The sequence below is a fragment of the Massilia sp. CCM 8734 genome, assembly GCF_011682155.1.
Classification (GTDB): Bacteria; Pseudomonadota; Gammaproteobacteria; order Burkholderiales; family Burkholderiaceae_D; genus Telluria_A; species Telluria_A rubra.
The window spans coordinates 1-57031 of record NZ_WHJI01000020.1; the positions used below are offsets into that span (position 1 = coordinate 1).

The following is a 57031-nucleotide window of genomic DNA, read 5'->3' on the forward strand; positions in this document are numbered from 1 at the left end:
CTGCTCTGAGGTAGAATTCATGCCGGGCAAGGTGCGTTCGTGTTGAAATTGTGTTTTATGGATAACTCACATTTTATCAATCACTTACGGCATTCTTGCCCTTTTTTATGCAAAATTCAGGCTAGGCGGTCGGATTGAGGATGTTCAGGAATGCCCGCACCACCGGCGCATCGTCCTGCGTGGTGTAGGTGATGTACAGATTGGCCGATGGCGGGTTGGTCTTGATCGGCAAGAAGATCACGCCCGGCCAGCCGATGCGGCTGGTCGTCTCCGGCATCAAGGCCACGCCCAGGCCAGCGCCCACCATCGCCAGCAAGGTTTGCGGCTCGGACGCTTCCTGGAAAACCGTCGGCTGGAACCCGGCCTTGATACAGCACTGGATCAGGTAGCGCGGAAAGGCCGACTTGTCCAGCGCCAGCGTGAGCATCGGCTGGTCCGCAATATCGGCCAGCTCGATCCACGGCTGCGTGGCCAGCGGATGATGCTCGTTGACCGCCACGCACACGTTCTCGCGAAAGCACAGCTCCTGGCGCAGGTTGTCGTGTTTGAGTTCATCTTCATCGAGCTTGGGCTCGCGCCAGAAACCCACGTCGATCTGCTTGGCGCGCAGCGCCTCGTACTGCACGTTCGGGCCCGACTCGTGCAAGGTCCAGGTCACGCGCGGGAACTTGGTCTGGAATTCTTCGAGCAGGCTCGGAATCGGCCCCCACATGGCCGAACCGACGATGCCCACCCGCAGGCGTCCGACTTCACCCCGGTCGATCTGGCGGATGGTGTCGATCGTCATGCGCATCTTGGCCAGCAGGTCCGATGCTTCCCCCATCAGCGCTTTGCCCGCCACCGTCAGCTCGAAAGTGCGGGTGGTGCGCGCGAACAGGCGCACGCCCAATTCGCTCTCGAGCTTCATGATCTGCTGGCTCAAAGGCGGCTGCGAGATGTGCAGCCGCTCGGCGGCGCGGCTGAAGCTTTTTTCTTCAGCTACCGCGAGGAAGTACTTGAGCTGTTTCAGGTCGATGGACATGGCGTATGGGGTGGAAGGTTAGATCGGCTGAAGGCCTGGCAGGTCGCGCATGGCCACGGCCAGTTCGGCGCCCACCTGCGCGTTGTGCTTGACCAGCGCGATGTTGGTCATCAGGCTGCGCCCTTCGGTCAAGGTCTTGATGCGGGCCAGCAGGAACGGGGTGACGAGTTTGCCGGCCACGCCGCCGTCGTGCGCTTCGCGCAATGCCTGTTCGGTGATGCTGTCGATTTCATCTTTTTGCATCGCAAACGCTTCCGGCACGGGATTGCTGATGACGATGCCGCCATTGAGGCCAAGCTGCCATTTGGTCTGGATGAAGGCGGCTTGCTCCAGCGCCGAATCGAGCTGGAAGTCGGCCTTGAAGCCGCTGTCGCGCGTGAAAAAGGCCGGGAAGGCCGGCTGGCCGACGCTGATCACCGGTACGCCGTGGGTTTCCAGGTATTCGAGCGTGAGGCCGATGTCGAGGATCGATTTCACGCCGGCGCACACCACCGCCACGTTGGTGCGGGCCAGTTCCTGCAGGTCGGCCGAGATGTCGAAGCTCGTTTCGGCGCCCCGATGCACGCCGCCGATACCGCCGGTCACAAAAACGTGAATGCCGGCCAGCTGCGCGCAGATCATGGTGGCGGCCACGGTGGTGGCGCCCAAACGGCCTTGCGAGAGCACGTACGGCAGGTCGCGTCGCGAGACCTTCATCGCGTCGGGCGACGTGGCCAGCAATTCGAGCTGCTCGGCCACCAGGCCGATGCAGATCTTGCCTTCGATGATGGCAATCGTGGCCGGCACCGCGCCGGCGGCGCGGATGACGTGCTCGACTTCCTGCGCCATCGTCACGTTTTGCGGGTACGGCATGCCGTGCGAAATGATGGTCGACTCGAGGGCGACGATTGGTTTGCCGGCCGTACGGGCGGCGGCGACTTCGGGCGAGAACAAGAGGTATTGGTGCATGGTCAGTCCTGGTAAAGAGCGTTGAACGGTTGCTGGGCGCCGGGCAGGGCGTCGGGATTCGGAATCTCGGCGAGCACTTCCGCCGTCAGGTAAGGGCACACGGTTTCTTCGCAGGCGAGCGTCATGGCCGACAATTGCAGGCCGCGCCTGCAGGCCAGCGTCATGTCGTCGCTGCCATGGAACAGGGACCAGCATACCGCAGCGGCAAAGGCGTCGCCCGCACCGGTGACGTCGACGATCTGCGCCGGCGGCGCGTCCAGCTGCGCGATGCCGCCGGCGGTGGTGTAGACCACGCCGGTGGCGCCGCGCGTGACGATGACGTCCTGCGCGCCTTGCGCCTGGATGGCGCGGCAGGCGGCCAGGAAATCGGCGTCGGTCACAAGCCGCGCGCCGATGCGCGTTTCGAGTTCGCCCTGGTTCAGGATCAACAGGCGCAGGCCGCGCAGGTCGTCCGGCAGGTGCGCCATTTTCGGCTGCGATACGGCCACCAGCACCAGCGGCACCGAGCCGCGCGCGGCGTCGTCGAGCAGCGCGCGCAGGGTCTCGCGCGGCAGGTTCAGGTCGGCCACGATCAGGGCGCCGACGGCGCGTTGCGGCTGGCGCGTGTCCAGGAAGGCCGGGGTGATGGCGTCATACAAGGCCATGTCGGCCAGCGCCAGCAGCATTTCGCCATGGTCGTCGAGTACGGCGGTATAGGTGCCGCTGCATACGCCGGTCAGGTGCAGGGTGGCGCGGGTGTCGATGCCGGCCGCCTCGGCGTGCGCCAGCAGCGCCTTGCCGGACGAGTCGTCGCCGATGGCGGTGATCAGCGCAACGGGGGCCGACAGGCGCGCCAGGTTTTCGGCGATGTTGCGGGCCACGCCGCCGAACGATTCGTCCTGGCGCGCCGGGTTCGAAGTGCCCATCTTGAGCGTGGCGATGGAGCGCAGCTTGCGATCGAGGTTGGCCGCGCCGAGGCAGACGATGGGCCGGTTATCGGGCAGCACGTAGGCGCGCCCGAGCAGGCGGCGGTCGCGGATCAGGCCCGCGATGTAGCCCGCCACGGCGGAGCGCGACAAACCGAGCACGCTGGCCAAGTCCTGCTGCGAGATGAAGGGATTGGCGCGGATCAGTTCGTACAACTGGTCTTTTTTGGAGAGTTCGGTCACAATAAGCAATCATTAAACAATTGTTTTCGATAGTAGACAAATGTCTTGGTGCTGTCAATCAACGATTGTGTCCTGCTCTCCTATAGTGTGCCCGAACGAATGGTGGGGGCCAACTGATTCTAGCGTGGATTTATATGTTGCGCGTATAAATGAGGAAGAAAAATGGTATTTGCCATACATATCACCGATCATGCATAGTTATAATAGTCAGCGAACTCATTCTCCGCGCCGCTTGCAGCATGCACGCCGCGCGGCAGCGCCCTCCCCGAACAGATAAGGAATCCACATGTCGAACAACACCCCCTTCGAAGCCGCCGATATCATCCGCGCCCGCAAACCTGGTTTTGAGCCGCGCGTGGCGATGATCCTCGGTTCCGGCCTTGGCGTGCTGGCCGAGCAGATGACCGACGCGGTCTCGATCGGTTTCGACGAACTGCCTGGCTTCCCGATCAGCACCGTGCACGGTCACGCCGGTGAACTGGTCCTGGGCAGCCTGGCGGGTGTGAATGTGGTGTGCATGAAGGGCCGCGGCCACTTTTATGAAGGCTACGGCATGGGCGTGATGACCAGCGCCGTGCGCACCATGAAGCTGCTCGGTTGCGAGATGCTGTTCGTGACCAACGCCGCCGGTTCGCTGCGCACCGAAGTCGATGCGGGCAGCCTGGTGGCCCTGACCGACCATATCAACTGGCTGCCCGGCACGCCGATGGTCGGCCCGAACGACGACCGTTTCGGCCCGCGCTTTTTCAGCATGGCCAATGCGTACGACAGCGATATCCGCAACGTGGTCAAGGAGACTGCGGCGGCCAAGGGCATCACTTTGCACGAAGGTGTGTTCATTGCGTATCCGGGGCCGAACTTCGAAACCGCCGCTGAAATCCGCATGATGGCCAAGCTGGGTGCGGACGTGGTTGGCATGTCGGTAGTGCCGGAAGTGGTGTCGGCGCGTCATTGCGGTTTGAAGGTGGTTGGCGTGTCGGTCATTACCAACCTGGCCGAAGGGATGTCGCCGTTCCCGCTGTCGCACGAGCAGACCTTGAAGTACGCCGCCATCGGCGCCAAGGACCTGGTTGAGTTGATTCCGGCGTTCCTGGAGCGCGTTGCGCAGCAACCGCGCGCCGCTGCCTGATATACCACCGTCGCTCCCGCGCAGGCGGGAGCCCAAGTTTCCCGCTCGCCCACTGGCTGCGGAACCGAACTTGGACCCCCGCCTTCGCGGGGGTGACGGTGGAAACTAGCGCTGCTTTCGGTAGAAATCAGCGCAGTCCTTTCTACCGTACCTGAACCTTTCTGAAGCGAGCGATCCCATGTCACGCGCATTTATCCTCCTGCTTGATTCCTTCGGCCTTGGCGCCACGCCAGACGCCGACAAATTCGGCGACGTTGGCGCCAACACCTTCGGCCATATCGCCGCCTGGGCCGCCGAACAAGGCAAGCCTATGCATCTGCCGAACCTCGAACGTCTCGGCCTCGCCGCCGCCGCCCACCTGGCCAGCGGCGAATGGGCTGCCGGCTTTAACCAGCGCGACGGCTTCACCGGCGCTTACGGCGCGGCGCGCGAGCGCTCCACCGGCAAGGACACCCAAAGCGGCCACTGGGAAATCGCCGGCGTGCCTGTCGAATTCGACTGGGGCTACTTCCCGCGCACCGTGCCATCGTTCCCGGCCGAACTGACCGACAAGCTGCAAGAACTGACCGGCGTGGCCGGCTACCTCGGCAACTGCCACGCATCCGGCACCGACATCATCAACAAGCACGGCGACGAACATGTCGCCACCGGCAAAATCATCGTCTACACCTCGGGCGACTCGGTGATGCAGATCGCCGCGCACGAAGAACACTTCGGCCTGGAGCGCCTGTACGCGGTCTGCGAAGCGGCGTTCGAGCTGGTCAAGCCGTACAACATCGGCCGTGTGATCGCGCGACCGTTCCTGGGCGAGAACGGCAACTACCGCCGCACCAGCAACCGCCACGACTACGCCGTGCCGCCCCCAAGCGCGACGCTGCTCGATCACGTCAAAAACGAAGGCGGAGAAGTCATCGGCCTGGGCAAGATCAGCGACATTTTCGCCACCCAGGGCATTTCGCGCGTGGTCAAGGGCGTGGATAACATGGCCCTGTTCGACGCGCTGCTCAAGGTGGCCGACGAAGCCGGCGACAAGTCGCTCACGTTCGTAAACTTCGTCGACTTCGACCAGGCCTTCGGCCATCGCCGCGACGTGGCGGGTTACTCGAACGCGCTGCACGAAATGGACGCGCGCCTGCCCGAATTCATGGTCAAGCTCAAAGAGGGCGACCTGGTGGTCATTACCGCCGACCATGGCTGCGACCCAAGCTGGCCGGGCTCGGACCACACGCGCGAGCACATTCCGATGATCTTCTTCGGGCCGGGCGTTGCCGCGCGCGCGCTGCCGGTATCGAACACCTTCTCCGACATCGGCGCCACCCTGGCCAAGCACCTCGGCGTCAAACCCCTTTCCAACGGAACCGCTCTGCTATGACTCACAATTCCGCATTCAAACGCAACGAGGTGGTTGGCCTCGATCTCGGCTGGGTCAACCAGATCAAAGTCAATCGCAATGCGTCGGACCGCCGCGCCGCCAGCCTGGCCAATCGGCGCACCGTCAAAAAAGAATACCAGGCCGCGTGGCTGATCAAGGCGCTGCAATGCATCGATCTGACCACCCTCGGCGGCGACGACACGCCGGGCCGCGTCGAACGCCTGTGCATGAAAGCCATGCGTCCGCTGCGCACCGATTTGATGGAAGCGCTGGGCGTGTCCAACCTGACCACCGGCGCGGTGTGCGTGTATCACGAGATGATCACCCCTGCGGCGAAGATCCTGCAAGGCCGCTTGCCGATCGCCGCCGTCTCGACCGCGTTCCCGGCCGGCCTGGCCAGCATGGAAACCAAGGTGCGCGAGATCGAACTGTCGGTCGCCGCCGGCGCCACCGAAATCGATATCGTCATCACCCGCCAGCATGTGCTGATGGGGAACTGGCAGGCGCTGTACGACGAAATGGTCGCTTACCGCAAAGCCTGCGGCGAGGCGCACGTCAAAGCCATTCTCGCCACCGGCGACCTGCTCACCCTGGAAAACGTGGCCAAGGCGTCGTGGGTGTGCATGATGGCGGGCTCGGACTTCATCAAGACCTCGACCGGCAAGGAAGGCGTCAACGCCACCATCCCTGTGGCCCTGACGATGGTGCGCACGATCCGCGAATACCATGAGCAGACTGGCTTCCAGGTCGGCTTCAAGCCGGCCGGCGGCGTGTCAAGCGCCAAGAGCGCGCTGCAGTACCTGACCCTGATGAAAGAGGAATTGGGACGTGAGTGGCTGGAGCCGCATCTGTTCCGCATCGGCGCATCGAGCCTGCTGACCGACATCGAGCGCCAGCTCGAACATTACGTCACCGGGAACTACTCGGCCAACCATCGCCACGCGCAACCATAAACCTCAACGGATTCGTCATGCCAACAATTAACGAGATTCTTCAAACTATGGACTACGGCCCTGCACCCGAGAGCACCAAAGAAGCGCAAGCATGGCTGGACCAGCATGAGCGCCGTTTTGGGCTGTTCATCGATAACGCCTGGCTTGAACCCGCCGACACTTTCGCCTCGACCAATCCGGCCGACGGCAAGGAACTCGCGCAAGTGACCCAGGCCACCAGCGCCGACGTGGACCGCGCAGTGGAAGCGGCGCGTCGCGCCCAGCCGGGCTGGGTGGCGTTGGGCGGCCATGGCCGCGCGCGCGTACTGTACGCGCTGGCGCGGCTGCTGCAAAAGCATGCGCGCCTGTTCGCGGTCCTCGAAACGCTCGACAACGGCAAGACGATCCGCGAAACGCGCGACGCCGACCTGCCTTTGGCCGCGCGTCACTTCTACCATCACGCCGGCTGGGCGCAACTGCAATCGGAAGAATTTGCCGATTACCGCGCCGTGGGCGTGGTGGGGCAGATCGTCCCCTGGAACTTCCCGCTGCTGATGCTGGCCTGGAAAATCGCACCGGCGCTGGCCGCCGGTAACACGGTCGTCTTCAAGCCGGCTGAATTCACCTCGCTGACCGCGCTGCTGTTCGCCGAAATGTGCCAGCAGGCCGGCGTGCCGGCCGGCGTGGTCAACATCGTCACCGGCGACGGCCGCGTGGGAGAAGCCATCGTCAACCATGCGGGCATCGACAAGATCGCCTTTACCGGCTCCACCGAAGTTGGCCGCATCATCCGCAAGGCCACCGCCGGCAGCGGCAAGAAGCTCTCGCTCGAACTGGGCGGCAAGTCGCCGTTCATCGTGTTCGAAGATGCCGATCTGGACGCCGCCGTCGAAGGCGTGGTCGATTCGATCTGGTTCAACCAGGGCCAGGTTTGCTGCGCCGGATCGCGCCTGCTGGTGCAGGAATCGATCGAAGAGCGCTTCCTCGCCAAGCTGCGCGCACGCATGGACAACCTGCGTCTCGGTTCCCCGATTGAAAAATCGGTAGACATCGGTGCCCTGGTCGATCCGATCCAGCGCCAGCGCATCGAAGGCCTGGTCGAAGCCGCCCGCGCCGAAGGCTGCACCATTTACCAGCCAGCGTGCGACATCCCGGCGACCGGCTCGTGGTTCCCGCCAACCCTGATTACCGGCGCATCCACCTCGGCCGGCATCGCCCAGACCGAAGTCTTCGGACCGGTGCTCGTTGCGATGAGCTTCCGTACGCCGGTCGAAGCGGTCCAGCTGGCGAACAACACCGTCTACGGCCTGGCTGCCAGCTTGTGGTCCGAGTCGATCAGCCTCGCGCTCGACGTGGCGCCGCAGATCAAGGCTGGCGTGGTGTGGATCAATACCGCCAACCAGTTCGACGCCGCATGCGGCTTCGGCGGCTACCGCGAGTCCGGTTTCGGGCGCGAAGGCGGCAAGGAAGGCATGTATGAATACATGACGGCGCTGTCGGAAGACGCGCGTCCTGCACTGCCCCTGGTGGAAGCCAAGGGCAAGGCCAGGCCAGCCGAGGCGCCAGGTCCGTTCGCCATCGACCGCACCGCCAAGATGTACATCGGCGGCAAGCAGGCGCGCCCTGACGGCGCTTACACCCGCGCGATCCTTGGTGCCAATGGCGCGTTTGTCGGCGACGTGGGCGAGGGCGGCCGCAAGGATATCCGCAACGCCGTGGAAGCGGCGCAGAAGGCCTCCGGCTGGGCCAAGGCCACCTCGCACAACCGCGCACAGGTTTTGTATTACATCGCCGAGAACCTGGCGATCCGCGCCGACGAATTCGCGGCGCGCCTGGCGGCCATGACCGGCGCCAAAAATACCGAGAAGGAAGTGCAGGCCTCGATCGAACGCCTGTTCTACTACGCGGCGTGGGCCGACAAGTACGACGGCCTGGCGCACCAGCCGCCGATGCACGGCATCACGGTGGCGCTGAACGAGCCGGTTGGCGTGATCGGCATCATTTGCCCGAACGAGTCGCCGCTGCTCGGCTTCATTTCGCTGGTGGCGCCTGCGCTGGCGCTGGGTAACCGCGTGATCGCGGTGCCGTCGGAAGCGTATCCGCTGGCGGCGACCGACCTGTACCAGGTACTCGACACGTCGGACCTGCCGGGAGGTGCGCTCAACATCATCACCGGCAGCGCCGACGAACTGGCCAAGACCCTGGCGACGCACTCGGACGTGGACGCCGTGTGGCGCCACGACGGTTCGGCGGAAGGCTGCGCCGAAGTCGAACGCCTGTCGGCCGAATCGCTCAAGCGCACCTGGGTGGGCGGCGGCAAAGGGCGCGACTGGTACGACACCAGGCAGGCCGGCGGACGCGCAGTGCTGGCGCACGCGAGCCAGGTCAAGAATGTCTGGATTCCGTACGGCGTTTGATCACCCCCGTCGTTCCCGCCGAGTGCCATTTTGGTGCGGGAACGACGATGTAACTATTTTATGAGGCAGCACATGTTCTTAAATCAGGAAATCATCCGCAAAAAACGCGATGGCGGGGCTCTCTCGGCTGAGGAGATCCAGTTCTTCGTACGCGGCATCACCGACGGCAGCGTCACCGAAGGCCAGATCGCGGCACTCGCGATGGCCGTCTTCTTCAACGACATGAACATGGACGAACGCGTGGCCTTCACCCTGGCCATGCGCGACTCCGGCCAGGTCATGGAATGGCGTTCGATGAACCTGCCCGGTCCCGTGGTCGACAAGCACTCCACCGGCGGCGTGGGCGACGTGGTCTCGCTGATGCTCGGACCGATGATCGCAGCCTGCGGCGGCTTCGTGCCGATGATCTCCGGCCGTGGCCTTGGCCACACCGGCGGCACGCTCGACAAGTTCGATTCGATCCCTGGCTACTGCACCGTGCCCGATCCGGAACTGTTCCGCAACGTCGTCAAGGACGTCGGCGTGGCGATCATCGGCCAGACCGCGCAACTGGCGCCGTCGGACAAGCGTTTCTACAGCATCCGCGACACCACCGCGACGGTGGAATCGGTGGCGATGATCACCGGTTCGATCCTGTCGAAGAAGCTCTCCGCTGGCCTGGACGCGCTGGTGATGGACGTCAAAGTCGGCACCGGCGCCTTCATGCCGAGTTACGACAAGTCGGTCGAACTGGCCGAGAGTATCGTCGCTGTCGGTAACGGCGCGGGCACGCGCACCTCGGCGCTGCTGACCGAGATGAACGAGTCGCTCGGTCCGGTGGCCGGTAATGCGCTGGAAGTGCGCCTGGCGATGGATTACCTGACCGGCCGTTCGCGTCCGGCGCGCCTGCACGAAGTGACCATGGCGCTGTGCGCCGAGATGCTGGTGCTGGGCAAACTGGCCGCCAACGAAACCGAGGCGCGCGCCAAGCTGCAGGCGGGGCTGGACTCCGGCGAAGCGGCCGAGCGCTTTTCGCGCATGGTGGCGGCGTTGGGCGGCCCGGCCGATCTGGTCGAGCGTCCGGATGCGTATCTGGAAAAGGCGCCGATCGTCGTGCCGGTGCCGGCGCTGCAGGCGGGTTTTGCGACGGCGACCGATTGCCGTGGTTTGGGCCTGGCGGTGGTCAGCCTGGGCGGCGGTCGTCGTCGTCCGGAAGACGCGATCGACTTCGCGGTTGGCCTGACGGATCTGGTGGAACTGGGCGACGCGATCACCGTTGGCCAGCCGCTGGCGATGGTGCACGCGCGCACCCAGGCCGCGGCCGAACAGGCGGTGCGCGAGGTGCAGGCTGCGTACAAGGTCGGCGATACCAGGCCGGCTGCGAATCCGATCATTTACCGTACGATTCGCCCGTAAGAATATTACCCCGCCAGTCCCCCGTCGTTCCCGCGCAGGCGGGAACCCAAGTTTCTAGCGCAGCTATTGGCGTCGGAACGAAATTGGGTTCCCGCCTGCGCGGGAACGACGGGTGAGGGGCGGCTATGAGAAAGAACCACCCATGAACTACGAAAAACTCATCACCGAAGCCACCGCAGCCCGCCTGCTGGCCTACACTCCGTACTCGAACTTCCAGGTCGGCGCCGCCCTCGAATGCAAGGACGGTCGCATTTTCCGTGGCTGTAATGTCGAAAACGCCGCCTACGGCTTGTGCAACTGCGCCGAGCGCACCGCTTTTTTCAGCGCCGTCGCGCACGGCTACAAGCCGGGCGACTTCAGCGCGCTCGCTGTCATCGGCCAGACCGACGGCCCGATCGCCCCATGCGGCGCGTGCCGCCAGGTGATCCTGGAACTGGGCGGCAACGACCTGCCGATCGTGCTCACCAACCTCAATGGCGACATTCTCGAAACGACGGCGGCCGGCCAGCTTCCGAACGCGTTCGGAAGCTGGGACCTGAAGAAGTAAGCTTTGAAAAAAACCATCGATGTACAGGCCGCGGTCGCCCTTGCGGCCATTGAAGCCATCGCCGCCAAGACCCAGGGAACCTTCGGGGTCGGCGGCGTGCTGCTCGACCAGCATGGCAACGTGCTGAAATCACTACAGAACAATGTGGTGCGCGAAGGCCTGATCTTCGACCCGACCGCGCACGGCGAACGCCAGTTGATCGACTGGTACTTCGCCGAACGCGCCAAAGGCCGCGCCCTGCCGCCGCCCGCAGAAATCACCCTCGTCACCTCGCTCGACCCGTGCGCCATGTGCACCGGCGCGATCCTGTCGGCCGGCTTCAACGTGGTCGTCGCCGCGCGCGACGCCAACGCCGGCATCAACTACGACGCCAGCTTCACCTTTACCAGCCTGCCCGCCGGCCTGCGCCCGCTGGCCGAAGCCAGCTTCTTCTACCCGGCCGTGAAAGGCGCGTCGCCGTTCGCGCGCGCGAGCGCCGGCGCCGCGCCGAAGTCGTTTTTCATCGGTAAAACGATCGCCGAACCCACCCAGGCGCTTTGCTCGCTGGTGTTCGAAGCGACCTCCGAAAAAGTCCAGCTGCTGCTCACCAGCGACCTGTCGCGCGGGCAGCTCAAGGACCCCGCGCAGCTGGCGCCCGAGCACCCGCTGGTACGCCAGCTCAAAACCCTGTACCCCGACGCGCTGGCCTACCGCTGCGCGCCGCACCAGCCCGACGCGGGCCTGGCGCCTTATCTGCGCGCAGCCATGGAACGCGACCGCCAGCAGGGCGGGGAGGGCGATGCGGTGGCCTTGCTCGATTCCTTCGGCAACCTGCTGCTGTGTTCACCGGGCCGGCGCGCGCTGTCGGCCATCTGCACCGCGTTCATGGAATGCACGCGCCAGTATGCGCAGCTGCGCTACACCCTGATGCAGGGCCTGGACGCACAGGCGCAGGCCGAGGTGCGCCAATACCTCGCCCATCCCCGCGAAGGCACCTTCGTCTTCGCGCGCGGGCCAAACGCCAGCGCGCAGAGCTACATGAACCTGGGCGCCTACGGATCGACCATGGAAGGCCCGCTGCCGGCGGATAATCCGACCCAGTTCCAGTACGTGACGGCGGCGCTGGACGAGCTTGACCTCGCCGCGATCTGCGCGCACATGCCGCCGCTGTACCGCGACATCATCCGCATCAGTCCGCACCAGGTGGCCGACCGGGCGCTGGTGGCGGCGCTGACGGAGCCACAGCCGCAGACCTCCGGGGACCTCGAAAAACCGTAGCGAGCGGCACAAGTTTCGTTCGAGAAGCGCAGCCGTACGAAGGTACGGTGAGCATCGCAGGGCGAAAATTGCGCCGCGCAGTAGGTTTTTCGAGATCCCCCTTCATGCAGCCGTGATATCCGCCTGCATCATTCCGAAGATATTCCCGTCCGGGTCCTTGACGTAGGCCAGCCAGCCGATCCCCGGCACCGCCACCTTGGGCACGCACACCACGCCATGCGGCGAGCCGGAGGCGGCCTTCGCGAGCGAGGCGTCGATATCTTCCACATCGACCGTGATGACGAAGGCGTTGACCGCCGCCTGGCTCTCGGGCAGCGGCCCGCGGCGCGGCAGCAGGCCGCCGTTGATGCCCGGCTGGTCTTCCGGCCCGGTGTGCACCATCCAGTACTCGCCGCCCGCCCATTTGTTGAAGGTCCAGCCGAACAGGCGCTGATAAAAGTCGATGATGGCCTGCGGGTCGGATGCCTGGATTTCGAAGTGGACTGCACGTGACATGGTGTGCTCCTCGATGGCTGCCTTGGTTGGCTCAATGAGTTGGCTCGATTATTCGAACGGGTCGTAGGTGCCGAAGGTCCAGACGTGGCCCTCCAGGTCGCGGCAGGTAAAGCTGCGCCCACCGTAGTCTTCATCCTTGAGGTCCATGACGATCTGCGCGCGCGCCGCCAGCACGCGCTCGTAGACGGCGTCGGCGTCGGCCACGACCACGCAGATGGTCTGCGTTTGCGCGCCGCCGATCTCCTCGGGCTGCTTCATCAGTTTGCTGTATTCGGAGTCGATGGCCGAGGTCGAGCCCAGCATCACCATGCCGTTGCCGAAGGTTAATTGCGCATGGAGGATGGTGTTGTTGTCTCCGGGGACGACGAGTTGCTTTTCGAAACCGAAGTTATTGCAGAGCCATTCGATGGCGGCCGGGGCGTCGCGGTAGCGCAGGCACGGAATGACGTTGGCGCGGGTTTGCTTGGGAGTTGCTGACATATTCCTTCTCCTTGGGTAAGTAATCGGGAAAATCAGGTATTTTCAAGGTCCCTATGGTACTGGATTATCGGGGCCGTGGCGCTTACATTTGCTGGAACAGATGCGCGTGATTGCGGCTCACTTCCAGCAGCGTCGGGTGGTTGCGCACCCTGAGCATCTGGCGTCCTCGCTCGTCGCGCGTGACCTCGGCAATGGCGTCGACCCGCACCAGCGTGGAGCGGTGGATGCGCCAGAATTCGTCCGGATCGAGTTCGTCGGCCAGTTCCTTGAGCGTTTTTCGGATCAGCAGTTCGGCCTGCGCCGTCTGCACCAGCGTGTACTTGTCGTCGGACTGGAAATACAGGATTTCGCGGGTGCTGATCATGCGCAGGTTGCTGCCTACCTGGGCCTGGATCCAGCGCAGGTAAGCGGGTTTTTTGGTCTCGCCTTGTTGCAGGATCTGCGTCAGTTGGCGCAATTGTTCGCCGATGTTGTCGGGTGCCTGGGTCAGGCGCGTGCGCAGGCGCTCGCACGTCACGCGCAGGCGCTCGGCCACCACGGGCTTGAGCAGGTAATCCATCGCGCCCTGTTCGAAGGCGTCCAGCGCGTACTGGTCGTAGGCGGTCACGAACACGATGTGGCAGCGGTTGTACAACCGGCGCGCCGCTTCGATGCCGCCCTGGCCCGGCATGCGGATGTCGAGGAAGACGATGTCGGGCTGGTGCCGGTCCGCCATGGTAACGGCATCGAGGCCGTTGCTTGCCTCGCCGACGATGACCAGCTCGGGCCAGGCCTCGGCCAGGCGCGCGCGCAGTTGGTCGCGCATGGGCGATTCGTCGTCGACAATGAGGGCGCTTGCCATGTCAGTTGACCTCTTGAGATGAATAGGGCACGCGCAGCGAGGCCAGCGCGCCGCCCTCAAGCGGCATTTCGATCACCAGTTCCGCGCGTGACCCGAACAGCAGGAACAGGCGCTCGCGGATATTCGCCAGGCCCACGCCGTCACCGGCATGCATGTTAAAGCCGACGCCATTGTCGCGCACATCGACGTGCATGGCGTCGCCCACCAGGCGCGCGCCGACGTCGATGCGGCCGCCCTCGATTTTTGGTTCGAGGCCGTGCTTGATGGCGTTTTCGATCAGGATTTGCAGCATCATCGGCGGGAAGGGCGTGTGTTCCAGGTGCGCGGGCACGTCGAAGCTGACCGCCAGCCGCTCCTTCATGCGCGCCTGCATGATCGACAGGTAGGCGCGCGAGAGCTGCACCTGGCGCCCCAGGGTGCCGCCGCCGGCCGCGCGCATCTGCGGCAGGGTTGAGCGCAGGTACTCGATCAGGTGCATGTGGATGCGCGCGGCCTGCGGCGGATCGGTTTCGATCAGTTGGCCGATCAGGGCCAGGGTGTTGAACAGGAAGTGCGGTTCGACCTGCGCCTGCAGGGTTGCCATCTGCGCTTCGAGCAGGCGCCGTTCGAGCACGGCGACATTGGCTTCGGCGGTCGCTTCCCTGGCCACCAGTTCGGCCTTGCGCTTGCCGCCGGCGAGCACTTTCACGCCGTACGAGATGATGATGTACCAGATCGCCGGTTCGGGCAGGGTCAGGATCAGGCCGAAGGCCATGGCCAGGAACCAGGTGATGAACAGTTGCCGCCATTCCACCAAGGCAAGCCAGTCGAAGAAGTTCCACCATAACACTGTGGCTTGCGCGAGTGAATCGCGCAGGAAATCCATCATCTTGTTCAACTGGCTTGCTTTCACGCTGTTATTCGCCTTCGGTCTTGACCGGAGTGTAGGGCGTGGCCGGGCCGCGCGTGGCGCGGTCGCTGAAGTAGCCGTTCACCAGTTTGATGACCATGAACAACACGAACAAGGTGAGCACCAGCGGCACGATGGTCAGCAGCAAGGCCAGGCCGACGGCGCTGAGCATCAGGGTCGGCCAGGACATGGTGGAAATGGCGCCGACGGCGTATTTGGCTGCCTTGACCAGGGTGCGGCCGAGGTCTTCCAGGCTGGCAAAAAAGGACGTAAAGGCAGGGTTGTTCATGTGCTTCTCCAGGGGAGGGTTGTCGATGGAGAGACTGTAGCAAGCGCACGGGGAATGCTCTACGGTTGTCCGACGAAGTGCATAAAATGGGGGGTGATTGGTGTGCAGGGACGATAAGCGGCCCGCCAGCTTACGCCAGCGCGACAATCCTGCTGTCGCTATCGTCGGCGATGACCAGCAGCTCGCCCGGACCGGGCGCAGCGATAATCAGCTCCCCACCCGACGCCCAGATCGCGCTGCGGCCGGCGCTTTCGTAACCGCCCGAGGCATGCGCGTGATTGGCCATCAACACCCCCATCCCGAACAGCTTCGCGTACCCCGCCAGTTGGGCGGTATCCTTGTCGTACCCGCCCGTCGATATCAGCGAGCCAGCCGCATACAGCTCGGCCCCGGCCACCGCGGCGGCGTGCGCGTGCTGCTGCTGGCCGGTGTCGGCGCAAATCGCCAGCGCCACCCTGGTGCCGCGCACGTCGTGCAGCTGGCTGATGGCGCCGCCGGCCGTCACGTGCCGTTCTTCGCCCGCATGCAGGAAGTGCTTGCGGTAGCTTGATGTGCGCCCGTCCGGATGAAAGGTGATCGCGCCTATGGAAGGCAGCGCACCGGCGTTGGCCAGCGGCGCGCCGGCCACGATGGTCATATTGGCGCTGGCGGCGCGCTCGCGCAGCGGCGCAAGGCGGATGTCGTCGGCCTTGAGCGCGCAGGCGCCCATCCCGGCCAGCTCGTAGCCGCACAGGGACAGTTCGGGGAACACCAGCAGCTGCACGCCGGCCTCGCCGGCGGCGTCGACGAAGGCCAGATGGCGCGTGACGTTGGCCGCGATATCGAGCGGCGCGCAGGCATACTGCGCCGCCGCGTAGCGCAGGCCGGGCATCAGATGCCCTCCCAGCCGCGCCGCAGCAGGCCGTAGAACGCGGTGTCGCAGATTTCGCCGTTGACGATCCAGCGTTCCGGCATGGTGCCCTCTTTTTGAAAGCCCATGCGTTCGAGCAGCTTGGCCGAGGCCAGGTTGCGCGGGTCGATATCGGCTTCGATGCGGTTCATGTTCATTTCCTTGAACAGGTAATCGAGCGTGACGCGCATCGCTTCGCTCAGGTAGCCCTGGCCCCAGAAGGCGCTGGCCAGCGCGTAGCCGATTTCGCAGCGGCGGTTCTGCGCATGGAAGGCATGCGGGTTGATGGTGCCGATCAGCTTGCCCGTCTCGCGCAGGACCAGCGCCATTTTCATGCAGCTGCCGTTGTTGTAGCCGTCCAGCGCGAGCGCTATTTCGGCGTCGCCCTGGGCCGGGTCGGTCCAGGCGGTGCCGCTGAAGTAGCGCATGACGAGCGGGTCGGAGTGGATGGTGTACAGCGCTTGCGCGTCGCTGGCGTGCAGGAAGCGCAGCGTCAGGCGTTCGGTCTGGAGGGTGATGGGAGCAATTTCGGACATGGGACAGCCTGCTGGATGGGTAATTAACAAGAATACACCAATGTCGCCAATCGGGCATGCCGCTGCGTCGTCTTGCGGCATTGATTGTTTCCCCGTGAAAAACACAGCACGACCTGATCCCACGCGCACCCGGGGCATGGTCCTACTCGCATGCATAGCTTGCAATGTAAGAATGTCTGTTCGATATCCTCATCAGGAGACAGGCATGAAAACCAAGATCGCAATGACTCTCGTCGCACTCATGGTCGGCGGCGCCGCGCTGGCGCAAACCCAGGGCGGCGCCAGCGGCAACGCTACCGCCGGTTCGAGGGCAACCAATACCGGCACGGCCGCGCGCGGCGATGCGTCGAAGGCCAATCCGGACCGGCAGAATCGCAACCGCACCAAAGCGCCGCAAAACCGCGACAAGGCGCCGGAAGAGCGTGACGTGGCAAACGATCCGCGCGATAGCACCACGGCGACCGGGACTGGCGCCAACAGTGGCAACACTGCCGCCCGCGATGCGACGCGCGATGCGACGCGCGATGCCGACCGCTCGTCGGCCAGCGGCGGCAGCGAGATGCGCGGTTCGTCGGGCGCCAGCGGCGCCACCGGCACCAATGGCGTCAATAACAACGGCACGACCAGCACCAATGAACCGGCCCGCAATGGCGATGTGCCTTCGCCGCGCACCGGCGGCATGTCCGGAGCCGGTCCTGCCACGGGTACGACCGACAAATCGGCGGTGCCGCCAGTGAGGTAACTTCAACTGGCGAGCACGCCGCCAGGAGCGCCGGCTACGGTGTTCCCGGCGGCGGCATGTACGGTACGGTCAGGTGTCGTGACAGACCGTTTCTTCGATCTTGAAGCCCAGTGCCGGACGCAGCGCATCCATCTGCGCGTCGATCAGTGTTTCAGGCACGAGGTTGGGCACCCGCACTTTGCGCAGCTTGAGCCGATCGTCGAGATAGCTGATATCGATGCCGCAGGGGTTGTTATAACTGCTGTATTGAAATGGGCAAACCGAGGTGATCGAGTCAAACGACAGCCTCATGATCCTGATCCGATCGGCCGAGCCTGGAAGATGCAGCACGATCCGCTCCCCCTCCAGGTCGATCTGGTAAAACGTCACGTTCCCGAGCGACTGCCCGCAGATCATGCCAAGTCCTATCGTTCCCGCAACCATGAACCACACCACGGCCACACCCGAATTGTTCGCAAACCAGGCCTGGGTTTTGCCGCTGGCCAGTAGCGCCACGAAAAAGAATACATGGACGAGCACGAAAGTCGTCTTGTAGGGCCGCTCAGTGATAAACGACAAGGCCGGGAACCTTGGCGGCGCGTCTTCCGGCGCGTTTTTGTCGTGATGCTCGGCGCACCATTCCAGTATGACAGGGGCGGCGGGCGGTGCAGGCTTCTTGACGACCTTGTGCGCTGCCACCGCCTGCGCTTTCACCACCTGCGCTTGTGCGCTGCGTACACGCTTGCCCTTCTGGCGCAGCCGGCGCGATCGGGGTGCTGTCATGCGCGATCGGCCGGCGCGACAGCGGCAATGCCGAAGCGCACCCGGTAGCGCAGCATGCTGACCCGCCTGGCGCCTTCGAGTTCGAGGTACGCCGGTTCGCTATCGTCGTCAGATGCGCCTCCCATCCTGCGCATGATGCCGGCCCTGGCCCAGCCCTGGTCGCCGAAGGCGCCGGAATGCTCGCTTTGCGTCTCCAAAGCCTCCACCTGCGAGACGAACGTCAGCCGCACACCCGCTTCCGTCGCGATGATGTTGGCCGCGTTGCGCGCGTTGGCGATCGCCGCCGCATGGGCGGCTGCGCGCTCGGCCTCCGGCGCGTCAAATTGCGGCGGGCGCATCGACACGCTCAGGGTGTAGCGCTGGTGTTCGAAAATCGGCTGCAGCGCGTCGAGCGCAACATACAGGCGCTTCGCTTCGGCACAGGCGAGCAAAATCTTGAAGGTGCGTTCCTGCCCCGGTTTGTTCTTTTTCCAGAACCAAGGCTGCCAGATAGCGTTGCCGCCCTCGCTCATTTCGTCCGGTGCGATGCCCGAGCTTTTGAGCACGCGGATGCAGTCGTCGCGCAGCGCGCCCGCTTCGGTGATGGCGTTGTCGGTGGTGGTGGCGCGCACCGAAATCGACAGGTCGGCGCGGTAGGTGGTCACTTGTTCGATCAGCGAAGACTCGCCGGTTACTTCGATATACGATTCCGTCATGGTGTCTTTATGGGCGTTGTTTTCAAATGGGCTTGTCCCGATGAGAATCATACGGCATCGGCGCGGGCGGCCGTGCCGGGCATGGACACCGCCGCCAGCACCATGTGCGTGATCATCGCTTCGGCGTCGTCGAAGTCCTTGCGCGTTAGCTGCCTGCGGTTCAGCACCAGCGCCATCTGCGCCGAAAAATCGGCGTACGACTGCGTCATGGCCCAGATGGCGAACAGCAGGTGGGTGGCGTTGATCGGGCCGATGCGGCCTTCGCCGATCCAGCGTTCGAACACCTCGATATCCTTGCGCAGCAGCGGCACCACGCGGCTCTGGATCTGCTGGCCGTACAGCTGCGCCCCGCTGATCACCTCCATCGCATACACGCGCGAAGCCCACGGCTGGTCGCGCGAAAAGCGCAGCTTGGCCTGGATGTACGCGCGCAGCACGTCGCGCGGCTCCTGGGTCGGATCGGCCAGGGTAGCCATGCGCGCCAGCCAGTCATCGAGCACGCCATCGAGCACGCGTTCGTACAGCGCCTGCTTGGTCGGAAAATAGTACATCAGGTTTTGCTTCGACAGGCCGGCCTGCTCGGCGATGGTGGCGATCGAGGTGCCTTCGTAGCCGCATTCGGCGAACACGCGCACGGCTACGCCGGCGATGTCGGCTTCGAGCTTGTCGCGATTGAGGATGCGGCGCTTGGCGGCGGGAGTCTTGGTGGCGGCCATGGTCACTTTCAGCGTAGCGATTGCAAAAAGCCGATTAACGCGGGCGCATCGGCGGCATAGGCCACGTTGAAGCGGAACCAGATGCTCGGGGAAGGGCGCAGCATGAAAAATTCGTACGGCGAGAGCAGGATGCCGGCGCGCAGCGCGCGGTCGGCGATCACCTTGCCGTTGAACTCGGGCGTGGGCGCGAGCGGCCAGCCGGCGCTGACGAACATGCCGCCGCGCGGCCGGGCCAGCGGCTCCATGCCCGCCTCCTGCAAGCGCTCGATGGTGCGTTCGCGCCCCGAGCGCAATTGATCGGTCAGGCGTTCGACCATGCGCTTGTAAGGCCGCGCCGAAATGGCGTGGTACACCGCGCGCTCATTGATTTCGGAGGTGGTCAGCCCGGTCAGCATCTTCACGCGCAGCAGTTCGGGAATCAGCGAATTCGATGCGCAGATCGAGCCGACCCGCAGCACCGGCGAGAGGGTCTTGGAAAAGCTGCCGACCCGGATCACGCGCCGCAGTCCATCCATGGCGGCCAGCGAGGCGTCGCCGCCGGCTGCCAGTTCGCGGTAGATGTCGTCTTCCACCAGCCAGAAGTCGAACTGCTCGGCCGCCAGCAGCAGGCGGTGCGCCTGCGCCTGCGTGAGCGATGTGCCGAGCGGATTTTGCAGCACGGTGTTGACGAACATGAGCTTGGGCTGGGTGCTTGCCGCCTGCGCCATCAGGGCGTCCATATCCAGCCCGTCCGGCCCACGTGGAATGCCGACCGCAATGCAGCCGTGATGGCGGATCAGCGAGAGCAGGTTGCTGTAGCCCGGGTCCTCGACAAAGACCGTGTCGCCCGGCTTGGTGAGCGTGCGCAGGATCAGGTCGAACGCGTGGGTGGCGCCGTTGGTGAGCAAAATCTGGTCCGGGCTGGCCGCGAACAGGTCATCGGCCAGGGTGCCTGCCAAGTGCTGGCGCAGCGTGGGAAAACCGAGCGGATGGCCGTAGCCGCGCAGGCGGCTGGCCGGAATTTTCATCGCGTGGCGCACCGCGTCGAGCACCGTGTCGTCGCCATACCATTCGGGCGGCAGCCAGCCCGCGCCGACCGGCAGCGCGTCCGACACGCCGGAATACAGGTCCGGGGTCAGGGCGTCGATGGCGGCGGGCGTGGGCTGCAGCGCCAGTTGCTGCGGCGCGCTGGCCGCCTCGCTGCGCGCCACGAAGAAGCCGGACCCGCGGCGCGAACTCAATAGCCCCAGGGTGAGCAGGCGGTCGTACGACTCGACCACCGTGAAGGTGCTTACCCCATTGCACTTTGCGAAACGTCGAACCGAAGGCATCTTTGTGCCCACGCGCAGTTCGCGCCGGTTTACCATCAGCGTGATGGCCGCCACGATCTGGTCGACCAGGCCGCCGCGCTTGCTGCGCTCGATCGCCAGCACCGGCCAGTCATCCCCGCAATTGCCAGGAGGCATTTCCTCACGCAGAACGTCGCTCTCATCCATGCACATGTCCTTTGCTGCGGTGCCGCAAACTGTATTGTTTGCGCTACCGATACGGTTGGCGGGTTTTGCGATTTGTGTATATGTGCCATAGTTGATCTGCTGACTATTATTGCATCATCATTTTGCCAACTGGTAAATTATTTTTTTAGTTGTAAAAACTATCGGAGAGTCGCATGAACGAGTCCAGACCCGCATCGATGTCGTCGTTTTGGATGCCATTTACCAACAATCGCGACTTCAAAGCCAACCCGCGCCTGCTTGTATCGGCCGAGGGGATGTACTACAAGGATGTCGACGGCAACACCGTGCTCGACGGCACCGCCGGCCTGTGGTGCGTGCCTTGCGGGCATGCGCAGCCGAAGATCGTGGCCGCCGTGCGCGAGATGGTCGGCCAGCTCGACTTCGCCCCCACCTTCCAGATGGGCCACCCGGCCGCCTTCGACCTGGCCGAAAAGCTGATGGACTACACCGGCCACCGTTTCGGCCACGTCTTCTACACCAACTCCGGTTCGGAAGCGGTGGATACGGCGCTGAAGATGGCGCTGGCGTACCACCGCGCACGCGGCGAAGCGGGGCGCACGCGCTTGATCGGGCGCGAACGCGGCTATCACGGCGTGGGTTTCGGCGGTATTTCGGTTGGCGGCATCGGCGGCAACCGGCGTACCTTCGGGCCGCTGCTGCCGGGTGTCGACCACCTGCCGCACACGCACAACCTTGAGAAGAACGCGTATTCGCGCGGCGAGCCGGAACACGGCGCCAACCTGGCCGATGAACTGGAACGCATCGTCGCGCTGCACGATGCATCGACCATCGCCGCCGTCATCGTGGAACCGGTGGCCGGGTCCACCGGCGTGCTGATTCCGCCGAAAGGGTATCTGAAACGCCTGCGCGAACTGTGCACCAAGCACGGCATCCTGCTCATTTTCGATGAAGTCATTACTGGCTTCGGACGCCTGACCACGCCGTTCGCGTTCGATTACTTCGACGTGATTCCGGACATGGTTACCGCCGCCAAGGGCCTGACCAACGGCATGGTGCCGATGGGCGCGGTGTTTACCCAACAGCATATCCACGACGCCTTCATGGACGGCCCGGCCGGCATCGAGCTGTTTCATGGCTATACCTATTCGGGTCACCCGCTCGCCTGCGCCGCCGCGCTGGCCACGCTGGAAGTGTTCGAAGAGCAGAAAATCCTCGATAACGCCATAGCCGTGCAGGAATACTGGACCGACGCGGTGCATTCGCTCAAGGGCCTGCCGCACGTGATCGATATCCGCACGATCGGGCTGGTGGCCGGCATCGAGCTGGCGCCGATCGACGGCAAACCGGGAGCGCGCGCGTTCAGCGCCTTCAAAAAAGCGTTTGCCGATGGCGTGTTGATTCGCACCACCGGCGACATCATCGCCCTGTCGCCACCGCTGGTACTCGAGAAGAAGCACATCGACGAGTTGTTCGGCAAGCTGGCAACCATCCTCAAAAACCTGGACTGACCCCATGATCAATCTCGATACCATCACGCATTTCATCAACGGCGCCAAGGTCGATACGGCCAGCGGCCGCTACGCCGACGTGTTCAATCCCGCTATGGGCGAAGCATGCGCGCGCGTGGCGCTGGGCACAGCGGACGATGTGAATGCCGCCGTCGCCGCCGCCGCCGCGGCCTTTCCGTCATGGTCGGCCACGCCGCCGCTCACGCGCGCACGGGTCCTGTTCAAGTACCTGCAACTATGCCAGGCGCATACCGACGAATTTGCGGCCATGCTCACGCGCGAACATGGCAAGACGTTTTCCGACGCGCAGGGTGAAGTGGCACGTGGTATCGAGATGGTGGAATTCGCGGTCGGGATTCCGCAACTGCTCAAGGGCGAATTCACCGACCAGATTTCTCGCGGCATCGACGCCTGGTCGATGCGCCAGGCGCTCGGCGTGGTGGCGGGAATCACGCCGTTTAACTTCCCGGTGATGGTGCCGATGTGGATGTTCCCGGTGGCGATCGCCTGCGGCAATACCTTTGTACTCAAGCCGTCCGAGCGCGATCCGTCGGCCTCCTTGCTGCATGCGAAGCTGCTCAAGGAAGCGGGCCTGCCGGACGGCGTGTTCAATGTGGTCCAGGGCGACAAAGTCACCGTCGACGCGCTGCTCGATCACCCGGATGTGCAGGCGATCAGTTTTGTGGGCTCGACTCCGATCGCCGAGTATATTTACGCGCGCGGCAGCGCTAGCGGCAAGCGGGTGCAGGCGCTGGGCGGGGCCAAGAACCACATGGTGGTCATGCCCGACGCCGACATGGACATGGCGACCGACGCCCTGATCGGCGCGGCCTTCGGGTCGGCCGGCGAGCGCTGCATGGCCATTTCGGTGGTGGTGGCGGTGGGCGACGCCGGCGACAAGTTGATTGGCGCGCTGGGCCAGCGCACCGCCGCGCTCAAGATCCGCGACGGCATGGCGCATGACGCCGAAATGGGGCCGGTGGTCAGCGCGGCGGCCAAGGAACGCATCGAGCGCTTGATCGGCGAGGGCGTGGAGCAGGGCGCGACCCTGGTGGTCGATGGGCGCAACTGCAAGGTCTTGGGCCGCGAGAACGGCTTCTTCGTGGGTGGCACGCTGTTCGATCACGTGACGCCCGATATGACGATCTACAAGGAAGAAATTTTCGGGCCGGTGCTGTGCGTGCTGCGCGCGCCGGACGTGGCCACGGCGGTCAAGCTGATTAACGCCAACGAGTACGGAAACGGCGTGGCGATCTACACGCGCGACGGCGGCACCGCGCGCGAGTTCGTGCGCCAGATCCAGGTCGGCATGGTGGGGGTGAACGTGCCGCTGCCGGTGCCGATGGCGTTCAACAGTTTCGGCGGCTGGAAGCGCAGCATGTTCGGCGACCACCACGCCTACGGTCCTGAAGGCGTGCGCTTTTACACGCGGCACAAGGCGGTGATGCAGCGCTGGCCGAACACGGCGAGTGCTGGCGTGGAATTTGCTTTTCCACAGATGAAGTAGAAGAGCGGTAAGCGGGTATGGCGTACGGACAGCTTATGGTCCGTCGCCCCCGCGCAGGCGGGGGCCCAAGTTTGCTGCGTAGCCAATGACTGATCATCGAACTTGGGCCCCCGCCTGCGCGGGGGCGACGGTCTTGAGCTTAGCAATGCCTCCGCAAAGTGGGTGAACATATTATAAAGACAGGGATGTAAACAATGATCGAATCTCTCAAGCACCTGCCGCACGCGGCCAGTTCCAGCGCCGCACTGGCCGAACAGTTCACCGACCTCGCACCGGCGCTGACAAGCCGCCAGGCCGCCATCGAAAGCGCGCGCTGCCTGTACTGCTACGACGCGCCGTGCACGCGCAGCTGTCCGTCCGAAATCGACGTGGCCAGCTTTATCCGCAACATCCACGACCAGAACATCAACGGCGCGGCGGCGGGCATCCTCAAGCAGAACATCCTGGGCGGCAGTTGCGCCCGCGTGTGCCCGACCGAGATCCTGTGCGAAGACGCCTGCGTGCGCAATCACGATGAAGAAGGCCAGCCCGTCAAAATCGGCCTGCTGCAACGCCATGCGCTCGATCACGCCTCGTTTACCTCCTACCCGTTCCAGCGCGCCGAGCGCACCGGCAAAAGAATCGCCGTGGTCGGCGCCGGGCCGGCCGGCCTGTCGTGCGCGCACCGCCTGGCCATGCTGGGCAACGATGTCGTCATCTTCGAGGCACGCGCCAAGTCCGGCGGCCTGAATGAATACGGCATCGCCAAGTACAAGCTGACCGGCGACTTCGCCCAGCGCGAGGTGGAATTCCTGCTCAGTATCGGCGGCATCGACGTGCAGCACGGCCGCATCCTCGGCGTGAACCTGCACCTGCACGAGCTGCACGCGCAGTACGACGCCGTGTTCCTGGGCCTGGGCCTGAACGCCAGCCGCCAGCTTGGACTGACCGGCGAAGACGCGCCGGGCCTGATGGCGGCGGTCGACTACATCGCCGACCTGCGCCAGGCAACCGACCTGGCGACGCTGCCGGTGCCTAAGCGCGCCATCGTCATCGGCGCCGGCAACACGGCAATCGACATGGCGGTGCAGATCAAGCGCCTCGGCGCGGAAGACGTGACGCTGGTCTACCGGCGCGGTGCGGAGTCGATGAGCGCGACGCACCACGAACAGGATATCGCCAAGGCCAATATGGTGCGTATCCGTACCTGGGCGGCGCCGCTGGAAGTGCTGCTCGACGATGCGGGCCGCGTGCGCGGCATGCGCTTTGAAGAAACGCGCCTCGATGGCGGACGCCTGAACGGCACCGGCGCCTTTATCGAGATCGCCGCCGATGCCGTGTTCAAGGCGATCGGCCAGAGCATGGACCCGGTGGGTTTGTCGGACCAGATGGCGCAGCAGATCACGCGCGAGGGCGACAAGATCCACGTTGACGCGCAGTTCCGCACGGCGCTGACGGGCATTTACGCCGGCGGCGATTGCGTCGCGCCGGGGCAGGACTTGACGGTTCAAGCAGTCCAGCATGGCAAGCTGGCGGCGATGGCCATTCACAATGACATCCAATTCAAGGTGGAGGCTTCCCATGGCTGACCTGAGCATCGAATTTTGCGGCATCAAGTCCCCCAATCCGTTCTGGCTGGCCTCCGCGCCACCGACCGACAAGGCCTACAACGTGGTGCGTGCCTTCGAGGCGGGATGGGGCGGGGTGGTCTGGAAGACGCTCGGCGAAGACCCGGCCGCGGTCAACGTGTCGTCGCGCTACTCCGCCTTGTATGGCAAGAACCGCGAGGTGATCGGCTTTAACAACATCGAACTCATTACCGACCGCTCGCTGGAGATCAACCTGCGCGAAATCACGCAGGTGAAAAAGGACTGGCCGGACCGCGCCATGATCGTCTCGCTCATGCTGCCGTGCGAAGAAGCGCTGTGGGCCGAGATTTTGCCCAAGGTCGAGGCGACCGGCGCGGATGGCATCGAGCTCAATTTCGGCTGCCCGCACGGCATGCCGGAACGCGGCATGGGCGCGGCGGTGGGGCAGGTGCCCGAATACGTGGAGATGGTCACGCGCTGGTGCAAGAAGCACTCGACGCTGCCGGTGATCGTCAAGCTCACGCCGAACATCACCGACGTGCGTAAACCTGCGCGCGCGGCCAAGGCCGGTGGGGCCGATGCGGTTTCGCTGATTAACACCATCAACTCGATCACGCACCTTGACCTGGACCGCATGGTGGCGCTGCCGATCGTGGGCAATGCGAGCACGCACGGCGGCTACTGCGGCGCGGCGGTCAAGCCGATTGCGCTGAACATGGTCGCCGAAATCGCGCGCGATCCGGAGACGCATGGCTTGCCGATTTCGGGCATCGGCGGCATCGGCAACTGGCGCGATGCGGCCGAATTCATCGCGCTGGGCGCCGGATCGGTGCAGGTATGCACCGCCGCAATGCTGCACGGATTCCGGATCGTGGAGGAGATGAAGGACGGCCTGTCGCGCTGGATGGACGAGAAGGGCTACAAGACCATTGCGGAGTTTTCGGGCAAGGCGGTACCCAATACGACTGACTGGAAATACCTGGACATGAACTACCAGGTGATCGCGCAGATCGACCAGGACAAGTGCATCAAGTGCGGCAAATGCTATGTGGCGTGCGAAGATACATCGCACCAGTCGATCGCCCAGTTGATCGACGCGGCGGGCACGCGCACGTACGAAGTGATCAAATCGGAGTGCGTTGGGTGTAATCTGTGCGAGATTACCTGTCCGGTGGAGGCGTGCATCACGATGGTGCCGCAGGAGACCGGGAAGGCGTATATGAACTGGACGCAGGACCCGAGGAACCCCAGGGCCGAAGTCGTCAGCTAGTGCGTCGTTCCCGCGAAGGCGGGAACCCAATTTCGTTCCGTAGTCACAGGCGGATCGATCAACTTGGGTTCCCGCCTGCGCGGGAACGACGGATCGTCACCATTCAGGAGAACACCACTGTGAGCAACGACCTGTCCGCCAACACCCAGCTCTGGAACGAAGACCTCGCGCCCACCTCCGACGCGCAGCGTACCTGGCGCTGGTATCACTTCGCCGCCCTGTGGGTCGGGATGGTCATGTGCATCCCGGCCTACACGCTGTCGGCCAGCCTGATCGAAGGCGGCATGTCCGGCTACCAGGCGGTGCTCACGGTCTTCATCGCCAACGCCATCGTGCTGCTGCCCATGCTGCTGATCGGCCATGCCGGCACCAAGTACGGCATTCCCTACGCCGTCCTCGCGCGCGCCTCGTTCGGCACCACCGGCGCCCGCATTCCGGCCCTGATGCGCGCCATCGTAGCCTGCGGCTGGTACGGCATCCAGACCTGGTTCGGCGGCAGCATGATCTACACGCTGCTCGGCGTGATGATGGGAGCCGAAATCGGCGGCGCCAAAATCGCTGGCCTCGGCATCAACGGCATGCAGTTGCTGTGCTTTCTCGCCTTCTGGGCGATCCAGTTCTACTACATCGTGCACGGCATGGAGTCGATCCGCAAGCTCGAAACCTGGACCGCGCCACTCAAGATCCTGATCTGCTTCGTGCTGCTTGGCTGGGTGCATAACAAGGCGGGCGGTTTCGGCCCGCTGCTCGAACAACCCTCGCAGTTCGTCGAAGGCGGCAAAAAGGCCGGCCAGTTCTGGTCCACCTTCTGGCCCTCGCTGACCGCCATGGTGGGTTTCTGGGCCACGCTGGCGCTGAACATCCCCGACTTCACGCGCTTCGCCAAGACCCAGCGCGACCAGATCATCGGCCAGTCAGTCGGCCTGCCGCTGCCAATGGGCCTGCTGGCGGCGCTGGCCGTGATCGTGACCTCGGCCACCGTGGTCTTGTACGGCAAGGCGATCTGGGACCCGGTCGACCTGGCCAGCCGAATGACCGGCATCGCCGTGCTGATCGCGCTGATTGTGCTGCTGGTCGATACCGTCAGCGTCAACCTGGCCGCCAACCTGGTTGGCCCGGCCTACGATTTTTCGTCGCTGGCGCCCAAGCACATTACCTACCGCACCGGCGGCTACATCACGGCCGGCATCGCGCTGGTGATGATGCCGTGGAAGATCCTCGAATCGACCGAGGGCTATATCTTCACATGGCTGATCGGCTACTCGGCGCTGCTCGGTCCCATCGCCGGCATCATGATCATCGACTACTACTTCATCCGCAAGACCGAGCTGCATATCCCGAGCCTGTACCGCGACGATGGCGCCTACTCGTACGGGAACGGCTGGAACGTGGCGGCGGTCGTCGCTTTCGTGGTCGGCGTGCTGCCGAATATTCCCGGCTTCCTGAATGCGGCGTTTCCGGCCTCGTTCCCCGGCGTGGGCGCCTTGTTCAAGACACTGTATACATATGCGTGGTTCGTCGGCATCGCCATTTCCGCAGTGGTGTACGGCGTGATGATGAAGGGGAAGGCAGTACCGACCCTCGCTACCATCCGTACCTGAATATCCGTTTGCTTTACAGGAGAGATTTATGACCACGATTATCCGCGGCGGCACGGTCGTCAACGCAGACCGCGCCTTCCGCGCCGATGTGCTCTGCGACGGCGACAAGATCGTCGCCATCGGTGAGCGGCTCGATGCGCCCCTTCACGCCACCGTGATCGACGCCGGCAGCCAGTACGTCATGCCCGGCGGGATCGACACGCACACCCACATGCAACTGCCGTTCATGGGCACCGTGACGGCCGACGATTTCTTTACCGGCACCGCCGCCGGACTCGCGGGCGGCACCACGACCATCATGGACTTCGTCATTCCGAACCCGCAGCAGTCCTTGCTGGAGGCTTACCACACGTGGCGCGGCTGGGCCGCCAGGTCGGCGGGCGACTACACTTTTCACGTCGCGGTGACGTGGTGGAGCGACAAGGTGCACGAAGAGATGGGCGTGCTGGTGCGCGATCATGGCGTGAACAGCTTCAAGCACTTCATGGCGTACAAGAACGCCATCATGGCCGACGACGAAACGCTGGTGAAGAGCTTTACGCGCGCCCTGGAACTGGGCGCGATTCCGACCGTACACGCCGAAAATGGCGAACTGGTTTTCCAGTTGCAGCAAGACCTGCTCCGCAAAGGCATTACCGGCCCGAGCGCGCATCCGCTCTCGCGTCCTCCCGAGGTGGAGGCGGAAGCGGCCAACCGCGCCATTGCGATTGCCAATGTGCTCGGCACGCCGGTATATATCGTGCATGTGTCGTGCGCCGAGTCGCTCGATGCGATTTCGCGCGCGCGGGCCAAGGGCCAGCGCGTGTACGGCGAGGCGCTGGCGGGGCACCTGGTGATCGACGACAGCGTGTACCAGAGCGCCGATCTCGATTTCGCGCGCGGGCATGTGATGAGCCCTCCGTTTCGCAGCAAGCACCATCAGGCCGCGCTGTGGCAGGGGCTGCGCGGCGGTAACCTGCATACGACGGCCACCGATCACTGCACCTTCTGCGCGGAGCAAAAGGCGGCGGGGCAGGACGACTTTACCAAAATTCCCAACGGCTGCGGCGGCGTCGAGGACCGCATGTCGGTGGTGTGGGATGCGGGCGTCAATTCGGGCATGCTCACGCCATCCGAATTCGTGCGCGTGACATCGACGAACGCGGCGCAGATTTTCAATATGTACCCGCGCAAGGGCGTGGTGGCCGTGGGCGCCGATGCCGATCTGGTGGTGTGGGACCCGGAAGGCACGCGCACCATTTCGGCCAGCACGCAGTTCGCCAGGGGCGGCTTCAACGTCTTCGAAGGGCGCACCGTCAAGGGCATTCCTTCGCATACCCTGCACGCGGGGAACGTGGTGTTTGCAAAGGGCGAACTGCGCGCGGTCGAAGGCGCGGGGCGGCATGTGAACCGGCCCGCATTCACCAAGACCCATGCCTGATATCCCGTCGCACGTCTTCAACTCTGGAGTGATCAATGAACGATCTGCGCATTAACGGCGAGCGCCTGTGGGCCTCGCTGATGGAACTGGCCAACATCGGCGCCACGCCAAAAGGCGGCGTCAAGCGCCTCGCCCTCACGGACCTCGACAAGCAGGGGCGCGACCTGGTGGTCGGCTGGGGCAAGCAAGCCGGCATGTCGATCACGGTCGACCAGATCGGCAACGTCTTCATGCGCCGCGAAGGCCGCAATCCGGCGCTGCCGCCGATCATGACCGGCAGCCATATCGACACCCAGCCAACCGGCGGGAAATTCGATGGCAACTACGGCGTGCTCGCTGGCCTGGAAGTGGTGCGCACCCTGAACGACCAGCACATCACGACCGAAGCACCGGTCGAAGTGGCTTTCTGGACCAATGAAGAAGGCTCGCGCTTCGTGCCGGTGATGATGGGCTCCGGCGTCTTCTGCGGCGCCTTCAGCCTGGAGACGGCCTACGCCGCCAAAGACACCGAAGGCAAAAGCGTCAGGGATGAACTGGCGCGCATCGGCTACATGGGCGAGCAGGTCCCCGGCCAGCACCCGATCGGCGCCTATTTCGAGACCCATATCGAACAAGGCCCGGTGCTGGAAGATGCCGACAAGGTGATCGGCGTGGTGCCGGCCGTGATGGGATTGTCGTGGTACGACTGCGTGGTCACCGGCATGGAGGCGCACGCCGGCCCCACGCCCATGGGCCTGCGCAAGGATGCGCTGCAGGTGTCCACCCACATCATGCAGGAGGTGGTGAAGATCGCGAACCGCTATCCGCCTTATGGGCGCGGCACGGTGGGCATGGTGCAGCTGTTCCCGAACAGCCGCAACGTGATTCCGGGCGAGGTCAAATTCAGCATCGACCTGCGCAACGTGAACGATGAATTGCTCAACACCATGCACGAGGAGATGCTGGCGTTTATCGACAAGACGCGCAGCGACTCCGGGCTGGCCATTTCGATCGAGCGCGTGTCGTACTATCCGCCTTGTCCGTTCCATCCAGACTGCGTGGGTGCGGTGCGCGAGGCGACCGCCAAACTTGGCTACTCGACGATGGACGTGGTCTCCGGCGCCGGCCACGACGCCATTTACGCCGCCCGCCTGGCCCCGGCCGGGATGATCTTCGTGCCCTGCAAGGACGGTATCAGCCACAACGAAATCGAGGACGCCAAGTCGGAGCACCTCGAAGCCGGCTGTAACGTACTGCTGCATGCCATGCTGGAACGGGCCAAGATCGTCGCCTGATAATTTCACTTAAGAAATCACGTCGGCGTTTTCCTACCGCTACGCACGGATTGTGCTGATTCGTGCGTCGGAGTTTGCTTGTTAGGCTGTCCTTTTCCATGAGGAGGACAGTTCATGCGCGCTTTAACCTATCACGGCAGCAACGACGTCAAGGTTGACAACGTCCCCGACCCGATTTTGCAGGAGCCGGACGACATCATCCTGAAAGTGACTGCCACCGCGATCTGCGGATCGGACCTGCACATGTATCGCGGGAAGATTCCGGCGATGAAAAGCGGCGATATCCTGGGCCATGAATTCATGGGCGAAGTCGTCGAGACGGGTCCCAACGTCACCAGGCTGCACAAGGGCGACCGCGTGGTGGTGCCGTTCGTGATCGCATGCGGCAGCTGCTTTTTTTGCGATATGGACCTGTATTCGGCGTGCGAGACGACCAACCCCGATCGCGGTTCGATCATGAACAAGAAAAGCCTGCGCTCGGGCGCGGCGCTGTTCGGTTTCAGCCATTTGTATGGCGGCGTGCCGGGCGGGCAGGCCGAATACGTGCGCGTGCCGAAGGCGAATGTTGGGCCGATCAAGATCCCCACGAACCTGGCGGACGAGCAGGTGCTGTTCCTGAGCGATATTCTGCCGACCGGTTATCAGGCGGTGCTCAACACGGGCGTGGGCAAGGGCGGGAGCCTGGCGATTTTTGGCGCGGGGCCGGTGGGACAGATGGCTGCGGCCAGCGCGCGCATGCTGGGGATCGAGAAGATTTTCATGGTCGACCATCACAAGTTCCGGCTTGATTTTGCACAGAAAACCTATGGCGTCATTCCGGTCAATTTCGAGGACTGCGACGCTGCGGAGTTCATCCTCGATCACACCGATGCGCGCGGTGTCGATGGCGTGGTGGAGGCGGTCGGATTCGAAGCGAAGGGCAGTGCGGTGGAAACCGTAATGACCAATCTCAAGCTCGAAGGCAGCAGCGGCAAGGCGCTACGCCAGTGTATCGCGGCGGTGCGGCGCGGCGGAACGGTCAGCGTACCGGGTTTGTATGCCGGGTTTATTCACGGCTTCCTGTTCGGCGATATCTTCGAAAAGGGCATCGGGATCAAGGCGGGGCAGACGCACGTGCAGAAGCATATGCCGGAACTGCTCAAGTTCATCGAAGAAGGCAAGCTGCATCCGGATGTGATTATCTCGCACCGCCTGAATCTGTCGCAGGCGGCGGAGGGCTACAAGATGTTCGATAAAAAAGAGGATGAGTGCCGAAAAGTCGTGCTGACGCCGTAACACGTCGTTCCCGCAGGCGGGAACGACGAACTGGCGACGGAGCTAGGCGAGGCTGCGCAGGAAATCGAGCAGCACCTGCGCCGCCATCTCCGCATCGTCCGCCGTCATGGTTTCGAGCCGGTTGTGGCTGATCCCGCCATTCCCGCAGCGGACAAACAACATGGCCACATCGGTGATCTTGGCCATCGCCATCGCATCGTGCCCGGCGCCTGAAGCGAGGTCGTGACGCGGCAAGCCGGCGCGTTCGATCGCCTCACCGAGCCGCTCCATCAACGCCGGCGCGCACGGCGCGGCCGGCGCCGACACAATCTGCTCGATCTGCATGTCCACGTGCCGGCGCCCGCAGATCGCTTCGATGCCGTCCAATATATCCTTGACCGCGGCGTGGCGCACGGCGTCGTCCGCAGCGCGGATATCGAGCGACAGCTTGCAGTGACCAGGAATCACATTCACCGATCCGTTCGGCACCTGCAACTGGCCTACAGTGCCGACCAGCGACCCGGCGCCGCTGCAGCGCCGCTCGACCAGCAGCACGATTTCCGCCGCCGCTGTCGCCGCATCCTTGCGCATGTTCATCGGCGTGGTGCCAGCGTGGCTGGCCAGCCCGGTCAGCTCGACCAGGTAACGCGAGCTGCCGGCAATCGCGGTCACCACGCCGACCGCGAGGCCGCGTTCCAGCAGCACCGGTCCCTGTTCGATATGCACTTCGACGAACCCCAGCACATCGGCCGGATTGCGCGCAATGTCCGCAATCGCCTCAGGATGGTGGCCGGCCGCCGTCAGTGCTTCCAGCATGGTTACGCCGGCGGCGTCCACCTGCTCCAGCAGCGCCATGTCGAACTGACCGATCACCGCGTTACTGCCCAAGAAGGTGCTGCGAAAGCGCACGCCTTCTTCTTCCGCAAAACCGACTACCTCAAGGTGATAGGGCAGGCGCTCGCCGCGTTCGTGCAGGTGGCGCACCACCGCAATCGGCAGCAGGATGCCGAGGCGCCCGTCGTACTTGCCGCCATCGCGCACGGTGTCGTAGTGCGAGCCGGTCATCAGCGTCCTGGCGTCCGGGTCGAGCGACAGATAGCGCCCGACCACATTGCCGACGGCGTCGATGGTGGTCTGCATGCCGGCTTCGCGCATCCACTCGGCCAGTTGCGCCGCGGTGCGCTGGTGTACCTTGGTCATGTAGGAACAGGTCAGGCCGTCGTCCGCTTCGCTCCATGCGCCGATGGTCTCGGCCCATTGCATTACGGTGGGGCCGAATGCGGGCGTCAGTTCAAGCAGGTCGTTGATGCGCAGTTCGGCGATGCGGTGGATCTGGCGCAAGCTCTCTGCCATTTCGTCGGGGCGCTGGTTTTTCAGGCGCCGCGTGAAGGTGTCGATGATCGCGCTGCGCGTGAGGCCATTGCCGTCCGGCCCCTTGACCGCGAGGATGAACGGAAAGCCGAAGCGGGCGTTGTAGTCGGCATTGAGCTTGTGCAGGGTCGCGTATTCTTCGGCGCTGCACAGGTTCAGGCCGGACCTGGCCTGTTCGTTGGTGGACTCCTGCGTCAGTTCACCGGCGATGGCGGCTTTGCCGGCCAGTTCGGGGTGGGCGCGGATCAGGCCAAGCTGTTCGTCCACGCTGGCCTTGGTCACCGCCGTTTGCAGCGCGTACTTGAGCGCCGCGACGGTGACAAACGGGCGTCCAGTCAATGCGCGTTCGGGAATCCACGGCGAGTGTTCATAGATACCGCGCAGAGTGTCGACAAAGGCCGCCGCGTCGCAGCTGTTCAAATCCGTTAATGTAGTCATGGGGTTTCCATCTTTGATGACCGATCATAAGCGCTGGCCGCGTTGCGAACATACGAGCCAGCTGATAAGCGCTATCGCTACTGCTGCACCAGCGCCTTGGCCGCCGCGCTGACCTGGTCGCGCAGCCATTTGTGTTCGGGCGCCTGGTGCACGCGCTCGTGCCACAACTGGTAAAACCGCATCGGCGGGAACTTGACCGGCACCGTGAAGCTTTTGAGCGGCAGCGTTTTTTCGTAAAAGCGCATGAACTGGCGCCCGGTGGTCAGTACCAGGTCGGTTTGCGTCAGCATATACGGAATCAGGCCGAAATAGGCCGATTCCACCGCCACCTTGCGCTGCATGCCCTGGCGTTCGAGGAAGGCGTCGATCACGCCGTGGTAACCGGGCAGCATCTGCGACGGCGCCACGTGGGGCAGGGTGAGGTAGTCCTCGACCGTCATGGCGTCGCTGGCGGTGCGCTTGGCGTACGGGCTGTCGGCGCGCATGGTGCAGATGATCGGGTCTTCGAACAGCTTGGAGATGTGCAGGTGCGCGGGAGGCTCATCCCAGTTGGCGATGACAAGGTCCATGTCGCCATCCGAGAGCATGCGCACGTAATCCACCCCACCTCCCAGGCTGTGGATCACCACGCGGCTGTTGGGCGAACCGCGCCGCAGCGCCGCCACCACGTTTGGCAGGAACTGACTGTCGAGGTAATCCGGCGCGGCGATGTGGAAGGTGCGCGCTTCTTCCTGCGGCACGAAAGGCGATTTTTTGACGAACAGGCTCTCGGTTTCGTCGAGGATGCGCTTGGCGGGTTTGAGCAGGCTCTCGCCATGCTGGGTCGGCACCATGCCGCGCGCGCCGCGCACCAGCAGCGGGTCGCCGGTCAGTTCGCGCAGTTTGCGCAGCGAAGCCGAGATCGAGGGCTGCGGCTGATTGAGCTTGAGCGCCACGCGCGAGACGTTTTTTTCGACCAGCAGCAGGTACAAGATGCGAATCAGGTGCAGGTCGAGGTGTTGGGGAAGGCTGGACATCGTTATGTATATGAATTCGAGTATGTGGAATATACGCGATATTTCATGTCATGACACTTGAATCAGTTTATCTTGGGTAAATTCGCGCTACTATCGCCGCAGCCCACGCAACAAGGAAACCCATGGAAGTGTTCGGATACCTGCTCCCCTACGGCCTCGAATGGCTCAACCTCATCGTGCGCTGGCTGCACGTGATTACCGGTATCGCCTGGATCGGCGCATCGTTTTACTTCGTCTGGCTGGACAATACCATCCGTCCGCCCGCGCCGGGTTCCGAGCTGGCCAACAAGGGTGTATCGGGCCAATTGTGGGCGGTGCATGGCGGTGGCTTCTACAACCCGCAAAAATACTTGGTGGCGCCGGCCGAACTGCCCAAGGAGCTGCACTGGTTTAAGTGGGAAGCCTATTCCACGTGGCTGTCGGGCTTTGCGCTGCTCACCATTGTTTACTACTTCAACGCGCAGGCGATGATGGTCGATAAGGCCGTGGCGGACTTGACGTCAATGCAGGCGATCGGCATCGGCATCGGCAGCCTGGTGGTCGGCTGGACCGTGTACGACCTGCTGTGCCGCTCCCCGCTCGGCAAGCGCGACCTGCCGTTCGGGATCGTGATGTTCGTATTCCTGGTGGCCAGCGCGTATGTGCTGAACAAATACCTGAGCGGGCGCGCGGCCTACATTCATGTGGGCGCGATGATCGGCACCATGATGGTAGCCAATGTGCTGATGCTGATCATTCCGGGCCAGCGCAAGATGGTCGCGGCGATGACGTCGGGCCAGCAGCCGGACCCGATCCATGGCCTCAAGGCCAAGCAGCGCAGCGTGCATAACAACTACTTCACCTTGCCGGTCCTGTTCATCATGATCAGCAATCACTATGCGATGACCTACCGTCACGAGCATGCGTGGGCGGTGCTGGCCGGGATCATGGCGGCCGGTGTGTTGATCCGCCACTTCTTCAACCTGCGCCATCGTGGCCGCGTGGAGTGGCGCTATCCGCTGGCCGGCGTTGCGCTGTTGCTGGCGGTGGCGATTGCCATCGCCCCCAAGGCGCCCGCCGCTGCGGTGGCGGGTGGTGACACGGCGGCGCAGTTCGCGCAGGTGCGGGCCATCATCACGCAGCGCTGCGCCACATGCCATGCCGACCATCCGACACAACCGGGGTTTGCCAGCGCGCCGGCCGGCGTCATGCTGCACAACGCGGACCTGATTCACCAGAACGCAGCGAAAATTTACGAGCAGTCGGTGCGACTGAAGGTTATGCCGATCGGGAACCTGACCAACATGACCGATGCCGAGCGCGCGCAGGTCGCGGCCTGGTTCGAAGCCGGCGCTAAATAGGGACAACAAAGGATAACAATGAACGCACAAGAAAAACTGGTCGACTGGATCGACGCCCACTTCGACGAACAGGTGGCGTTTTTGCAGGAGGTGATTCGCATCCCGACCGACACGCCGCCGGGGAACAACGCGCCGCACGCGGACGCCGTGGCCAGCATGGTCGAAGCACTCGGCTGGAGCGCCGAGAAGCATGCGGTGCCGGCGCAGGCGGTGCGCGACTATGGCATGGAGAGCATCACCAACCTGATCGTGCGCCGGCCGTATGCGGCGGGCGGGCCGACCATTGCGCTCAATGCGCATGGCGATGTGGTGCCGCCGGGCGATGGCTGGGTGCATCCGCCGTATGGCGCGGTGGTGGAAGACGGCTTCATTTACGGACGCGCGGCGGCGGTGTCGAAGAGCGATTTTTCGACATATATTTTTGCTGTGCGCGCGCTGGAAGCGCTGGGCGTGCCGCTCAAGGGTGGCCTGGAACTGCACTTTACTTATGACGAGGAATTCGGCGGTTTGCTGGGACCGGGCTGGCTGCTCGAACAAAAGCTGACCAAGCCGGACTTCGTCATCGCGGCGGGCTTCAGCTATAACATCGTCACCGCGCATAACGCCTGCTTGCAGCTGGAAGTGACCGTGCACGGCAAGTCCGGGCATGGCGCCATGCCGGAAACCGGGCACGATGCGCTGCAGGCGGCCACGCGCATTTTGAATGCGATTTACGGGCAACTGCCGGAACTGAAAAAGATCAAGTCGAAAGTGGCGGGCATCGATTCGCCGACCATGCTGGTGGGCCGCATCGATGGCGGGACCAATACCAACGTGGTGCCGGGGAAAGTGGTGCTGAAGATGGACCGGCGCATGATTCCGGAAGAAGATCCGGTGGCGGTGGAGGCGCAGGTGAGGGCGCTGATCGAGGATGCCGTGCGCGATGAACCGGGGATTCGGGTCGAGATCAGGCGCTTGCTGCTGTCGCACGCGCTGCGGCCCTTGCCGGGGTCGGACAAGCTGGTGGCGAGCCTGCAGAAGAATGGCAGGCAGGTGATCGGCGAGGAGATTACGGCGCAGGGCACGCCGCTGTATGCGGATGCGCGCCTGTATGGCGAGCACGGAATTCCGGCGGTGCTGTATGGCGCCGGGCCGCGCACGGTGCCGGAGTCGAATGCGAAGAAGGCCGATGAACGCCTCGCGCTGGAGGATTTGCGCAAGGCGACCAAGGTGGTGGCGTTGACGTTGCTGGATTTTTTGGCGGTGTGAGGTGATAGCAAACAGTTTCGTTATCCATAAAACCGTCTTTCCCGCGCAGGCGGGAATCCAAGGCATCGTCGCTTAGCAAACATACCTGGGGTTCCCGCCTGCGCGGGAACGACGGTCTTCAGGTTAGCGGTAAAGGAACCGGATCAGTTGATCCTCGACTTTACTTCAACGTCCGCTCGAACAACTGGTAAATCCGCCGATACTGGTCGTACCAGCTTTCCGGCTGCACGAACGCGTGCCGTTCCAGCGGATAGCTGGCCAGTTCCCAGTGATCCTTTTTCAGTTCGATCAGGCGCTGCGCGATGCGCACCGAGTCCTGGTAGAACACGTTGTCGTCCACCATCCCGTGCGAGATCAAGAGGTGCCCGCGCAGCTTGTCCGCGTATTCAATCGGCGACGACTTGCGGTATGCCTCCGGATCGAGATCCGGCGTATTGAGGATGTTCGCAGTGTACTCGTGGTTGTAGGTCGTCCAGTCGGTCACCGGGCGCAGCGCGGCGCCGGCCTTGAACAGGTCCGGCTCGCGCATCAGCGCCATGAAGGTCATGAAGCCGCCGTAACTGCCGCCGTACACGCCAACGTTTTTCAGGTCGCCCTGGTGGTTCGCCGCCATAAAGTTCACGCCATCGACGTAATCTTCCAGCTCCGGATAGCCCATCTGGCGATAAATCGCGGTACGCCATGCGCTGCCGTAGCCTTTTGAAGCACGGTAATCCAGGTCGAGCACGATGTAGCCCTTCTCGACCAGCAGGTTATGGAACATCTGCTCGCGGAAGTACACCGGATAGCGCTTGCTCACATTCTGCAGGTAGCCCGCGCCGTGCACGAACATCACGATCGGGTACTTCTTGCCCGGTTCCAGCGTGGCCGGGCGATACAGCTTGCCCCAGATCTGGCCCGCGCCTTTGGTCGAGGGCACGGCGACGTACTGCGGCTCGATCCAGCTGCGCGCCTTGAACTCCGGCGAGCGCGTGTCGGTCAGCTTGCTCGGTGCGCCGCCACTGACGGCCACCGTCGCCAGCTGCGTCGGCATATAGCTCGACGAGTAGTGCAGCAGCAGCTTGCGCTCGTCCGGCGACAGCGCAAACTGCTCGACGCCTTCGAGCGCGGTCACTTCGCGCAGCCTGGCGTCGGCGCTCGAGACCGCGCACACTTCGTACGTGCCCGGGTTCTTCGGATTGCACATCATGTACGCGGTGGCGCCGTCTGACGACCACTGGATGCGGGTCGCTTCCCACTTGCCCTGCGTGAGCGCGCGCGTCTTGCCGTCGCTGGTGCGGGTGTACAGGTGTGCGTAGCCGCTTTCTTCCGACAGGTACCACAGCGTGCTGTTGTCAGGCAGCCAGCCGAATTCGTTATTGCCCGAATTGACCCAGGCGTTGTCGGTCACGCGGTGGGCCGGCTTGAGCGTGGCGCCGGCCAGGTCGACGGTGGCGATCCAGCGGTCCTTGTTGTCGGCGGCGCGCAGCATCACGGCCAGGCCGGTGCCGCTGCGGTTCCATTCGAGCGCCGCGCCCTCGTCGTCCACGCGCACCACGCGGTTGCCTTTCAGCTCGGGCAGTTTTTGCGCCTTGCGCAGGTCCGCCAGCGGATCGACCGTGATGCCGGGCAGGGTGTCGAAGGACAGGTCGCGCATCTCGCGCGTGGCCAGGTTGACCAGCTTGAGCGTGTGCGCGACAAGCGCGTTGCGGCCCACGCGCGCACGCTGGTCGTCGAATTCTTCGTAGCCCGATTCGGTCACGTAGCGCGGCAGCTTGCCGATGCGGCCTTTGTCGGTCACCTTGGGCGCGGTTACCAGCAGCAGCCAGCGGCCGTCCGGCGACAGGGCGCTGCCGTCGATGACGACTTTGTCGCCCAGGTAGATCGGCGCCGGTGCGCGCGTGGCGTCGGCGCGGCGTTCCTGTTCGGCGCGGTCGCGACCGGCGTCACGGTCTTCCTTCTGGCGCTTGAGGGTGGAGATCAGGCGCAGTTGCAGGTCGCGCAGGTTGTCGGCGTCCGGCGCGGCGGCGGGGTCTTTGGTGGCGCGCACGGCGGCCAATGGCGAAATCAGGCGGTCGGCGCGATTCCAGCCGAGCCACTCGTGGCCGACGCGGAACTGCACGCCGCGCCCGTCGGCGGAATACTGGGGCGCCATGATGCCATTGCTGCCGCGAGTGATCTGGGTCAGCGCGCCGCTTTTCAGGTCGCGCTCGAACAGGTCGCCGTTGCGCAGCATGAGGGAGCGCGTGCGCTCGCGGTTGTAGATTACCTTGTCGCTGTCCAGGTTCGCCAGTTCGGCGTCGCCGACCACGCGCGCTTTGCCGGGCGCGGCCTGGTAGATGTCGCGCAACTGCGACCCGCTGCGTTTCTGTTTGTAGAACACCTGCTTGCCGTCCCAGCTCCACCAGGCGGTTTCCGCCGGCGTGCCGATCCAGTCGGGATGGGCCATCGCCTGGTCTAGGCTGATGGGGTCGGCTGCGACGGCGGGGATGGCCCACAGCGCGGCAAGGAGGGGAAGGACAATTAGGCGCATGGTAAATACAGTTCAGTAGAAAATGAAAGGAAATGCGAGAAGTTGCAGGGTCGCATTCTAGCGCAGGCATGGCGGGCGTGCGGATCTTTGCGGCGGCGTGCGCTTGTGTGGTGCCGGATTGGGAATGACTACGATTTGATATGAGTCAATCGGAAAATTGCTGTATTCGGTACCCTTTTTCTATTTTTTCAGGGACGAGCCATGAATACAGATTCTTCAGATCCAGATGATCCTCAGGCCTTGCGCTCAAAGAAAGCGCTTGCTCGGTGGACATTGTGGCACTCCTACGGTCAGACGATTGTCACGGTGGTGGGCTTGGGCTACCTTGTCACGGTCGCGTTGGGGGTTTTTCTGTCGTTCTTTTATCTCGCGCGACACTCATTCAGTCCCGGTGGGATCTCCGCCGACGATGCGATCAGTTTTGTCTATCTGTTCTTTGCATTTTTAGTGGTTTTGCTGGGCGCTTACTTTCTTGCCTTTATGGCTGGTTTTCCCTTCATGCGGCTGGTCCTGGGGCCGGTTATCAACGTCTTCGCGCGCACCATCTACCTATTCAAGAATCGCAACGGCTCCGCCGGTTCGTCGCCGTTCGAGGCACCGGTCGCATGGCGTCAAGGCCTGTGGCAATGGGGCTGGCTGGCGATGGGGGTAGTACCGCTGGCGGCTTATATAGCGCTATTTTTTGAGCGATACCGTGAGACGCTGCTCCTATCTACGCCGATTTTTACGACGGGCGTGTTCATCAGCTATGTGGTTTTCGGAAAACTACCGGTTCCAGACGCAAGCACCGTTGGCACTGGTTCGCACAGCCGGATCGATGTGTGGATGAGGCAGCGCCCGGAATGGATACAAAAAGCGATCTTATGTTTTTCTCTGTTGGGAGCCGCCACGATTTTTTGCTTCGCCATTTTTCTTGACAGTTCCTGGAGAGTGCTCGGCATTCGCAAGGAAAACGTCGCGGTTCGACTGTCGGAGGAGAACTTCGCGCGTGCCGTGGCGTTTGCAAGCAGGAATGGGATGATCGTTAATCCCTGCGAACAAATTGGTAGCGACACCATATTGCGCGGCGTGGATATCCCCTGGCATAAATTCGGTACGGATGCCTTGGTTATTTTTCCGGCGCTCAAGGACGCGACTGAGACACGTGAGCGACCGAAGCTCCGGCTTGAACCGGAATCGGATGATATCGACGTTATTGAAGAAACCGATTCAGTCAGTTGTGAAGAAGTCGCGACCGACTGGCTTTACAGCGCCGGATCCTCGGCATTGACCCGTAATGGGAGCGCATCTGTTACGCAGCACTTTGCCTGGATGAGGGACGCGGACAAGCATTTGAGAGTGAAGGTTGTGGTTCATCGCGGCAAGACCGACAAACCGCTGGTGGAAGCCGGCAAGTCCCTCACGCAGCGTCAAGCGGAGAGCATGAAGACGATACTGCAAAGCGCCTACGGTTTACCGGCAATGGCGATCGAGGCGGTCGGCGAGGAAGATGCTGTTCCCAAGAGAGAGTGCGACGACGAGCTCAGCACGATGGAGCGGCGCGCCTGCGAAAGAATGAACAGGCGAATCGAGGTATTTATAGCGAGGGAGCCCTGACGGCGGTATTCACGTGGAGCGCCGGTTGCGCCGCGCTTCGATCACTTCGTCGATTAGCATTCCGCCCACCATTGCCGCCACGAAAATCAAGGCGTCGCTGCCGCCGGTGGCCAGCGACGCCAGCGCCGGCCCCGGGCAGTAGCCAGCCACGCCCCACCCAGCGCCGAAGGTCAGCGCGCCGAGCAGCAGGCGACGGTCGATTTTGCGCGCTTCGGGCAGATGCAAGGCGGTCGGGCGCCGCGCCGCAATGCGGAAGGCGAGCGCCGCTACCGGAATGGCCCCGATCATCACCAAGGCCAGCGCGGGATTGAAGTTGCCGGCCAAGTCCAGAAAGCCGATCACCTTGGACGGATCGGTCATGCCCGACAGGATCAGTCCGAGGCCGAAGACCAGGCCGCTGGCGAACGCTGTGATCACGGTTTTCATGCGCTTGCTCCGTTCAACAGATGGCGCAGCATGAACACCGTGATGAAACCGGCCAGCATGAAAGCGGCGGTCGCGGCCAGCGAGCGGGGCGACAGGCGGGCGATGCCGCACACGCCGTGTCCGCTGGTGCAGCCGGAACCGTAGCGGGTGCCGAGTCCGACCAGCAGGCCGCCCACGATCAGGCTCGTCTTGCCGGCTTCGACGTGTACCGCTGGCAAGGGAGCGAACAGGATGAACACGCATGGCGAGAGCACCAGTCCAAGGACAAAGGCGATGCGCCAGCCGAGTTCGCTACGAACCGGACGCAACAAGCCGCCGAGAATGCCGCTGATGCCGGCGATGCGGCCATTTAGCAACAGGAACATGGCTGCGGCCAAGCCGATCACGGCGCCGCCCACCAACGCGCGAACAAGGTCAGGGTTGAGCGGTGGCATCATCTTGCTTCTCCGGGGTGGGCGAACAGAACTGCTGGTACAGCACATCCATGACGGCGGTGGCCTGGGCGCTGCTGAGCGAGTAGAAGATTTGCTTGCCCTCGCGCCGGGTGCTGACCAGTTGCTCGTTGCGCAGCACGGTGAGCTGTTGCGACAGGGTCGGCTGGCGGATGCCGGTCAACTGTTCAAGTTCGCCGACGTTGCGTTCCTGATGTGACAATTGGCACAGCAGGAACAGGCGGTCGCGGTTGACCAGCACTTTCAGCAGCGCGCAAGCCTTGTCGGCCCCGGCGAAGAAGCGTTGAAGATCGAGGTGGTGTTCGGGCATGGTGGGAACGGAAAGTCATTATCAATCTGAATAATATATCACAGCGTAGAATATGACCGCGTTAATTGTTTTGCCGACGATTGCTGAGACCGTGTCCGAATGTCAGACCTGACACCGGGGGAGGGATGTCAGACCTGGCATTGAGGGGGAATGCCAGGCCCGACATCGGAGGGCTTTGTGCGCTGCAGCAGTGGCAGCGCGGTCATGCGTCCGGCCACGAACGCGGCCGGTGAGAAAATCAAGCGTCTTGCTGGTCTTGCTCCGGCTCAGGGCCGTCGCGGAAGAAAATGGCAATGCGTACGGCAAAGGCAATCGCTGCCAGGGCGCCCGGGAGATATTCGATGACTTCCATGATCAACCCCGCGATGCCAGGTTGCGCAGCTCGGCAGCCAGGCTCGGATGCATGCTTTGATAGGCATTTGCCATGACGATCAGCTTGCGGTGGCTGCGCATGCGCGCACGCTCGTTCTGGGTCGGCTTGACCGCCACTTCCTGCGCGATGAACTGGCGCTCTTGCGCGGCAAACAGCGCAGCGGCAAAGGCACGTGCCGCATTGCTGACATCGGTCAGGTAATGGCGGAAGCCTTGGTTCGTCGGTTGGGTGTAGGTGGCGCTGCTCATTTGGAACTCTCCTGGATTAAACGGTGTGTTGTTGCAGTGCAGTATAGGAGAGTCGCAGCTATAAAGAAAATTTTGATTTATGATGCCCCATATCACCATCGTCAATATCAGCCAATTTCTCGGCTATATGCATTATTCGCGCCAGTGATGTTGCTGGGCAATATGAAATGTTCGGATATTAAGATGATGAAAGCGACAAATCGATCACTTGTGGCGCGTCGACGCGGCTTGTGCGCAAGCGCGGTTGTCAGGCGACATGTTCAATTCCCCGTCCAATACAAGGGCTTGCCGGCCAGGTAGCGTTTGATTTCATTTTTTACATTACGGTCGCCACGTGAGGCATACAGGGAATGGCGTCCCGCCACTTTCGCGCTGACCGATTCGCTGATACCGAAAACACCAACGGCAATCCAGTGCGGATCGCCGTAGACAAAGCGCAGATCCCGGTAGCGCTCGTCCGGCGCGAAGTCGGGTGTGTGGCCGATGATGCGCCAGTCGCCTTCGATGCGCGCTTCGAACAGGCTATGGGAACTGATGGAGATCGGTGGAATCAGCCAGGTGTTGATCTTGCCGTAGTCAAATACCGGCTGGCCGGCCGTGTAGTCGAAAAACTCGGCAACCGCACCGATCGTACAGTCGCTGACGATACGGCCGAAGCCCCACCGTCCATCGTCAAGTTGGAAGGCGAATACATCGCCCGGCCTGGCCTTTTGCCGCTTCGGACGTCTGGCGGTTTTGATCGCCACTTGCTTGACGTCGAGTTCTTCGACACCGGAAACGACTTGCTCGTCAACGCTGGCCTTGAATGCGAGAGTCAAGACGTATTGCAGTTCCTGCAAGGTCGGTTTGCGCGACACATCGTACTGATATTCGCGGCTCACATCGCGCAGCAAGTGCCGCACCGAGTCCAGCACGGCATCGCCCACAATGACATCCGGCTTGTCCTGTGAATTCCACCATCCCATTATTTCTCCCGCTTCTGCAGAAGCTGGCTGGCGATGAATTCATTCAAGGTGAAATCATCGTAGGACGCGTATTCCTGCAAGCCGTCGGCTTCGGCGGCGCTGACCGGCGCCTTGTTGCCGTAGATATCGATCGCCATCAGCGTGTTCGGGGTGGACCCGTAGCGGTAACGCAGGCAATCGAATTGTGGGCCGGGCACGAAATCGGGCGTGTGGCCGATGGTGCGCCAATCGCCAATCGAACCGGTCTCCAGCAGCGCGTAACTCTCGATCGGCACCGGAGGCACCAGCCATGTATCGAGCTTGCTGTAATCAAACACTGGTTGATCGGAAAAATAGTCGAAGATCTCGGCAAACGCGCCGACGGAAGCAAGACTGACGACGCGGCCAAACCCGAAACGACCGTCTTCAAGCCGGTACGCAAAAATATCTCCAGGAGCCACTTTGTGTCTTTTCGGACGCATGGCGGTCTTCATCACGACCTGCCGCACGTCGAGTTGGTCAACACCATCGAGAATATCGCAGCCGACATTGACCTTGAAAGCCAAGGTCAGCGCATATTCCAGTTCCCGCAAGGTCGGTTTGCGCGACAGATCTTGGTGGTATTCGCGGCTGACAGCACGCAGAAAATGCCGGACCGAATCGAGCACCGCATCGCCTGTTGTTGCATCCGCCACTTCCGGCACCTTCCACCAACCCATGGTTTCCCCTTAATGTGATTGCGTAGCGGACGTTGCCTGTCTGGCCCCGCATAGCTCGACGCCAGTACTCATTTTTCGTTCTTCAAGGGCGGTACATGCGGTGCGACCAATTTGCCGAATCTCAGATCGTCGTACGCGCAATACTCCGGCAAATTGACCGCATCGGCAGCACTGATGGGTTCTTTGTTTCCGAATACATCGGTGGCGACCAGCGTATTGGGCGAGGAACCATAGACGTAACGCAGGCTATTGAACTGCGCACCCGCAACGAAACCGGGCGACTGTCCGATAATGCGCCAATCTCCCATCGAACGTACTTCCAGCAGCGAATAGCTCTCGATCGGCACCGGCGGTATCAGCCATTTGTCCAGCCGGGAATAGTCGAACACCGGCTGAGCGGCGAAGTAATCGAAAATTTCGGCAAACGCGCCCAGCGACGCATCGCTGACGATGCGTCCGAATCCAAAACGCCCATCCGCTAATTTATATGCAAAGATATCGCCAGGGCTGACTTTTTGCCTTCTCGGTCGTTTGGATGTCTTGAGCACCACCTGCTTGATATCGAGTTCGTCCATGCCGTCCAGCAGAGCGCTGTCGGCGTTGGCCTTCAACGCCAGGGTCAGGGCATATTCGAGTTCCCGCAAGGTCGGTTTGCGCGCCAGGTGGTCCTGATATTCGCGGCTGACATCACGCAGGAGATGCCGCACCGAGTCGAGTACGGCGTCCCCTGTTGTCACACCGGCCGCTTCCGGCGCGTTCCACCAACCCATCTTGTCTCCTTGTTGATTGCGCCGGCGGCGGCGTCAGGTGCGCTTATCGGGCTGCCTTACGCGCTTGAACATGGCTGGCGATATGCTGCTCGAACAGGTAATCGTCCAGGCCGACGTAGCGCGGCAGTCCCTGCGCCTCGGTGGGGGTGATCGGCCCCTTGTTACCATCCATATCCTGCCACATCAGCGTGTTCGGGTTGGAGCCGTACACGTAACGTAAAGCCCTGTATTTGGGTCCGAGCACAAAGTCCGGGGTATGGCCGATAATGCGCCAGTCGCCGATTGAACGCGTTTCGAGCAGCGAATAGCTTTCGATCGGCACCGGCGGCACCAGCCAGGTATCGATCCTGGTGTAATCGAAGACCGGCTGCGCGGCGAAATAGTCGAAGATTTCGGCAAACGCACCGACCGAGGCGTCCGCGATGACCCGGCCGAATCCGAAGCGGCCATCTTCCAGCTTGTAGGCAAACAGATCGCCGGGTGTTACCTTGTGCCTCTTTGGGCGCCTGGCGGTTTTCAGCACGAGCTGTTTCAATTCCAGCTCGTCGATGCCGTCCAGCACAGCGCTGTCGACATTGACCTTGAAGGCCAGGTTCAGTGCGTATTCCAGTTCCTGCAGCGTCGGTTTGCGCGCCAGGCCTTTCTGGTATTCGCCACTGACAGCACGCAGGAAATGCCGCACCGCGTCCAGCACGGCGTCGCCGATCATCATATCGGGCTTTTCCGGTGCATTCCACCATCCCATCGCGTCGTCCTTTCATCCGGGCCAGCATTGTTGGAGCAGTCTCATTGTCGCTTGGCGGCCAGATAGGCTTCAATATCAGCCTTCACATTCGCGTCGCCTCGCATCGAGTAAGATGGATATCGTTTTGCCGCCTCCGCACTGACAGGTTCTTCGTTGTCGTAAATATCGACGGCAGTCCAGTCCGGCGCGCCGTAAACGAAACGCAGATCCTTGTATTGTTCGTCCGGCGTGAACTCCGGCGTATGGCCAATGATCCGCCAGTCGCCTTCAACTTTAGCTTCGAACAGCATATGGGCGCTGATCGTCAGTGGAGGAATCAGCCAGGCGTCGATTTTGCTGTAATCGAATACCGGCTGGCTGGCCGTGTAGTCGAAGAACTCGGCCAGCGCACCAGCCGTCATCTTGATCACGATGCGGCCAAATCCCCAGCGTCCATCGTCAAGCTTGAAGGCGAAAATATCGCCCGGTTTCGCCTTTTGCCGCTTCCCACGCTTCGCGCTCTTGATGCTGACCTGCCTGACTTCAAGCTCTTCAAAACCGGAGACGATATCGTTATCGACGTCGACCTTCATTGCGAGGCTCAGCGCATACTCCAGTTCCTGCAATGTCGGTTTGCGTAACAGGCCGTCCTGATAGGCGCGGCTCACATCGCGGAGGAAATGGCGCACCGTGTCCAGCACGGCGTCACCGGCAGCCACCTCCGGGTTGCCCGGTGCATTCCACCATCCCATCATGCGCTCCTTCGAACCGGCGTGACGCTAAATTGGCTTGCCAGCCAAATAGGCCGCAATGTCATCCTTGACATTCCTGTCCCCGCGTGCGGAATAGGAGGGATATTTTTGCGCGACAGCCGCACTGACCGATTCCGACTTGCCGAAAATATCGACCGCCATCCAAACCGGGTCCCCATACACGAAGCGCAGATCTTTATATCGCTCATCCGGCGTGAAGTCGGGCGTATGACCGATGATCCGCCAATCGCCTTCCACTTGACCTTCGAACAGGGTGTACGGACTGATCGTGATCGGTGGAACCAGCCAGGTGTCGATTTTGCTGTAATCGAACGCCGGCTGGTTGGCCGTGTAGTCGAAGAACTCGGCCAGCGCCCCGATCGACATTTTGGTCACGATGCGGCCAAAACCCCAGCGCCCGTCGTCGAGTTTGTAGGCGAAAATATCGCCCGGCTTCGCCTTTTGCCGCTTCGCGCGCTTGGCGGTCTTGATCGTCACTTGCTTGACTTCGAGCTCTTCGAAGCCGGATACGATCTCGTCGTCGAGGTTGACCTTGAATCCGAGGTTCAGCGCATATTCCAGTTCCTGCAAGGTCGGTTTGCGCGACAAGTCTTCCTGGTACTCGCGGCTGAAGTCGATCAAAAAACGCCGTGTCAAATCGAGCACGGTATCGCCCACGGTCAGATCCGGATTTTCCGGCGCGTTCCACCATCCCATAACTTCTCCTTGTATCAGTTCAGCCGCAGCCGCCACTGAGTTTGGTTTTTTCAGCCTTGTAGGCATCTTCAAAATACGTCTGGCGCGCTGCCGGACGCGTGGTGTTGGCGTGGTCGAACGAGGCGACCTTGTTGCCGCGTTCCGCATAGGTCGCGGCGTCCGCCAGGTCAGACCCGATCGTGCCCGTCTTGGTACCATGATGCTCGATCCGCGCTTGCTCGATGCCGCGCGCCTCGCCATATGTCACGTTTTCCGCGATCGGTCTCATTTGCGCTTCAGGAGTCAACCGACTCGCTGTCCGGTGCTCGCCGGCGCGCCGGTCCAGGTCGTCGGTAATGCCGACATAGTATGGCTTGGTCGCACCCGGCTCGTACAGGCCGTACACATGGTAGCCCGGCGCCGTCTCGGCAATCCAGCCCAGCGGGTCCATGCGCCCGGTCGGGTTGGGGGCGTACGCATACAGGTTCTCGCCGCCCTCGAGCCCGATCGGGTCCTGGCTGATGAAGCGGCCGATGTCCGGATCGTAGAAGCGGAAAGTATTGTAGTGCAATCCGGTGCCGTGGTCGGCGTACTGTCCCGGCATGCGCAGGGGCTGCTCGATGCGCGCCGCCAGCGCGGCGTCGTCGCCCTTGTCGAGCTTGCCCCAGGCGCTGTATTTGCCGGCCCACGCCAGTTCTCCCGCCTCGTCGGTCACCTCCAGCGGCGTGCCCACCAGGTCGGTGTGGAAGTGATACACGCGCGCCCGCTCGATGACTGCGGCGGCCGCCGCCGCGCCGATGGCTGCATCGAGCGCCGCGTCGATGCGCGCCAGCGGCGTGTAGCGGGCGTCTGGGTTGTACACGTAGCTGCTCACGCCACTGTCGCGCACCTCCTGCACCATGCGCAAGCCTTGCCAGACGAAGCGGCGGGTCTCGCTGCGCGCGCTGCCGCCCGCTTCGATGCGCAGCTCGCGGGTGGCGATGCGGCGCCCGATCGGATCGTAATCGAATTGCATTTCCATGATGCCGCGCAGGTTCTCGGTGCGCACCTTGACCAGGCGGTCCTCGGCGTCGAAGGTGAAGTGCTGGACCTGGTGCGCGCCCTTGCGCTTGGTGAGCAGGTTGCCCCAGGCGTCGTATTCGAGCCGGATATCCTGCCATACCTTGAGCCGGTTGCCCTCGACCGCGCCGCGGCTGGCACGCTTGACGTCGTCGAGCAGATTGCCGGCCGCATCCCACGCGAACTGCTCCTGCTCGTGCGCGCCAGCGCGCGTCTGGCGTTGCAGGTGGCTGGCCGGATCGTACTGGAACTCGATGCCGCCGCGCAGATTGTCGCGCTGTTCGGCCAGGTCGCCCGAGGCGGCATAGCGGTAACTGCGCCACAGGCGTCCCTGGCCCGGCGCCAGCGCCTCGCTCTGGCCCCCGCTCGATTGCCAGGCGCGCCGCCCCAGCTGGTCGTAGCCGATGCGCTGCGTGAGCAGCCCCTGGGTGCGGCCGATTTCGCGATGCAGGTCGTCGCGTTCGAAGTCGCTGATCAGGTGCCCGGCGCTGCGGATCTGGTGTACATGGCCGGCGCCGTAGCTGAGGATGTCGATGCGCTGCCCGTGCGGCAGGTTCAGCGCCGTCAGGTTATCGAGTTCGTCGAGCGTGTAGCCGAGCGCGCCCTGGTCGCCGTGTTCCGTGAGCAGGCGTCCGCCCTTGTCGTAGTCGAAGCGCACCTCGCTGGCGGCCATGCCGAGCGCCGCGCCCTCGTCGCTCGGTACCCGCACGCCGCCCAGCAGGCGGTCGCCATCGTCCCAGGCGAAGCGGGTCGCCGCGGTGGCGGTGACCTGCGCCAGCATGCGCCGCATCTTGTCATGTTCGAACGCCATGGTGCGGCGCGGCCGCTCGCCGCCGGCCGCCACCCCCACGCTGTCGATCGCCAGCAGGTTGCCGGCGGCGTCGTAGCGCATGTGGCGTTCCACGCCATCGGGCCGCACCTCGCGCGCCACGCGGTCGCCCGCCGTGTACTCGAACAGGTAACGGCTGTGGGCGTCGCTCGCCATCTCGACCAGCCGGCCTTGCGCGTCGTAGCGGTAGTGCAGGTGGCGCCCGGCAGGGTCGATGGCGTCGATCACCTGCCCGCGCGCATTGCGCAGCCACTGGCGCGTTTGCACGGTTCCCTTGCGCCACTCGACGATATTGCCGCCGGCATCGTACGCGAACTGCTCGCTGCTGCCGTCGGGCAGCGTGACCCGCACCGCTTCGCCGGTGCGCAGGTGCTCGAAGCGGGTCACGTCGCCGAGCGCGTTGGTGGCCACTTCCAGGCGCCCGTCGGCATCGTAGTCGTAGCGCGTGGTCTTGCCCGAGCAATCGGTGTAGCTGGCCAGCAGGCCGCGCCCGTTCCAGGCCATGCTGCGCCGCCCGCCGCGCGGGTCGATGCTGGCCAGCGGCAGGGGATCGAGGCCGTCGCCATATTCGTAAGCGTGGCGGCGCCCGAGCGGATCGGTGCTGTGCAGCAGGCGGCCCAGGTAGTCGTAAGCGGCGCTCCAGCGGCCCCCGTCCGCCAGCACCAGCTGGCTCACGCGCAGGCTGTTGCCGTCGTAGGCGGTGCGGGTCACGCGTCCCAGCGGGTCGGTTTCGCTGACGATGCGGCCGGCGGCGTCAAATTCGAAAGCGACGGTGCGCTCGCCGGGCAGCTCGATCAGGGTCGGCTGGCCGGCGCCGTTGTAATGCATGCGGTAAGCGCCGCCATCGAGGTCGGTGCATTCGACGATCTGGAAATTGGCGTCGTAGACCCAGTGCGCGGTGCGGCCCTGTTCATCGGTGGCCCAGCTCTGGCGCGCGGCCACGTCGTAGCGGAAGGTGGTGTGTTCGCCTTCGCTGGAACGGCAGGCCAGCACGCGCGCCTGGCCGTCCACCTCGCCCCAGGTGTAGCTGGCCACCAGTCCCAGGGCGTTGGTGTGGCTGGCCATCAGCGGGCCGGCCCAGGTGAAGCGGCGCGCCACGTCGCCGTTCGCGTCAAGGACCGACGCCAGCTGGCCGGCGCCGTCGTAGTCGTAGCGCACCAGTGGCCCCGGGGCACCGCCGTGGGTGCATTCGATCATCGTCAGGCGCGCCGGCAGGGCGCTGTAGTGCAGTTGCAGTTGCTGGCCGCCGCTGGTGCGGATCGTGCTCACCCGGTCGTCGTCACGTTCGTAGCTGATCGACTGCGCGCTGCGGTCCTCCACCCGGCGCACCCAGGCGATTTTTTCCGTCGCCAGGTCGAGGTGGCCGAAATCGAAGTAGGTTTCGTTGAGCGTGTACAGGATGAAGCGGCCGTCGGCGCTGCAGGCCAGGTAGCATTGTTCTTCTTCGCTGAAGGCGGTGTGCCCCGGCTGCACCAGCGGAAAACCGGTTTCGCGTCCTTGTGCGTCGCTGTACCAGATCTTGCCGTCGCGCTGCTGCAGGCGCAGGTCCCAGGGCAGCACCCAGCCGCGTCCCAGACTGCTCTCGTGCGTCAGGTTGCTGGCGTAGAAGCGCGAGCAGACCAGCTTGAGCGGACTTTGCACGATAAAGTCGATCTCGTCCTGCGCCAGCAGCAGCTTGCGGCCGGTCGCCACGTCGACCGGCTTGCCGAACAAGCCGCCCATGACGCGCCCGACCACCGGCGCCACCACATAGCGGCTGACCGCTTCGCCGATCACAAAGCCACCGATGAATTTGGCGGCGCACGGCAGCACCGCCTTCGACAAGCCGCCGGACGCCTTGACCAGTCCTCCCAGGCCGCCCGCCAGCCCGGCCAGCGCGAAGGCCCAGTCGACCGCGGTGCGCAGCCCGGGCGGCACTTCGTCGGCCACTTCCTTGTAACGCACGGTGCCGCCGCCGATAAAGACATTGTTCGAGCCGCCGTCGATCTTGGCGCCGCAGACAATGGCGTCGGTCTTGCGCGCCGCCGGCAGGCCGTTGATGAAGACGTTACCAGAGCCGTCGGCCACCACCGGCGCGGGCGGATGGTTGCTGCAGGCGACCGTGCTGACGGTGGCGTACGCCGCCGCCAGGTTGTTGGTGAACACGTTCATCGAACCGGTGAGGATGGTGCCGGCCGGCGAGGAGAACATCTTGCCGATGCCCTCCCCGAGCGCGAGGATGCCGCTCGCTCCCAGGCCGGCGGCCATCCCGGCCAGCAGGGCCACGCCGAAGCCGCAGGTGAAGGTGGCAAAGGCGACGGCGGCGATCAGTGCGATCCCGATGACTGCGCCGACCAGGAAACCGGTCAGTGCGCTGGTGTGGGCGATCGGGTCGGTAATGCGGGCAGCTTCGAGCATGGCGGGCCTTCCGTTGGGCGTTACGGGGTGCTCAAGCCAGCGCCTCCTGCGGCGCTGGCGGCATCGTCGGCGGGCGGCGCAAAACTATCCAGCCAGCCGCGCCAGAGCGTGTCGAAATCCTGGTCGAACGGGCGCGCGGTGGCGGCCGAGAGGATCAGGGCGCGCCGGGGTCCGATCAAAAACGCGGCCTGGCGCTGGCGGATGGTCTGGGCGCCGTTCTTGTACTGGGCTTCGATCCGTTCGCCGGCCAGGGCCGGGTCGTGCCGGCCAAGGCGTTCGGGCGCGCGCGCGAGCAGCTTGTGGCTGGCCAGGCGCGCCTTGAGCAGGGCGATCTGGCGGTCGACATAGGCGGCCAGGTCTTCGCCCTCGGCCAGCCAGTCGCGCGCGATGCTCAGGTTGGGCTGGTTCTGCAGGTTGGCCGGCGTGAAGATGTTGCTGGTGCGGTCCTCATAGCCGGCGGGCAGGCCGATGCTGCCTTCGTGGATGCCGATCCTGGCGTTGCCGTCCGTGCTGCTCGCTGCTGTGGTGTCGCTCATGCGCTGCTTTCCGTTTTGTGAGGTTCAAAAAGTATTCGGCGATGGGAGGTGGCGTGTGTGCGTGGCGCCGCTATCTGGTCGAGTAGCGCGCCGCCGTGGCGTTGCCGGCGCAACGCGGCGCCCGTTGGCCGATGCAGCGTTCCAGCATGTCGATCATGGCGGGCAGGGCGCGCCGGCGCGCGATGGCCAGCGCGTTCTCGCCGCGCGCGTTGCGCAAGGCCGGATCGGCGCCCTGGTCGATCAGGAAGGCGGCCAGTTCGCGCTTGCCGGCGTCGATGGCCAGCATCAGCGGCGTGCAGGCCTGCGGGCCGGGCGCGTCGAGCGCGGCGCCGAGTTTGAGCATGCTGTCGGCCAGCGCGTCCTGCGCGCCGGGGTCGGCGCTGTGGGCGCTGTTGGCCAGCTGGTGCAAGCCGGTGTTGCCGTAGTCGTCGCGTAGGCGGGTATCGGCCCCGCGTTCGAGCAGGGTGGCGGCAGCGCGCCACTGGCCGGCGGCGAGGGCTGCGTGCAGCGCCGTGCCGCCTTGCGCATCGAGCGGCGCATCGATGACGGCGCCGGCCTGGTGCAGCATGTGCAGGGCGTCGGCGTCGCCGCCGGCGGCCGCGATCATCAGCGGCGTGCGCCCGCGATGGCACGGGTTCGGATTGTCGCCGGCGGCCAGCACTTTTTTCAGCGCGGCGTGACGTTCCTTGCCGAGGGCGGCGAAGATGCGCGGGGCTTGGGCGGCATCGGTGGCGGCACAGCGCTGGCGCGCGGAGGGCTGGTCCGGCAGCGGAGCGGCAGGGCTCATCGGCGCGGCCAGCAGGCAGGCGAGCAGCCACAGCAGGCGCGTGACGGCGCCGGGCGGGCGGCGCGCCATGGTGTGCGGGTGAGGTAAGTGCTTGCCATTGCCCATGCTGGGATGATCCATCAGGTATGCGTGCAATATAAAAAGAGCAAGATGAATTCTATCAAACCATTTCATGCAAGACAATTTGTATTGGAACGCAGCGGTGTGGGTGCCTCCCAGTGTCGATTGCAATGACTATTGTGTTAAGATCAACTTTTTAACGTCATTCGAAGAGTCGATCATGTCCCCACAGCGCATCTTGCTGCCGCTTTCATTGAGCCCGGCCATCTTGTATCGAAGGAGCGAGGCGCATGGGGGCTGACGATAGTTTCTTGCAGCGCTATCTGGACAGCTGCAAAGCCACGGCTGCCGGGTATATCGAGCGTGCGACCCGGTTTAACGTTACCGACCTGGTGGTGCGCGACGCGCGCCCTGTCGTGCGTCAATTCACAATCACGATCCGGCACGAACTGGAGGTCTGTTCCGAGTCGATTGACCATCATGGTGTCCACCACCCGGGCCAGGGCGATTTTGGCACGGCCGATTGGAAGTGGTACCAGGAGGAAGCCGCAGTGCAGGGGCGCGCGGAATTGACGCGTCCCGAGACCATGGATAGCCTGGTGCATTCGGTCAGGAACCAGGCCTATGCGGCAATTTCCGCCAGAACCCGCCTTCGCACCCACCCGCGGCGCCTGTTCCATACGTATACCTGCAATGGATGCAATGGCCGGGGCAGGGTATGCTGCGACCGCTGCTCCGGCTCGGGCCAGGTCCGGTGCGGGGGCTGCTCGGGTTCCGGGCGCGTCAGCTGCTCGAGCTGCGGCGGTTCCGGCACTGTTGTCCAGCATCGAACCGTGACCGACTACAACGGCCATAGCCGCTCCGAAACGCAGCATCGCTCGTGCGGTTCCTGTTCGGGAGGCCGGGTCACCTGCTTTCACTGCGGCGGGTCCGGGCAAAACCAGTGCGGCAACTGCGGTGGGTCGGGCGAAGTCACCTGCACCGGCTGTTCCGGGCATGGCTACCTGACCAAAGTAACCTCGACAGTGACTTATACCAATCCGGGTTTCTCGGGCCGCTATCCCGAAGGCACGCCCGAGCATGTGCATGCGGCCCTGTGCAAAGTCGGATTTGCCAGCCTGGCCAGTCACGGCGATATCGCCCTTGAACACGTGGATGTGTTCCGCGAAAAGGCGGCGGTGGAGTTTGTGTATCAATGCACCATGCCATTTTGCGAGCTGTCGATCGAGGTGCGCGGCGTCACATCGCATTGGGTGATGTTCGGCACCGATCCACAGATATTCGACGCCGGCGGGGTGTTGGAAGCATTGCTGGAAAGCGACTTTAAAGCCCTCGCGGCCGTGAGCGCCGGTCGCTCGCGCTGGTCGCCGTGGTTTTATCGTTCAGCCGGCAAAGCGATCGCGCCATTCATGGAGTCGGAAGTGAACCAGATGGTGATCGACGCGACGTCGGAAGGGCTCGCTCCCAACGCGGTTGTGGAACGCGTGAGCCGCTCGGTTTCCGAAGCCTATGTCCAGCAGACCTTGGAAAACCTCAAGACAACGATTTCAGTCGCGCTGAACTGGTCGCGTTTCCGTTCCCTCATTGCGTTGATCCTCTTGTCGATACCGTTTTCGTTTGCGGCCATTGCCTACATTGAGCGCGGCAAGCGCATCGACCTTTTGTCGGCCGATACGCAGCGCTTGATTTACCCGCCGGGCAACTCCGGGATTTTGTGGGAAATGGGGCTGATGACGATTCCGTTCACCGTGCTCGGATGGTTCCTTGCGAAGTGGCTCAGTACGCGCTGGTTGAAAAAGGCCGGCGGCGAAAGGACCGTCTTGTGGGCGCAGCGCCAGGGACTGTTGATGGGGAAGTGGACTGCGTTGATGATCATCGTGACTGCGGTCGGCACCACCGGCGCGTTCTTCAAGCGCTGGCCGATGTGGATTGATCATGATGGCAAGGGCTATGGATTGATTCCCTTGTATAAACCGAGGATCCCGCTCGAAGCGCAGGAAGCGGCGATGGAAATGGAAAAAATGCGGCGCGAGGGACGCAAGTTCGAATCGGTGGTCGAGATCGAAAAGAAACGGCGCGAGCGTGCCAAGTTAAAGCCGGCAAAAAAACCACCGGTCGAGAACGCCGAAAAACCGTAGCGCGCGTGTTCGGGGCGATGCATCGATCACCGGCGCTTCCAGCCAGGTGCGATGGGTTTCCTCAAGATCGAACTCTTTATCGTCGTTTTCGGCGATAAAGAATGGTCCTTCCGTGGTCGCGGGGATGCGCTTACACCGCGCCCGCGACGGCGTGGATCAGCAGTCCCACCAGCCCGCCTACCAGCGTTCCGTTAATCCGGATGAATTGCAGGTCGCGCCCGATGGCCAGCTCGATGCGCGTGCTCATTTCCTCTTTCGACCACTTGGCCAGTTGCTGCTCGATGAACTTGCCCACGTCGCCGCGATAGCGTTGCACCAGGGCCGCGCTGCCCGTCTCGATCGCGCTGTTGAGCCAGCTGCGCACGGCCGGGTCGGCGCCCAGCACGCGCCCGCATTCCTGCACGATTTGACGCATCGTTGTGGCGATCACGGGATCGGCGCCCTGCAGATCGGCTTTCACCCGCTGCCGCAGCGTATCCCAGATTCCGCCCAGCATGGCCTGCAGTTCCGCGCTGCGCAGGGCATCGGCCTGGTAACGCGCCACCGATTCCTTCCACTCGGGATCGGCCTTGAGCCGCAGGGCGCTGTCGGCCAGCCAGCTATCGATCCGGCCGCGCAGCGGATGCTCGCGATTCATGCGCACGTCGATGGCCTGTTCGCGCAGCGAGCCGATGACTTTGGGTGCATAACCGATCACCATCGACTTGACCATCGCGTTCTCGATCGCGAAGCAACGCAGCATGAATTCGCCGACGGTTTCGTGGTTGGCGTCGTCGCCCAGCCAGGTGATCAGCTTTTCCAGCAGCGGATCGAGCAGGGCCTGTGGCGCGCCTTTGCCGATCATGGTGTCGAGAAAGCCGCCGGCCATGCCCGACAGATCGAGCTTGCCCAGCTCGGCGCTGGCGAGGTCGCCGATACGGGTGCGCATCTT

51 protein-coding genes (1 of these 51 cut by a window edge) are annotated in these 57031 nt (G+C 63.4%); 20 read left to right on the forward strand and 31 right to left on the reverse strand.

From position 1 onward, the window contains the following. Positions 1 to 121: 121 nt before the first annotated feature. Genes F2P46_RS18790 through F2P46_RS18800 form a run of 3 tightly spaced genes read right to left on the reverse strand, consistent with a single transcriptional unit; the run spans position 122 to position 3117 of the window. On the reverse strand, positions 122 to 1021 hold the full coding sequence (locus tag F2P46_RS18790; protein ID WP_166892919.1) for a LysR family transcriptional regulator: 900 nt from the start codon (positions 1019 to 1021) through the stop codon (positions 122 to 124). Positions 1022 to 1039: 18 nt separating this feature from the next. Next, the gene (locus tag F2P46_RS18795; protein WP_166892922.1) at positions 1040 to 1969 is read right to left on the reverse strand and encodes a pseudouridine-5'-phosphate glycosidase; all 930 of its coding nucleotides are present in this window, start codon (positions 1967 to 1969) and stop codon (positions 1040 to 1042) included. Between the two features lie 2 nt (positions 1970 to 1971). After that, complete coding sequence (locus tag F2P46_RS18800; RefSeq protein ID WP_166892925.1) at positions 1972 to 3117, reverse strand: carbohydrate kinase; 1146 nt, start codon at positions 3115 to 3117, stop codon at positions 1972 to 1974. 286 nt (positions 3118 to 3403) lie between these two features. On the opposite strand from F2P46_RS18800, the gene xapA reads away from it, so the two are divergent. The 7 genes from xapA (at position 3404) to F2P46_RS18835 (ending at position 12166) form a co-directional block, all read left to right on the forward strand. After that, positions 3404 to 4246 carry a xanthosine phosphorylase gene (gene xapA, locus F2P46_RS18805; RefSeq protein WP_166892928.1) on the forward strand — a complete coding sequence of 281 codons (843 nt, stop codon included), beginning with the start codon at positions 3404 to 3406 and terminating at the stop codon, positions 4244 to 4246. 178 nt (positions 4247 to 4424) lie between these two features. Next, entirely contained in the window at positions 4425 to 5618 is a 1194-nt protein-coding gene (locus F2P46_RS18810; protein WP_166892931.1) for a phosphopentomutase, read from the forward strand. Beyond that, positions 5615 to 6571: a deoxyribose-phosphate aldolase gene (gene deoC, locus F2P46_RS18815; protein ID WP_166892934.1), complete on the forward strand. Its 957-nt coding sequence runs from the start codon at positions 5615 to 5617 to the stop codon at positions 6569 to 6571. The genes F2P46_RS18810 and deoC overlap by 4 nt, the downstream gene beginning before the upstream one ends. Positions 6572 to 6588: 17 nt before the next feature. Beyond that, positions 6589 to 8967 carry an aldehyde dehydrogenase family protein gene (locus F2P46_RS18820; protein ID WP_368737930.1) on the forward strand — a complete coding sequence of 793 codons (2379 nt, stop codon included), beginning with the start codon at positions 6589 to 6591 and terminating at the stop codon, positions 8965 to 8967. A gap of 72 nt (positions 8968 to 9039) precedes the next feature. Further along, complete coding sequence (deoA, locus tag F2P46_RS18825; RefSeq protein WP_166892937.1) at positions 9040 to 10362, forward strand: thymidine phosphorylase; 1323 nt, start codon at positions 9040 to 9042, stop codon at positions 10360 to 10362. 142 nt (positions 10363 to 10504) lie between these two features. Then, complete coding sequence (locus F2P46_RS18830) at positions 10505 to 10909, forward strand: cytidine deaminase (protein WP_166892939.1); 405 nt, start codon at positions 10505 to 10507, stop codon at positions 10907 to 10909. A gap of 3 nt (positions 10910 to 10912) precedes the next feature. Further along, positions 10913 to 12166, forward strand: coding sequence for a nucleoside deaminase (locus F2P46_RS18835; protein WP_166892942.1), 1254 nt, complete (start codon positions 10913 to 10915; stop codon positions 12164 to 12166). A gap of 102 nt (positions 12167 to 12268) precedes the next feature. Here F2P46_RS18835 and F2P46_RS18840 read toward each other — a convergent pair whose 3' ends face one another. The 7 genes from F2P46_RS18840 to F2P46_RS18870 form a co-directional block, all read right to left on the reverse strand. Further along, the gene (locus F2P46_RS18840; protein ID WP_166892945.1) at positions 12269 to 12661 is read right to left on the reverse strand and encodes a VOC family protein; all 393 of its coding nucleotides are present in this window, start codon (positions 12659 to 12661) and stop codon (positions 12269 to 12271) included. A 48-nt stretch (positions 12662 to 12709) separates the two neighbouring features. Further along, a complete protein-coding gene (locus F2P46_RS18845) occupies positions 12710 to 13141 on the reverse strand; it encodes a VOC family protein (protein ID WP_166892948.1) in 432 nt (143 codons plus the stop codon). 82 nt (positions 13142 to 13223) lie between these two features. Next, a complete protein-coding gene (locus F2P46_RS18850; protein WP_166892951.1) occupies positions 13224 to 13982 on the reverse strand; it encodes a LytTR family DNA-binding domain-containing protein in 759 nt (252 codons plus the stop codon). Between the two features lies 1 nt (position 13983). Continuing rightward, positions 13984 to 14874: a histidine kinase gene (locus F2P46_RS18855; protein WP_166892953.1), complete on the reverse strand. Its 891-nt coding sequence runs from the start codon at positions 14872 to 14874 to the stop codon at positions 13984 to 13986. Between the two features lie 4 nt (positions 14875 to 14878). Further along, positions 14879 to 15160, reverse strand: coding sequence for a hypothetical protein (locus tag F2P46_RS18860; RefSeq protein WP_166892916.1), 282 nt, complete (start codon positions 15158 to 15160; stop codon positions 14879 to 14881). A 130-nt stretch (positions 15161 to 15290) separates the two neighbouring features. Next, entirely contained in the window at positions 15291 to 16031 is a 741-nt protein-coding gene (locus F2P46_RS18865; RefSeq protein ID WP_208296685.1) for a carbon-nitrogen hydrolase family protein, read from the reverse strand. Then, positions 16031 to 16585, reverse strand: coding sequence for a GNAT family N-acetyltransferase (locus F2P46_RS18870; RefSeq protein ID WP_166892956.1), 555 nt, complete (start codon positions 16583 to 16585; stop codon positions 16031 to 16033). The genes F2P46_RS18865 and F2P46_RS18870 overlap by 1 nt, the downstream gene beginning before the upstream one ends. 205 nt (positions 16586 to 16790) lie before the next feature. Here F2P46_RS18870 and F2P46_RS18875 point away from each other — a divergent pair, with 205 nt between their 5' ends. Next, the gene (locus F2P46_RS18875; protein WP_166892958.1) at positions 16791 to 17327 is read left to right on the forward strand and encodes a hypothetical protein; all 537 of its coding nucleotides are present in this window, start codon (positions 16791 to 16793) and stop codon (positions 17325 to 17327) included. Positions 17328 to 17396: 69 nt separating this feature from the next. Here the strand turns inward: F2P46_RS18875 and F2P46_RS18880 are convergent, their stop codons facing one another. From F2P46_RS18880 to F2P46_RS18895, 4 genes are read right to left on the reverse strand one after another with little or no spacing between them, the layout of a single operon-like run. Continuing rightward, on the reverse strand, positions 17397 to 18089 hold the full coding sequence (locus tag F2P46_RS18880) for a hypothetical protein (RefSeq protein ID WP_166892961.1): 693 nt from the start codon (positions 18087 to 18089) through the stop codon (positions 17397 to 17399). Next, complete coding sequence (locus F2P46_RS18885) at positions 18086 to 18784, reverse strand: SIMPL domain-containing protein (RefSeq protein WP_166892964.1); 699 nt, start codon at positions 18782 to 18784, stop codon at positions 18086 to 18088. The genes F2P46_RS18880 and F2P46_RS18885 overlap by 4 nt, the downstream gene beginning before the upstream one ends. A gap of 47 nt (positions 18785 to 18831) precedes the next feature. Continuing rightward, positions 18832 to 19500: a TetR/AcrR family transcriptional regulator gene (locus tag F2P46_RS18890; RefSeq protein ID WP_166892967.1), complete on the reverse strand. Its 669-nt coding sequence runs from the start codon at positions 19498 to 19500 to the stop codon at positions 18832 to 18834. A gap of 8 nt (positions 19501 to 19508) precedes the next feature. After that, a complete protein-coding gene (locus F2P46_RS18895; RefSeq protein WP_229509352.1) occupies positions 19509 to 20975 on the reverse strand; it encodes a PLP-dependent aminotransferase family protein in 1467 nt (488 codons plus the stop codon). Between the two features lie 173 nt (positions 20976 to 21148). Here F2P46_RS18895 and F2P46_RS18900 point away from each other — a divergent pair, with 173 nt between their 5' ends. From F2P46_RS18900 to F2P46_RS18935, 8 genes are all read left to right on the forward strand, one after another. Further along, positions 21149 to 22465: an aspartate aminotransferase family protein gene (locus tag F2P46_RS18900; protein WP_166892969.1), complete on the forward strand. Its 1317-nt coding sequence runs from the start codon at positions 21149 to 21151 to the stop codon at positions 22463 to 22465. 4 nt (positions 22466 to 22469) lie between these two features. Beyond that, on the forward strand, positions 22470 to 23972 hold the full coding sequence (locus F2P46_RS18905; RefSeq protein ID WP_166892972.1) for a CoA-acylating methylmalonate-semialdehyde dehydrogenase: 1503 nt from the start codon (positions 22470 to 22472) through the stop codon (positions 23970 to 23972). A gap of 194 nt (positions 23973 to 24166) precedes the next feature. After that, positions 24167 to 25540, forward strand: a complete 1374-nt coding sequence (locus F2P46_RS18910) for an NAD(P)-dependent oxidoreductase (RefSeq protein ID WP_166892975.1) — start codon at positions 24167 to 24169, stop codon at positions 25538 to 25540. After that, complete coding sequence (gene preA, locus F2P46_RS18915; protein ID WP_166892978.1) at positions 25533 to 26810, forward strand: NAD-dependent dihydropyrimidine dehydrogenase subunit PreA; 1278 nt, start codon at positions 25533 to 25535, stop codon at positions 26808 to 26810. The genes F2P46_RS18910 and preA overlap by 8 nt, the downstream gene beginning before the upstream one ends. 119 nt (positions 26811 to 26929) lie before the next feature. After that, complete coding sequence (locus F2P46_RS18920) at positions 26930 to 28411, forward strand: NCS1 family nucleobase:cation symporter-1 (RefSeq protein ID WP_166892981.1); 1482 nt, start codon at positions 26930 to 26932, stop codon at positions 28409 to 28411. 28 nt (positions 28412 to 28439) lie between these two features. Then, on the forward strand, positions 28440 to 29831 hold the full coding sequence (hydA, locus tag F2P46_RS18925) for a dihydropyrimidinase (protein ID WP_166892984.1): 1392 nt from the start codon (positions 28440 to 28442) through the stop codon (positions 29829 to 29831). A 35-nt stretch (positions 29832 to 29866) separates the two neighbouring features. After that, positions 29867 to 31105, forward strand: coding sequence for a Zn-dependent hydrolase (locus F2P46_RS18930; RefSeq protein ID WP_166892987.1), 1239 nt, complete (start codon positions 29867 to 29869; stop codon positions 31103 to 31105). A 114-nt stretch (positions 31106 to 31219) separates the two neighbouring features. After that, complete coding sequence (locus F2P46_RS18935; RefSeq protein ID WP_166892990.1) at positions 31220 to 32380, forward strand: zinc-dependent alcohol dehydrogenase; 1161 nt, start codon at positions 31220 to 31222, stop codon at positions 32378 to 32380. A 42-nt stretch (positions 32381 to 32422) separates the two neighbouring features. On the opposite strand, the gene F2P46_RS18940 is transcribed toward F2P46_RS18935, so the two are convergent. Further along, positions 32423 to 34168, reverse strand: a complete 1746-nt coding sequence (locus tag F2P46_RS18940) for an allantoate amidohydrolase (protein WP_208296686.1) — start codon at positions 34166 to 34168, stop codon at positions 32423 to 32425. Positions 34169 to 34245: 77 nt separating this feature from the next. Further along, positions 34246 to 35184, reverse strand: coding sequence for a LysR substrate-binding domain-containing protein (locus F2P46_RS18945; RefSeq protein ID WP_166892993.1), 939 nt, complete (start codon positions 35182 to 35184; stop codon positions 34246 to 34248). Positions 35185 to 35306: 122 nt separating this feature from the next. Between F2P46_RS18945 and F2P46_RS18950 the strand changes: the two genes are divergently transcribed. Both F2P46_RS18950 and F2P46_RS18955 read left to right on the forward strand, forming a co-directional pair. Further along, positions 35307 to 36524, forward strand: coding sequence for a urate hydroxylase PuuD (locus tag F2P46_RS18950; protein WP_166892996.1), 1218 nt, complete (start codon positions 35307 to 35309; stop codon positions 36522 to 36524). An 18-nt stretch (positions 36525 to 36542) separates the two neighbouring features. After that, positions 36543 to 37772: a M20/M25/M40 family metallo-hydrolase gene (locus F2P46_RS18955; RefSeq protein WP_208296687.1), complete on the forward strand. Its 1230-nt coding sequence runs from the start codon at positions 36543 to 36545 to the stop codon at positions 37770 to 37772. A gap of 160 nt (positions 37773 to 37932) precedes the next feature. Here the strand turns inward: F2P46_RS18955 and F2P46_RS18960 are convergent, their stop codons facing one another. Continuing rightward, positions 37933 to 40284 (reverse strand): prolyl oligopeptidase family serine peptidase, encoded by a 2352-nt coding sequence (locus tag F2P46_RS18960; protein WP_166892999.1) that lies wholly within the window; start codon positions 40282 to 40284, stop codon positions 37933 to 37935. Positions 40285 to 40485: 201 nt separating this feature from the next. On the opposite strand from F2P46_RS18960, the gene F2P46_RS18965 reads away from it, so the two are divergent. Then, on the forward strand, positions 40486 to 41880 hold the full coding sequence (locus F2P46_RS18965) for a hypothetical protein (RefSeq protein ID WP_166893001.1): 1395 nt from the start codon (positions 40486 to 40488) through the stop codon (positions 41878 to 41880). A gap of 9 nt (positions 41881 to 41889) precedes the next feature. On the opposite strand, the gene F2P46_RS18970 is transcribed toward F2P46_RS18965, so the two are convergent. The 13 genes from F2P46_RS18970 to F2P46_RS19030 form a co-directional block, all read right to left on the reverse strand. Next, positions 41890 to 42306: a DUF6691 family protein gene (locus tag F2P46_RS18970; protein WP_166893004.1), complete on the reverse strand. Its 417-nt coding sequence runs from the start codon at positions 42304 to 42306 to the stop codon at positions 41890 to 41892. Next, positions 42303 to 42743 carry a YeeE/YedE family protein gene (locus F2P46_RS18975; RefSeq protein ID WP_166893008.1) on the reverse strand — a complete coding sequence of 147 codons (441 nt, stop codon included), beginning with the start codon at positions 42741 to 42743 and terminating at the stop codon, positions 42303 to 42305. The genes F2P46_RS18970 and F2P46_RS18975 overlap by 4 nt, the downstream gene beginning before the upstream one ends. Beyond that, positions 42721 to 43068 (reverse strand): metalloregulator ArsR/SmtB family transcription factor, encoded by a 348-nt coding sequence (locus F2P46_RS18980; protein WP_166893011.1) that lies wholly within the window; start codon positions 43066 to 43068, stop codon positions 42721 to 42723. The genes F2P46_RS18975 and F2P46_RS18980 overlap by 23 nt, the downstream gene beginning before the upstream one ends. Positions 43069 to 43422: 354 nt before the next feature. Then, positions 43423 to 43689, reverse strand: a complete 267-nt coding sequence (locus F2P46_RS18985; RefSeq protein WP_166893013.1) for a hypothetical protein — start codon at positions 43687 to 43689, stop codon at positions 43423 to 43425. Positions 43690 to 43949: 260 nt separating this feature from the next. Further along, on the reverse strand, positions 43950 to 44654 hold the full coding sequence (locus F2P46_RS18990; protein WP_166893016.1) for an Imm26 family immunity protein: 705 nt from the start codon (positions 44652 to 44654) through the stop codon (positions 43950 to 43952). Beyond that, positions 44654 to 45352 carry an Imm26 family immunity protein gene (locus F2P46_RS18995; protein ID WP_166893019.1) on the reverse strand — a complete coding sequence of 233 codons (699 nt, stop codon included), beginning with the start codon at positions 45350 to 45352 and terminating at the stop codon, positions 44654 to 44656. Before F2P46_RS18995 ends, F2P46_RS18990 begins: the two co-directional genes overlap by 1 nt. A gap of 68 nt (positions 45353 to 45420) precedes the next feature. Further along, positions 45421 to 46122, reverse strand: a complete 702-nt coding sequence (locus tag F2P46_RS19000; protein WP_166893022.1) for an Imm26 family immunity protein — start codon at positions 46120 to 46122, stop codon at positions 45421 to 45423. Between the two features lie 43 nt (positions 46123 to 46165). Beyond that, the gene (locus F2P46_RS19005; RefSeq protein WP_166893025.1) at positions 46166 to 46831 is read right to left on the reverse strand and encodes an Imm26 family immunity protein; all 666 of its coding nucleotides are present in this window, start codon (positions 46829 to 46831) and stop codon (positions 46166 to 46168) included. Between the two features lie 77 nt (positions 46832 to 46908). Next, positions 46909 to 47598, reverse strand: a complete 690-nt coding sequence (locus F2P46_RS19010; protein ID WP_166893028.1) for an immunity 26/phosphotriesterase HocA family protein — start codon at positions 47596 to 47598, stop codon at positions 46909 to 46911. 27 nt (positions 47599 to 47625) lie between these two features. Then, positions 47626 to 48315 carry an Imm26 family immunity protein gene (locus F2P46_RS19015; protein ID WP_166893030.1) on the reverse strand — a complete coding sequence of 230 codons (690 nt, stop codon included), beginning with the start codon at positions 48313 to 48315 and terminating at the stop codon, positions 47626 to 47628. A gap of 19 nt (positions 48316 to 48334) precedes the next feature. Further along, positions 48335 to 52579, reverse strand: a complete 4245-nt coding sequence (locus F2P46_RS19020) for an RHS repeat-associated core domain-containing protein (RefSeq protein WP_166893033.1) — start codon at positions 52577 to 52579, stop codon at positions 48335 to 48337. A gap of 20 nt (positions 52580 to 52599) precedes the next feature. Then, the gene (locus F2P46_RS19025; RefSeq protein WP_166893035.1) at positions 52600 to 53115 is read right to left on the reverse strand and encodes a DUF1795 domain-containing protein; all 516 of its coding nucleotides are present in this window, start codon (positions 53113 to 53115) and stop codon (positions 52600 to 52602) included. A 70-nt stretch (positions 53116 to 53185) separates the two neighbouring features. After that, the gene (locus F2P46_RS19030) at positions 53186 to 54022 is read right to left on the reverse strand and encodes an ankyrin repeat domain-containing protein (protein WP_166893037.1); all 837 of its coding nucleotides are present in this window, start codon (positions 54020 to 54022) and stop codon (positions 53186 to 53188) included. A gap of 251 nt (positions 54023 to 54273) precedes the next feature. Here F2P46_RS19030 and F2P46_RS19035 point away from each other — a divergent pair, with 251 nt between their 5' ends. After that, complete coding sequence (locus tag F2P46_RS19035; protein WP_166893039.1) at positions 54274 to 56100, forward strand: hypothetical protein; 1827 nt, start codon at positions 54274 to 54276, stop codon at positions 56098 to 56100. A 130-nt stretch (positions 56101 to 56230) separates the two neighbouring features. On the opposite strand, the gene F2P46_RS19040 is transcribed toward F2P46_RS19035, so the two are convergent. After that, a protein-coding gene (locus tag F2P46_RS19040; RefSeq protein WP_166893041.1) for a DUF445 domain-containing protein crosses the window boundary here: on the reverse strand, positions 56231 to 57031 show its 3' portion. 486 nt of this gene lie beyond the right edge of the window; the window shows 801 of its 1287 coding nt (coding positions 487-1287); the start codon falls outside the window, past its right edge — the gene reads right to left on this strand; its stop codon occupies positions 56231 to 56233.

What these genes read in the sequence shown, in the direction of transcription:
- deoA (WP_166892937.1), top strand. Translation starts at nt 9,040, where the DNA reads ATGTTCTTAAATCAGGAAATCATCCGCAAAAAACGCGATGGCGGGGCT.
- F2P46_RS18985 (WP_166893013.1), bottom strand. Translation starts at nt 43,689, where the DNA reads ATGAGCAGCGCCACCTACACCCAACCGACGAACCAAGGCTTCCGCCAT.
- F2P46_RS18865 (WP_208296685.1), bottom strand. Translation starts at nt 16,031, where the DNA reads ATGCCCGGCCTGCGCTACGCGGCGGCGCAGTATGCCTGCGCGCCGCTC.
- hydA (WP_166892984.1), top strand. Translation starts at nt 28,440, where the DNA reads ATGACCACGATTATCCGCGGCGGCACGGTCGTCAACGCAGACCGCGCC.
- F2P46_RS18870 (WP_166892956.1), bottom strand. Translation starts at nt 16,585, where the DNA reads ATGTCCGAAATTGCTCCCATCACCCTCCAGACCGAACGCCTGACGCTG.
- F2P46_RS18965 (WP_166893001.1), top strand. Translation starts at nt 40,486, where the DNA reads ATGAATACAGATTCTTCAGATCCAGATGATCCTCAGGCCTTGCGCTCA.
- F2P46_RS18960 (WP_166892999.1), bottom strand. Translation starts at nt 40,284, where the DNA reads ATGCGCCTAATTGTCCTTCCCCTCCTTGCCGCGCTGTGGGCCATCCCC.
- F2P46_RS19005 (WP_166893025.1), bottom strand. Translation starts at nt 46,831, where the DNA reads ATGATCGGCGACGCCGTGCTGGACGCGGTGCGGCATTTCCTGCGTGCT.
- F2P46_RS18895 (WP_229509352.1), bottom strand. Translation starts at nt 20,975, where the DNA reads ATGGATGAGAGCGACGTTCTGCGTGAGGAAATGCCTCCTGGCAATTGC.
- F2P46_RS18830 (WP_166892939.1), top strand. Translation starts at nt 10,505, where the DNA reads ATGAACTACGAAAAACTCATCACCGAAGCCACCGCAGCCCGCCTGCTG.
- F2P46_RS18880 (WP_166892961.1), bottom strand. Translation starts at nt 18,089, where the DNA reads ATGACAGCACCCCGATCGCGCCGGCTGCGCCAGAAGGGCAAGCGTGTA.
- F2P46_RS18820 (WP_368737930.1), top strand. Translation starts at nt 6,589, where the DNA reads ATGCCAACAATTAACGAGATTCTTCAAACTATGGACTACGGCCCTGCA.
- F2P46_RS19025 (WP_166893035.1), bottom strand. Translation starts at nt 53,115, where the DNA reads ATGAGCGACACCACAGCAGCGAGCAGCACGGACGGCAACGCCAGGATC.
- F2P46_RS18845 (WP_166892948.1), bottom strand. Translation starts at nt 13,141, where the DNA reads ATGTCAGCAACTCCCAAGCAAACCCGCGCCAACGTCATTCCGTGCCTG.
- F2P46_RS19015 (WP_166893030.1), bottom strand. Translation starts at nt 48,315, where the DNA reads ATGGGATGGTGGAACGCGCCGGAAAATCCGGATCTGACCGTGGGCGAT.
- F2P46_RS18930 (WP_166892987.1), top strand. Translation starts at nt 29,867, where the DNA reads ATGAACGATCTGCGCATTAACGGCGAGCGCCTGTGGGCCTCGCTGATG.
- F2P46_RS18850 (WP_166892951.1), bottom strand. Translation starts at nt 13,982, where the DNA reads ATGGCAAGCGCCCTCATTGTCGACGACGAATCGCCCATGCGCGACCAA.
- F2P46_RS18885 (WP_166892964.1), bottom strand. Translation starts at nt 18,784, where the DNA reads ATGACGGAATCGTATATCGAAGTAACCGGCGAGTCTTCGCTGATCGAA.
- F2P46_RS18860 (WP_166892916.1), bottom strand. Translation starts at nt 15,160, where the DNA reads ATGAACAACCCTGCCTTTACGTCCTTTTTTGCCAGCCTGGAAGACCTC.
- F2P46_RS18980 (WP_166893011.1), bottom strand. Translation starts at nt 43,068, where the DNA reads ATGCCCGAACACCACCTCGATCTTCAACGCTTCTTCGCCGGGGCCGAC.
- xapA (WP_166892928.1), top strand. Translation starts at nt 3,404, where the DNA reads ATGTCGAACAACACCCCCTTCGAAGCCGCCGATATCATCCGCGCCCGC.
- F2P46_RS18905 (WP_166892972.1), top strand. Translation starts at nt 22,470, where the DNA reads ATGATCAATCTCGATACCATCACGCATTTCATCAACGGCGCCAAGGTC.
- F2P46_RS18945 (WP_166892993.1), bottom strand. Translation starts at nt 35,184, where the DNA reads ATGTCCAGCCTTCCCCAACACCTCGACCTGCACCTGATTCGCATCTTG.
- F2P46_RS18900 (WP_166892969.1), top strand. Translation starts at nt 21,149, where the DNA reads ATGAACGAGTCCAGACCCGCATCGATGTCGTCGTTTTGGATGCCATTT.
- F2P46_RS19030 (WP_166893037.1), bottom strand. Translation starts at nt 54,022, where the DNA reads ATGGATCATCCCAGCATGGGCAATGGCAAGCACTTACCTCACCCGCAC.
- F2P46_RS18990 (WP_166893016.1), bottom strand. Translation starts at nt 44,654, where the DNA reads ATGGGATGGTGGAATTCACAGGACAAGCCGGATGTCATTGTGGGCGAT.
- F2P46_RS19010 (WP_166893028.1), bottom strand. Translation starts at nt 47,598, where the DNA reads ATGGGATGGTGGAATGCACCGGGCAACCCGGAGGTGGCTGCCGGTGAC.
- F2P46_RS18955 (WP_208296687.1), top strand. Translation starts at nt 36,543, where the DNA reads ATGAACGCACAAGAAAAACTGGTCGACTGGATCGACGCCCACTTCGAC.
- F2P46_RS18840 (WP_166892945.1), bottom strand. Translation starts at nt 12,661, where the DNA reads ATGTCACGTGCAGTCCACTTCGAAATCCAGGCATCCGACCCGCAGGCC.
- F2P46_RS18890 (WP_166892967.1), bottom strand. Translation starts at nt 19,500, where the DNA reads ATGGCCGCCACCAAGACTCCCGCCGCCAAGCGCCGCATCCTCAATCGC.
- F2P46_RS19020 (WP_166893033.1), bottom strand. Translation starts at nt 52,579, where the DNA reads ATGCTCGAAGCTGCCCGCATTACCGACCCGATCGCCCACACCAGCGCA.
- F2P46_RS18795 (WP_166892922.1), bottom strand. Translation starts at nt 1,969, where the DNA reads ATGCACCAATACCTCTTGTTCTCGCCCGAAGTCGCCGCCGCCCGTACG.
- F2P46_RS18810 (WP_166892931.1), top strand. Translation starts at nt 4,425, where the DNA reads ATGTCACGCGCATTTATCCTCCTGCTTGATTCCTTCGGCCTTGGCGCC.
- deoC (WP_166892934.1), top strand. Translation starts at nt 5,615, where the DNA reads ATGACTCACAATTCCGCATTCAAACGCAACGAGGTGGTTGGCCTCGAT.
- F2P46_RS18970 (WP_166893004.1), bottom strand. Translation starts at nt 42,306, where the DNA reads ATGAAAACCGTGATCACAGCGTTCGCCAGCGGCCTGGTCTTCGGCCTC.
- F2P46_RS19000 (WP_166893022.1), bottom strand. Translation starts at nt 46,122, where the DNA reads ATGGGTTGGTGGAACGCGCCGGAAGCGGCCGGTGTGACAACAGGGGAC.
- F2P46_RS18935 (WP_166892990.1), top strand. Translation starts at nt 31,220, where the DNA reads ATGCGCGCTTTAACCTATCACGGCAGCAACGACGTCAAGGTTGACAAC.
- F2P46_RS18910 (WP_166892975.1), top strand. Translation starts at nt 24,167, where the DNA reads ATGATCGAATCTCTCAAGCACCTGCCGCACGCGGCCAGTTCCAGCGCC.
- F2P46_RS18995 (WP_166893019.1), bottom strand. Translation starts at nt 45,352, where the DNA reads ATGGGTTGGTGGAAGGTGCCGGAAGTGGCGGATGCAACAACAGGCGAT.
- preA (WP_166892978.1), top strand. Translation starts at nt 25,533, where the DNA reads ATGGCTGACCTGAGCATCGAATTTTGCGGCATCAAGTCCCCCAATCCG.
- F2P46_RS18940 (WP_208296686.1), bottom strand. Translation starts at nt 34,168, where the DNA reads ATGACTACATTAACGGATTTGAACAGCTGCGACGCGGCGGCCTTTGTC.
- F2P46_RS18875 (WP_166892958.1), top strand. Translation starts at nt 16,791, where the DNA reads ATGAAAACCAAGATCGCAATGACTCTCGTCGCACTCATGGTCGGCGGC.
- F2P46_RS18790 (WP_166892919.1), bottom strand. Translation starts at nt 1,021, where the DNA reads ATGTCCATCGACCTGAAACAGCTCAAGTACTTCCTCGCGGTAGCTGAA.
- F2P46_RS18950 (WP_166892996.1), top strand. Translation starts at nt 35,307, where the DNA reads ATGGAAGTGTTCGGATACCTGCTCCCCTACGGCCTCGAATGGCTCAAC.
- F2P46_RS18975 (WP_166893008.1), bottom strand. Translation starts at nt 42,743, where the DNA reads ATGATGCCACCGCTCAACCCTGACCTTGTTCGCGCGTTGGTGGGCGGC.